46 protein-coding genes and 4 tRNA genes (2 of these 50 running past the window's edge) are annotated in these 57,671 nt (G+C 68.3%); 31 read left to right on the forward strand and 19 right to left on the reverse strand.

What is annotated here, in order from left to right:
* From EOINJALH_RS18835 to pbpG, 7 genes are all read left to right on the forward strand, one after another.
* Positions 1-1,223 carry the 3' portion of an acetolactate synthase 3 catalytic subunit gene (locus EOINJALH_RS18835; RefSeq protein ID WP_088282883.1) on the forward strand. 556 nt of this gene lie to the left of the window's left edge, so only the last 1,223 of its 1,779 coding nucleotides appear in the window; its start codon lies off the left edge, out of view; the stop codon is at positions 1,221-1,223.
* 161 nt (positions 1,224-1,384) lie between these two features.
* A complete protein-coding gene (gene ilvN / locus EOINJALH_RS18840; protein WP_088282885.1) occupies positions 1,385-1,876 on the forward strand; it encodes an acetolactate synthase small subunit in 492 nt (163 codons plus the stop codon).
* Between the two features lie 39 nt (positions 1,877-1,915).
* Positions 1,916-2,932 (forward strand): ketol-acid reductoisomerase, encoded by a 1,017-nt coding sequence (gene ilvC, locus EOINJALH_RS18845; protein ID WP_088282887.1) that lies wholly within the window; start codon positions 1,916-1,918, stop codon positions 2,930-2,932.
* A 69-nt stretch (positions 2,933-3,001) separates the two neighbouring features.
* Entirely contained in the window at positions 3,002-3,826 is an 825-nt protein-coding gene (gene pssA / locus EOINJALH_RS18850; protein ID WP_088282889.1) for a CDP-diacylglycerol--serine O-phosphatidyltransferase, read from the forward strand.
* Positions 3,827-4,037: 211 nt separating this feature from the next.
* Positions 4,038-5,732 (forward strand): 2-isopropylmalate synthase, encoded by a 1,695-nt coding sequence (gene leuA / locus EOINJALH_RS18855; RefSeq protein ID WP_088282984.1) that lies wholly within the window; start codon positions 4,038-4,040, stop codon positions 5,730-5,732.
* A 26-nt stretch (positions 5,733-5,758) separates the two neighbouring features.
* A complete protein-coding gene (locus EOINJALH_RS18860; RefSeq protein WP_088282987.1) occupies positions 5,759-7,300 on the forward strand; it encodes a 2-isopropylmalate synthase in 1,542 nt (513 codons plus the stop codon).
* Positions 7,301-7,400: 100 nt separating this feature from the next.
* A complete protein-coding gene (gene pbpG, locus EOINJALH_RS18865) occupies positions 7,401-8,462 on the forward strand; it encodes a D-alanyl-D-alanine endopeptidase (RefSeq protein ID WP_088282989.1) in 1,062 nt (353 codons plus the stop codon).
* On the opposite strand, the gene EOINJALH_RS18870 is transcribed toward pbpG, so the two are convergent.
* From EOINJALH_RS18870 to hpnC, 4 genes are all read right to left on the reverse strand, one after another.
* Entirely contained in the window at positions 8,463-9,266 is an 804-nt protein-coding gene (locus EOINJALH_RS18870) for an IclR family transcriptional regulator (protein WP_088282891.1), read from the reverse strand.
* Positions 9,267-9,347: 81 nt separating this feature from the next.
* Positions 9,348-10,718 (reverse strand): hydroxysqualene dehydroxylase HpnE, encoded by a 1,371-nt coding sequence (hpnE, locus tag EOINJALH_RS18875; RefSeq protein WP_310732317.1) that lies wholly within the window; start codon positions 10,716-10,718, stop codon positions 9,348-9,350.
* A complete protein-coding gene (gene hpnD / locus EOINJALH_RS18880) occupies positions 10,682-11,533 on the reverse strand; it encodes a presqualene diphosphate synthase HpnD (protein WP_088282893.1) in 852 nt (283 codons plus the stop codon). Before hpnD ends, hpnE begins: the two co-directional genes overlap by 37 nt.
* Positions 11,530-12,384, reverse strand: a complete 855-nt coding sequence (hpnC, locus tag EOINJALH_RS18885) for a squalene synthase HpnC (protein ID WP_088282895.1) — start codon at positions 12,382-12,384, stop codon at positions 11,530-11,532. Before hpnC ends, hpnD begins: the two co-directional genes overlap by 4 nt.
* A gap of 141 nt (positions 12,385-12,525) precedes the next feature.
* On the opposite strand from hpnC, the gene EOINJALH_RS18890 reads away from it, so the two are divergent.
* The 9 genes from EOINJALH_RS18890 (at position 12,526) to EOINJALH_RS18930 (ending at position 23,299) form a co-directional block, all read left to right on the forward strand.
* The gene (locus EOINJALH_RS18890) at positions 12,526-13,653 is read left to right on the forward strand and encodes an efflux RND transporter periplasmic adaptor subunit (protein WP_088282897.1); all 1,128 of its coding nucleotides are present in this window, start codon (positions 12,526-12,528) and stop codon (positions 13,651-13,653) included.
* Positions 13,654-13,669: 16 nt separating this feature from the next.
* Entirely contained in the window at positions 13,670-16,816 is a 3,147-nt protein-coding gene (locus EOINJALH_RS18895) for an efflux RND transporter permease subunit (RefSeq protein WP_088282899.1), read from the forward strand.
* 110 nt (positions 16,817-16,926) lie between these two features.
* Positions 16,927-17,013, forward strand: a tRNA-Leu gene (locus EOINJALH_RS18900).
* Between the two features lie 26 nt (positions 17,014-17,039).
* Positions 17,040-18,356, forward strand: coding sequence for a trigger factor (tig, locus tag EOINJALH_RS18905; RefSeq protein WP_088282901.1), 1,317 nt, complete (start codon positions 17,040-17,042; stop codon positions 18,354-18,356).
* Positions 18,357-18,476: 120 nt separating this feature from the next.
* Positions 18,477-19,085, forward strand: a complete 609-nt coding sequence (gene clpP / locus EOINJALH_RS18910) for an ATP-dependent Clp endopeptidase proteolytic subunit ClpP (RefSeq protein WP_088282903.1) — start codon at positions 18,477-18,479, stop codon at positions 19,083-19,085.
* Positions 19,086-19,197: 112 nt separating this feature from the next.
* Positions 19,198-20,469, forward strand: coding sequence for an ATP-dependent Clp protease ATP-binding subunit ClpX (gene clpX / locus EOINJALH_RS18915; RefSeq protein WP_088282905.1), 1,272 nt, complete (start codon positions 19,198-19,200; stop codon positions 20,467-20,469).
* 87 nt (positions 20,470-20,556) lie between these two features.
* Complete coding sequence (lon, locus tag EOINJALH_RS18920) at positions 20,557-22,989, forward strand: endopeptidase La (RefSeq protein WP_088282907.1); 2,433 nt, start codon at positions 20,557-20,559, stop codon at positions 22,987-22,989.
* A gap of 96 nt (positions 22,990-23,085) precedes the next feature.
* Positions 23,086-23,161: transfer RNA gene (locus EOINJALH_RS18925), tRNA-Gly, on the forward strand.
* 64 nt (positions 23,162-23,225) lie between these two features.
* Positions 23,226-23,299 (forward strand) — tRNA-Cys (locus EOINJALH_RS18930).
* A 256-nt stretch (positions 23,300-23,555) separates the two neighbouring features.
* Here the strand turns inward: EOINJALH_RS18930 and EOINJALH_RS18935 are convergent.
* From EOINJALH_RS18935 to gspG, 12 genes are all read right to left on the reverse strand, one after another.
* Positions 23,556-25,823 (reverse strand): hypothetical protein, encoded by a 2,268-nt coding sequence (locus tag EOINJALH_RS18935; RefSeq protein WP_144290088.1) that lies wholly within the window; start codon positions 25,821-25,823, stop codon positions 23,556-23,558.
* A 247-nt stretch (positions 25,824-26,070) separates the two neighbouring features.
* Positions 26,071-26,604: a type II secretion system protein gene (locus EOINJALH_RS18940; protein WP_144290089.1), complete on the reverse strand. Its 534-nt coding sequence runs from the start codon at positions 26,602-26,604 to the stop codon at positions 26,071-26,073.
* On the reverse strand, positions 26,576-26,965 hold the full coding sequence (locus EOINJALH_RS18945; RefSeq protein WP_234413924.1) for a type II secretion system protein: 390 nt from the start codon (positions 26,963-26,965) through the stop codon (positions 26,576-26,578). The genes EOINJALH_RS18940 and EOINJALH_RS18945 overlap by 29 nt, the downstream gene beginning before the upstream one ends.
* A gap of 43 nt (positions 26,966-27,008) precedes the next feature.
* Positions 27,009-27,506: a type II secretion system protein gene (locus tag EOINJALH_RS18950; protein ID WP_088282915.1), complete on the reverse strand. Its 498-nt coding sequence runs from the start codon at positions 27,504-27,506 to the stop codon at positions 27,009-27,011.
* A gap of 4 nt (positions 27,507-27,510) precedes the next feature.
* Entirely contained in the window at positions 27,511-29,571 is a 2,061-nt protein-coding gene (locus EOINJALH_RS18955; RefSeq protein ID WP_088282917.1) for a secretin N-terminal domain-containing protein, read from the reverse strand.
* Entirely contained in the window at positions 29,572-30,099 is a 528-nt protein-coding gene (locus EOINJALH_RS18960) for a hypothetical protein (protein WP_088282919.1), read from the reverse strand. It lies immediately after the preceding gene.
* Positions 30,096-30,668, reverse strand: a complete 573-nt coding sequence (locus tag EOINJALH_RS18965) for a hypothetical protein (protein ID WP_088282921.1) — start codon at positions 30,666-30,668, stop codon at positions 30,096-30,098. Before EOINJALH_RS18965 ends, EOINJALH_RS18960 begins: the two co-directional genes overlap by 4 nt.
* Positions 30,665-31,273: a hypothetical protein gene (locus tag EOINJALH_RS18970; RefSeq protein WP_088282923.1), complete on the reverse strand. Its 609-nt coding sequence runs from the start codon at positions 31,271-31,273 to the stop codon at positions 30,665-30,667. The genes EOINJALH_RS18965 and EOINJALH_RS18970 overlap by 4 nt, the downstream gene beginning before the upstream one ends.
* Entirely contained in the window at positions 31,270-32,040 is a 771-nt protein-coding gene (locus EOINJALH_RS18975; RefSeq protein WP_088282925.1) for a hypothetical protein, read from the reverse strand. Before EOINJALH_RS18975 ends, EOINJALH_RS18970 begins: the two co-directional genes overlap by 4 nt.
* A complete protein-coding gene (locus EOINJALH_RS18980) occupies positions 32,012-33,733 on the reverse strand; it encodes a GspE/PulE family protein (protein ID WP_088282927.1) in 1,722 nt (573 codons plus the stop codon). The genes EOINJALH_RS18975 and EOINJALH_RS18980 overlap by 29 nt, the downstream gene beginning before the upstream one ends.
* A gap of 7 nt (positions 33,734-33,740) precedes the next feature.
* Positions 33,741-34,862 (reverse strand): type II secretion system F family protein, encoded by a 1,122-nt coding sequence (locus EOINJALH_RS18985; RefSeq protein ID WP_088282929.1) that lies wholly within the window; start codon positions 34,860-34,862, stop codon positions 33,741-33,743.
* Positions 34,859-35,374, reverse strand: a complete 516-nt coding sequence (gene gspG, locus EOINJALH_RS18990) for a type II secretion system major pseudopilin GspG (RefSeq protein WP_088282931.1) — start codon at positions 35,372-35,374, stop codon at positions 34,859-34,861. Before gspG ends, EOINJALH_RS18985 begins: the two co-directional genes overlap by 4 nt.
* Before the next feature lie 232 nt (positions 35,375-35,606).
* On the opposite strand from gspG, the gene EOINJALH_RS18995 reads away from it, so the two are divergent.
* The 6 genes from EOINJALH_RS18995 (at position 35,607) to EOINJALH_RS19020 (ending at position 41,942) form a co-directional block, all read left to right on the forward strand.
* Positions 35,607-35,698, forward strand: a tRNA-Leu gene (locus tag EOINJALH_RS18995).
* 226 nt (positions 35,699-35,924) lie between these two features.
* Positions 35,925-36,674, forward strand: a complete 750-nt coding sequence (locus EOINJALH_RS19000) for an electron transfer flavoprotein subunit beta/FixA family protein (RefSeq protein ID WP_088282933.1) — start codon at positions 35,925-35,927, stop codon at positions 36,672-36,674.
* Position 36,675: 1 nt separating this feature from the next.
* Complete coding sequence (locus EOINJALH_RS19005; RefSeq protein ID WP_088282935.1) at positions 36,676-37,608, forward strand: electron transfer flavoprotein subunit alpha/FixB family protein; 933 nt, start codon at positions 36,676-36,678, stop codon at positions 37,606-37,608.
* Between the two features lie 226 nt (positions 37,609-37,834).
* Complete coding sequence (locus EOINJALH_RS19010) at positions 37,835-39,625, forward strand: acyl-CoA dehydrogenase (RefSeq protein WP_088282937.1); 1,791 nt, start codon at positions 37,835-37,837, stop codon at positions 39,623-39,625.
* A 102-nt stretch (positions 39,626-39,727) separates the two neighbouring features.
* The gene (locus EOINJALH_RS19015) at positions 39,728-40,690 is read left to right on the forward strand and encodes a nitronate monooxygenase family protein (protein ID WP_088282939.1); all 963 of its coding nucleotides are present in this window, start codon (positions 39,728-39,730) and stop codon (positions 40,688-40,690) included.
* A 4-nt stretch (positions 40,691-40,694) separates the two neighbouring features.
* A complete protein-coding gene (locus EOINJALH_RS19020; RefSeq protein WP_234413926.1) occupies positions 40,695-41,942 on the forward strand; it encodes an amidohydrolase family protein in 1,248 nt (415 codons plus the stop codon).
* A 180-nt stretch (positions 41,943-42,122) separates the two neighbouring features.
* Here the strand turns inward: EOINJALH_RS19020 and EOINJALH_RS19025 are convergent, their stop codons facing one another.
* Positions 42,123-43,697, reverse strand: a complete 1,575-nt coding sequence (locus EOINJALH_RS19025) for an ABC transporter substrate-binding protein (protein ID WP_088282941.1) — start codon at positions 43,695-43,697, stop codon at positions 42,123-42,125.
* Positions 43,698-44,380: 683 nt separating this feature from the next.
* On the opposite strand from EOINJALH_RS19025, the gene EOINJALH_RS19035 reads away from it, so the two are divergent.
* The 5 genes from EOINJALH_RS19035 (at position 44,381) to EOINJALH_RS19055 (ending at position 51,969) form a co-directional block, all read left to right on the forward strand.
* Positions 44,381-47,239, forward strand: coding sequence for a 2-oxoglutarate dehydrogenase E1 component (locus tag EOINJALH_RS19035; RefSeq protein ID WP_088282946.1), 2,859 nt, complete (start codon positions 44,381-44,383; stop codon positions 47,237-47,239).
* Positions 47,240-47,352: 113 nt separating this feature from the next.
* Positions 47,353-48,615 (forward strand): 2-oxoglutarate dehydrogenase complex dihydrolipoyllysine-residue succinyltransferase, encoded by a 1,263-nt coding sequence (odhB, locus tag EOINJALH_RS19040; protein WP_088282948.1) that lies wholly within the window; start codon positions 47,353-47,355, stop codon positions 48,613-48,615.
* An 11-nt stretch (positions 48,616-48,626) separates the two neighbouring features.
* Positions 48,627-50,054, forward strand: a complete 1,428-nt coding sequence (gene lpdA, locus EOINJALH_RS19045; RefSeq protein ID WP_088282950.1) for a dihydrolipoyl dehydrogenase — start codon at positions 48,627-48,629, stop codon at positions 50,052-50,054.
* Positions 50,055-50,170: 116 nt separating this feature from the next.
* A complete protein-coding gene (zapE, locus tag EOINJALH_RS19050) occupies positions 50,171-51,271 on the forward strand; it encodes a cell division protein ZapE (protein ID WP_088282952.1) in 1,101 nt (366 codons plus the stop codon).
* A gap of 5 nt (positions 51,272-51,276) precedes the next feature.
* Positions 51,277-51,969 (forward strand): hypothetical protein, encoded by a 693-nt coding sequence (locus EOINJALH_RS19055; protein ID WP_088282954.1) that lies wholly within the window; start codon positions 51,277-51,279, stop codon positions 51,967-51,969.
* Between the two features lie 51 nt (positions 51,970-52,020).
* Here the strand turns inward: EOINJALH_RS19055 and EOINJALH_RS19060 are convergent, their stop codons facing one another.
* Positions 52,021-52,791: a PP2C family serine/threonine-protein phosphatase gene (locus EOINJALH_RS19060; protein ID WP_088282956.1), complete on the reverse strand. Its 771-nt coding sequence runs from the start codon at positions 52,789-52,791 to the stop codon at positions 52,021-52,023.
* A gap of 27 nt (positions 52,792-52,818) precedes the next feature.
* Between EOINJALH_RS19060 and EOINJALH_RS19065 the strand changes: the two genes are divergently transcribed.
* On the forward strand, positions 52,819-53,040 hold the full coding sequence (locus EOINJALH_RS19065; RefSeq protein ID WP_088282958.1) for a YdcH family protein: 222 nt from the start codon (positions 52,819-52,821) through the stop codon (positions 53,038-53,040).
* Positions 53,040-55,019, forward strand: a complete 1,980-nt coding sequence (locus tag EOINJALH_RS19070) for an ATP-dependent DNA helicase (RefSeq protein ID WP_088282960.1) — start codon at positions 53,040-53,042, stop codon at positions 55,017-55,019. The genes EOINJALH_RS19065 and EOINJALH_RS19070 overlap by 1 nt, the downstream gene beginning before the upstream one ends.
* 81 nt (positions 55,020-55,100) lie before the next feature.
* Here EOINJALH_RS19070 and EOINJALH_RS19075 read toward each other — a convergent pair whose 3' ends face one another.
* A complete protein-coding gene (locus EOINJALH_RS19075; protein WP_255407131.1) occupies positions 55,101-55,901 on the reverse strand; it encodes an outer membrane protein assembly factor BamD in 801 nt (266 codons plus the stop codon).
* A gap of 65 nt (positions 55,902-55,966) precedes the next feature.
* Between EOINJALH_RS19075 and EOINJALH_RS19080 the strand changes: the two genes are divergently transcribed.
* Together EOINJALH_RS19080 and scpB are read left to right on the forward strand one after the other, a co-directional pair.
* Positions 55,967-56,971: an RluA family pseudouridine synthase gene (locus tag EOINJALH_RS19080; RefSeq protein WP_088282964.1), complete on the forward strand. Its 1,005-nt coding sequence runs from the start codon at positions 55,967-55,969 to the stop codon at positions 56,969-56,971.
* A gap of 220 nt (positions 56,972-57,191) precedes the next feature.
* A protein-coding gene (gene scpB, locus EOINJALH_RS19085) for an SMC-Scp complex subunit ScpB (protein ID WP_088282967.1) crosses the window boundary here: on the forward strand, positions 57,192-57,671 show its 5' portion. 288 nt of this gene lie beyond the right edge of the window; only the first 480 of its 768 coding nucleotides appear in the window; it begins with the start codon at positions 57,192-57,194; the stop codon falls past the right edge of the window.

Below are 57,671 nucleotides of genomic sequence, written 5' to 3' on the forward strand. Positions count from 1 at the left end.
TGTCGCTGAAGACCTGCCCGTTCTCGTACCCCGAGCGGGTCGAGATGCGCTCGTACAACCCCGTCAAGAAGGGGCACGGTGGCCAGATCCGCAAGGCGATGCAGTTGCTGCTGGCGGCCAAGCGGCCCTACATCTATGCCGGCGGCGGCGTCATCCTCGGCAATGCGTCGCCCGAACTGCGTGAACTGACCGACCTGCTCGGCTTTCCCTGCACCAACACGCTGATGGGCCTGGGCGCCACTGCGGCGAGCGACCCCAAGTTCCTCGGCATGCTCGGCATGCACGGCACCTACGAGGCCAACATGACGATGCAGCACTGCGACGTGCTGCTCGCCGTGGGTGCGCGATTCGACGATCGTGTGATCGGCAACCCGAAGCACTTCGCATCGGTCGAGCGCAAGATCATCCACGTCGACATCGACCCCTCGTCGATCTCCAAGCGCGTGAAGGTCGACATTCCGATCGTCGGCGACACGAAGGACGTGCTGCAGGAGATGATCGCCTACGTCAAGGAGTCGCAGTCCAGGCCCGACGTGGCCGCGCTGTCGTCGTGGTGGGGCCAGATCAACGAATGGCGCAAGCGCGAATGCCTGGCCTACAAGCGCAGCGATTCGGTGATCAAGCCGCAATACGTGGTCGAGACGCTGTGCGAACTGACCCGCGGCCGCGACACCTACATCACGTCCGATGTCGGCCAGCACCAGATGTGGGCCGCGCAGTTCTTCCGCTTCGAGGAGCCGCGGCGCTGGATCAACTCCGGCGGCCTGGGCACGATGGGCGTGGGCCTGCCGTACGCCATGGGCATCAAGCTGGCCAAGCCCGAGAGCGACGTGTTCTGCATCACCGGCGAGGGCTCGATCCAGATGTGCATCCAGGAGCTCTCCACCTGCGCGCAGTACAAGACGCCGGTGAAGATCATCTCGCTGAACAACCGCTACCTGGGCATGGTGCGGCAGTGGCAGCAACTGGACTACGGTGGTCGCTACTCGCACAGCTACATGGATGCGCTGCCCGATTTCGTGAAGCTGGCGGAGGCTTATGGCCACGTCGGCATCAAGATCGAGAAGCCCTCCGAGGTGGAACCTGCCCTCAAGGAGCTGATCCGCCTGAAGGACCGCACGGTGTTCCTCGACGTCCGCACCGACCAGACCGAGAACGTCTGGCCGATGGTGCAGGCCGGCAAGGGCATCACCGAGATGCTGCTGGGGTCCGAGGAACTGTGACCGCCTGAAGGCGGCCGGGGTGGGCGCGGTCACCGCCGCGCCCGCAGCCGTCCGCTGAATGGCGCGAACGACCCGGACCATCCCTCCATGTTTCCAACGGCGCGGCCAAGGGCCGGCGGTCACCGCCGCCGGTCTGAAGAACCCCGCCAGGACGAACGATCATGAAACACATCATTGCCGTGCTCCTCGAGAACGAGGCCGGCGCACTCTCCCGCGTGGTGGGCCTGTTCTCGGCCCGTGGCTACAACATCGAGAGCCTCACCGTCGCGCCCACCGAGGACCCCTCGTTGTCGCGCATGACCATCGTGACGAACGGCTCCGACGAGGTGATCGAGCAGATCACCAAGCACCTGAACCGGCTGATCGAGGTCGTCAAGGTCGTCGACCTCACCGAGGGCAGCTACACCGAGCGCGAACTCATGCTCATCAAGGTGCGCGCCGTCGGCAAGGAACGCGAGGAGATGAAGCGCATGGCCGACATCTTCCGCGGTCGCATCATCGACGTCACCGAGAAGAGCTACACCATTGAACTCACCGGGGATGCCGGCAAGCTCGACGCCTTCATCCTCGGGGTCGATCGAACCGCCATCCTCGAAACCGTGCGCACCGGCACCAGCGGGATCGGTCGCGGCGAGCGCATCCTGCGCGTTTGAGACAACCCTTCCCGCACGAACACGACACTGGAGAACCCCATGAAGGTCTACTACGACAAGGACGCCGACCTCTCCCTGATCAAGGGCAAGAACGTCACCATCATCGGCTACGGCTCGCAAGGCCATGCGCACGCGCAGAACCTGAACGACTCGGGCGTCAAGGTCACGGTCGGCCTGCGCAAGGGCGGGGCATCCTGGGCCAAGGCCGAGAAGGCCGGCCTGAAGGTGGCCGAGATCGCCGATGCGGTGAAGTCCGCCGACGTCGTGATGATCCTGCTGCCCGACGAGCAGATCGCCTCGGTCTACAACAGCGACGTCGCCGCCAACATGAAGGCCGGCGCCTCGCTGGCCTTTGCGCACGGCTTCAACGTGCACTATGGCCAGGTGGTGCCGCGCGAGGACATCGACGTCTGGATGGTGGCGCCCAAGGCCCCTGGCCACACGGTGCGCAACACCTACACGCAAGGTGGCGGTGTGCCGCACCTGATCGCCGTGCATGCCGACAAGACCGGCAAGGCGCGCGACCTGGCCCTCAGCTACGCCGCGGCCAACGGTGGCGGCAAGGCCGGCATCATCGAGACCAACTTCCGCGAAGAAACCGAAACCGACCTGTTCGGCGAGCAGGCCGTGCTGTGCGGCGGCACCGTCGAACTGATCAAGGCCGGTTTCGAGACGCTGGTGGAAGCCGGGTACGCGCCCGAGATGGCCTACTTCGAGTGCCTGCACGAGCTCAAGCTGATCGTCGACCTGATCTATGAAGGCGGTATCGCCAACATGAACTACTCGATCAGCAACAACGCCGAGTACGGTGAGTACGTCACCGGCCCGAAGATCGTCACCGAAGGCACCAAGGACGCGATGCGCCAGTGCCTGAAGGACATCCAGACCGGTGAGTACGCCAAGAGCTTCATCCTGGAGAACCGTGCCGGCGCGCCCACGCTGCTGAGCCGCCGCCGCCTGACGGCCGACCACGACATCGAGGTGGTGGGCGAGAAGCTGCGCGCCATGATGCCCTGGATCAAGGCCAACAAGCTGGTGGACAAGAGCCGCAACTGACCGCTGCAGTGCGCATGACCGGAGCCGCCCCTGGGGCGGCTCTTTTTCATTGCGCTATCCTCCCTGGTGATGAACGACATGAACCCGCCCGACGCCGAAGAGGCCGTGGCACCGCAGCGGCCCCGGCGCAAGGGCATCTATGCGCTGCCCAACGCGATCACGCTGTCGGCGCTTTTCGCCAGCTTTTATGCCATCGTGATGGCGATGAACGGGCGCTACGAGACGGCCTGCATCGCCATCTTCGCTGCCGCCATCCTCGACAGCCTGGACGGCCGCGTGGCCCGCATGACCAACACGCAGAGCGCCTTCGGCGAGCAGATGGACAGCCTGGCCGACATGGTGAGCTTCGGCGCCGCGCCGGCGCTGATCGTCTACCAATGGGCGCTCAAGGACATGGGCAAGCTGGGGTGGATCCCGGCCTTCGTCTATATCGCGGGGGCGGCGCTGCGCCTGGCGCGCTTCAACGTGAACATCGGCGTGGTCGACAAGCGCTTCTTCCAGGGCCTGCCCAGCCCCGCTGCCGCCGCCCTGGTGATGGGTTTGATCTGGGTGGTCGACGACGCTGGCGTCAAAGGGGCCAGCAAGGTCGAGTGGGCGGCCTGGGCAGCTTTCGGCGTGACCCTGTACGCCGGCCTGTCGATGGTGACCAACGCGCCGTTCTACAGCTTCAAGGTGTTCGGCGGACGGCGCACGGTGCCGTTCATCGTGTTGGTGGCCATCGCGCTGGGCATTGCCCTGATCAGCCTCGATCCGCCGCGCGTGCTGTTCGCACTGTTCTGCGCCTACGGCCTGTCGGGCTACGTGGTGTATGCGTACAAGCGCGCCAAGGGCAAGCCGGTGAGCGTCATCGCCATCTCTACCGACGAGCCGGACGAAGAGGGCCTGCACCGCTGATTGCGGGTGCGGCATGCTATATTTCTCGCGCGATGATCCGTTCAGCCTTCATTTCGACGCTGCTACTACGCGTGCCCATGGCGCGCTGATCATCCACGACTGAACCATTTCAACCGGATCGACGGCCCGCCAGCGCAACGCAGCGGGCCGTTTGCTTTTCCGAACCAGGCAACCGGACTGCGTGCACCCCCCCACGGAGAACCCCATGCCGATGCTCGACAACCCCGCCACCAAATACCGACCGTTCGCGCCGGTGCGCCTGACCGACAGGACCTGGCCCGATGCCGTGCTGAGCCGCCCGCCGCTGTGGGCCAGCGTGGACCTGCGCGACGGCAACCAGGCGCTGATCGAGCCGATGGACCCGGCGCGCAAGCTGCGCATGTTCGAGGCGCTGGTGCGCATCGGCTTCAAGGAGATCGAGGTCGGCTTTCCGTCGGCCTCGCAGGCCGACTTCGATTTCGTGCGCCTGTTGATCGAGCAAGGGCGCATCCCCTACGACGTGACGATCCAGGTGCTGACCCAGGCACGCGACCACCTGATCGAGCGCACGTTCGACGCCCTGCGCGGTGCGCCGCGGGCCATCGTCCATGTCTACAACGCCACCTCGCCGGTGATGCGGCGCGTGGTGCTCGGGCTGGACGAGGACGGCATCGTCGAACTCGCCACTGTCCACGCGCGCATGGTGCGTGACCTGGCGGCCGCACAACCGGACACCGCCTGGACGTTCCAGTATTCGCCCGAGATGTTCTCCGGCACCGAACTGGCCTTCAGCAAGCGGGTGGTCGATGCGGTCACCGCCGTCTGGCAGCCCACGCCGACGCGCAAGTGCATCATCAACCTGCCGTCGACGGTGGAGCACAGCACGCCCAACATCTTTGCCGACATGGTGGAGTGGATGCACCGCCATCTCGAACGGCGTGACGCGATCGTGCTGTCGGTGCACCCGCACAACGACCGGGGCACGGGCACGGCGGCGGGCGAGTTCGCGCTGATGGCCGGCGCCGACCGCATCGAGGGCTGCCTCTTCGGCAACGGCGAGCGCACTGGCAACGTCGATCTGGTGAATATCGCGCTCAATCTCTACACCCAGGGCGTGCACCCGGGCCTGGACTTCTCGGACATCGACGACATCCGCCGCACCGTGGAGCACTGCAACCAGTTGCCGGTGCACCCGCGGCACCCGTATGTCGGCGATCTGGTCTACACCTCGTTCTCTGGCTCGCACCAGGACGCGATCAAGAAGGCCTTCGCCGCGCGGCGCGATGGGGACGTGTGGGACATGCCCTACCTGCCGATCGACCCGAAGGACCTGGGCCGCAGCTACGACGCGGTGATCCGGGTGAACAGCCAGTCTGGCAAGGGCGGGATCTCGTACCTGTTGGAAAGCGAGTATGGGCTGGAACTGCCGCGCCGCCTGCAGATCGAGTTCAGCCAGGCGGTGCAGGCGGTGATGGACGACCTCGGCCGCGAGCAGAGCGCGGCCGACCTGTGGCGACTGTTCGACGCCGAATACCACCTGGCTGCAGCGCCGCCGATCGATCAGCAGGCCATCACCGAGCAGGCCGACGGCCGGGTTCGACTTTGCGCCTCCGTTCACCGTGGCGGCGCAGCCCTGCAGATCCAGGGCGAGGGCAGCGGGCCGGTCGAGGCCTTCGTCGACGGCCTGTCGCGCGCGCTGAACCTCCCGATCCGCGTGCTCGACTACCACGAGCATGCGATCGGCTCGGGCGCCCAGGCGCGCGCCGCGGCCTATCTTGAACTCCGCATCGACGGCGACCGCACGCTCTTCGGCGTGGGAATCGATGCGAACATCGTCACTGCGTCGATGAAGGCAGTTCTGTCCGGACTGCGGCGCGCTGGCGCCGAACTGGACGTTCAACCTCTGGACGCGGCCACAGCCGCTTGAACCAGGACTTCGAGGAGAAGCACACCATGACCGACAAACTCATCATCTTCGACACCACCTTGCGCGATGGCGAACAGTCGCCCGGCGCCTCGATGACCCGTGACGAAAAGCTGCGCATCGCGCGGCAGCTCGAGCGGCTGCGCGTCGATGTCATCGAGGCCGGCTTCGCCGCATCGAGCAACGGCGATTTCGAGGCCGTCAAGTCGATCGCCGATCACATCCGCGAATCGACCATCTGCTCGCTGGCACGGGCCAACGACCGCGACATCTCGCAGGCGGCTGCCGCCTTGAAAGGCGCCGAGCGCGCGCGCATCCACACCTTCATCGCCACCAGTGCGCTGCACATGGAGAAGAAGCTGCGCATGACACCGGACCAGGTGTACGAGCAGGCGCGGCTGGCCGTGCGCTTCGCCCGCAACCTGTGCGGCGACATCGAGTTCTCGCCCGAAGACGGCTACCGGTCGGATGTCGACTTCCTGTGCCGCGTGCTCGAGGCGGTGATCGACGAGGGCGCGACCACGCTCAACATCCCCGATACGGTGGGCTACGCCGTCCCCGAGCTCTACGGCAACTTCATCAAGACGCTGCGCGAACGCATCCCCAACTCGGACAAGGCCGTCTGGTCGGTGCATTGCCACAACGACCTGGGCATGGCAGTGGCCAATTCGCTGGCCGGGGTGAAGATCGGCGGCGCGCGCCAGGTCGAGTGCACCATCAATGGTCTGGGCGAGCGTGCCGGCAACTGTTCGCTCGAGGAGGTGGTGATGGCGCTGCGCACGCGGCGCGACTACTTCGGCCTGACGCTGGGCATCGATGCCACGCAGATCGTGCCGGCCTCCCGGATGGTGAGCCAGACCACCGGTTTCGTGGTGCAGCCCAACAAGGCGGTGGTGGGGGCCAACGCCTTCGCGCATGCCTCGGGCATCCACCAGGACGGCGTGCTCAAGGCGCGCGACACCTACGAGATCATGCGCGCCGAGGATGTTGGCTGGAGCGCCAACAAAATCGTGCTCGGCAAGCTGTCGGGCCGTAACGCGTTCAAGCAGCGGCTGCAGGAACTGGGCATCGAGATGGAAAGCGAAAGCGAAATCAACGCCGCCTTCGCGCGCTTCAAGGACCTGGCCGACCGCAAGAGCGAGATCTTCGACGAGGACATCCTCGCGCTGGTCGGTGACGAGAGCGTGACCAGCGAGCGCGAACACTACCGCCTGCTGTCACTCAGTCAGCATTCCGAAACGGGTGAGCGCCCCCAGGCGTCGGTGGTGTTTTCTGCCGGCGAGGCCGAGTTCCGTGCCGAGAGCGACGGCAATGGGCCCGTCGACGCCAGCCTGAAGGCCATCGAGTCCAAGGTGCACAGCGGCGCTGAACTCGTGCTTTATTCGGTCAACGCCATCACCTCCGGCAGCACCGAGTCGCAGGGCGAGGTGACCGTGCGACTGCAGCACAGCGGTCGGGTGGTCAATGGTGTCGGCGCCGACCCGGACATCGTGGTGGCGTCGGCCAAGGCCTACCTGGCCGCACTCAACAAGCTGCACTCCAAGGTGGAACGGGTGGCGGCGCAAGGTTGATCGCCAAAGATACGACTTGAAATGCCCGCTCCAAGTATTTGATCTTGTGCATGTTTTTGCCGTACCCTACACTCCTGACGGATTCGTTGGGCGGGTGACCATGACAAGCATTAAATTCTTCGCACTCGTTGGCCTCCTGTGCTTTGGGCTGGCACTTGCCCCTGCCGAAGCGGCGCGCAAGGCTGCCGCCACATCGTCTGCCAAGCCGGCCAAGTCCGCCAAGCCGGTCAAGGCGTCGAAGGCCGTTGGCCGAAAGCCGGGCGCCAGCCGGGCGGCGATTGCGGGGCAGGGCCTCAAGGCACGGCGAGGCGCCGGTCGGCAGCCTGGCTTGCGCGTGGCCATTCCGGAACGTCCATCGTTTGGCCAGATTCAAGGCCTCCACGCCGAGGCCGACCCACTCGAGCTTCGTTCCAGCGTGGCCTTGGTCGTGGATCAGGACACGTCCGAAGTCCTGTTCAGCAAGAACTCGGAGGCCGTGCTGCCGATCGCGTCGATCACCAAGCTGATGACCGGATTGGTGGTACTCGACGCGTCCCAGTCGATGGACGAGATGCTGACCATCACGCAGGACGACATCGACACGGAAAAGGGCAGCCGGTCACGTCTGGCCGTGGGCACCCAACTCACCCGGGGCGACATGATGCACCTGGCGCTGATGGCCTCCGAGAACCGCGCGGCGCACGCGCTGGGTCGCCACTACCCGGGGGGCCTTCAGGCCTTCGTGAAGGCAATGAACCTGAAGGCCGGTGCCTTGGGCATGAAGGACACGCGCTATGTCGAGCCCACTGGCCTGTCCAGCCAAAACCAATCCAGCGCCAACGACCTGGCGCGCCTGGTGATCGAGGCTCATCGGCATCCCGTGCTGCGCGACCTGTCCACGTCTCAGGACATGGAGGTGCCCCTGGGGCGTCGCGTCGTTCAGTTCCGCAATACGAATGGTCTCGTGCGAGATCCGCAGTGGGACATCGGCCTGCAGAAAACCGGCTATATTTCCGAGGCCGGGCGTTGCCTCGTCATGCAGGCCAGCATGGCGGGCCGGAAACTGGTGATGGTGCTGCTCGACTCCGCGGGCAAGTTTTCCCGCATTGGCGACGCCGAGCGCATCCGCCGCTGGCTGAGCGATTCGGCCACCCAACCGGCGCGCCGCAGCGCCCGGCTCTGATCAGCGAGTGGCGGTTTCGGCGGTCGGGTCGGGCCGATCCCGGTGGCCCAGCGACGCCGAGATGTGGGCCGCTGTCGACTTGACGCGCTCGGTCCACGACTCTTCCAACCGATCGGCGGGCGCCGAGATCGACAGTCCGGCAATCAGCTTGCCCTGGTCATCGTAGATGCCCGCGGCCACGCAGCGCACTCCCAGTTCGAGTTCCTCGTCGTCTCGGGCGACCGTGTTCTGGCGCACCAGGTTCAGTTCGCGTTCGAGCTTGGGCAGGTCGGTGATGCTGTTGCGTGTCTGGCCAGACAGCCCGGTGCGGGTGGCGTAGGCGCGCACCCGCTGCGGATCATCGTGGGCCAGGAACAACTTGCCCACCGAGGTGAGGTGCAGCGGCGCACGGCCCCCCACAGCTCGGACGACCTGCATGCCCGACCGTTCGCTGTAGGCCCGCTCGATGTAGACGATCTCGTCGCCTTGCCGAACCGACAGGTTGACGGCCTGGTGGGTGAGCTTGTGCAGGTCGCGCATCGGCCCCAGCGCGGCATCGCGCACGTCCAGCCGGGCCTTGACCAGATTGCCCAGTTCCAGCAGACGCATGCCCAGCCGGTAGTTGCCCGGTTCGGGGCGGTCGACATAGCGGCCGATCGTCAGGTCATTGAGGATCCGGTGGGCCGTGGAAGGGTGCAGGCCCGTCGTTTCGCTCAGTTCCTTCAACGTCACGGGATCCTGGTGCGCGGCCAGGGCGTCGAGCAGGGCGAACAGCCTCTCGATCACCTGGATAGCGGGGGATGCGTGTTCTTTGCCGTGTGCCATCCGGTCATTTTCGCATAGCGAAACCCGGTTGCGATATCCAGATTGGGCAGGGCCGACCTTTCGCCGCACCAGCCGACACGGTCACAGCAATCGATCGATCGCCTCGCGGCCGGACCGAACGGCACCTTCCAGGGTGGCCGGGTAGGGGCCGTCGATGTAGTCGCCCGCCGCCACCAGGCCCGGTGCGATGGTGCCGGCCGGTCGGCTCAGGCCAGGCACGCAAGCAAAGGTGGCCCGCCGCTCGGCGTCGACATGCACCACGGTCGGCGGCTCGGCCGGGGCTGCCCTGGCGAAGGCTTCGGCCGCCTGCGTCAGCACCGCGCTGGCGGTGGCCTGCAGGCCACGCGCCACCCAGGTTGCCGCACCACTGATCACAAAGGCCGTCACCCCGGGCGGACCGCCCAGCGAACCCAGGTCGAACGCGAACTGCGCGGGTGCATCCGGGCCGGCGCGCAGCGCCACCATCGGAAAGGGCCAGCCGCCGCTCAGCCCCGACACCCAGACGGTGACGATCGGTTGATACTCCAACGCGCCGGCCACCTGGCTCCAGGCGGGATCGATGTCGGCCACCAGGCGCGAGGCCTCGCGCGCGGTGGCCGCAACGACGACCCCGTCGAAGGGTGCTCCGTCCACTTGCCAAGAATCCGTGCCGCGAGTGGCCTCGAGCGCGCTCATCCCCGCTTCGGCGCTCGGTAGGCGTGCGCTCGGCATGAGGGTCATCACGCGATGACCCTGGTGCAGCGTTGCCCCGTGTGCCGTCAACCAGCGAAGCGCGGGTTCGGCGAGCAGGTCGGACAGCGGTCGCTTCGGCAGCAGCAGGTCGGCACTGCCCGGACCAGCGAACAGCGCGTCCTGCAACACGCGAAGGAAGGTCTGCGCGCTGGCATCCGACATGGGCGTGTTGAGCGCGGCCACGCAAAGCGGATCGACGAGGTCGCGGATCACTGCGCTGGGCAGCGAACTGCACAAGGCGCTGACAGTGAGCGCGGGTGTGCATCGGAATCCCTGCAGGCGCCAGCGCACGGCCGCTCGCAGCAGCGCCAGCCGCTCGCCCAGCGACCAATGCGCGACGCCGAGCACTCCGCGCACGAAGGCCAGTGTGGGGGGGCCGCCTGGCAGGGTGAGCCCGGTGCCGTCGGGGTAACGCAGGCTCAGCGGGCTGCGGTGCAACGCCGTGTCGACATCGACGCCCACTTGCCGGAGCAGGCACAGCGTGTCCCGGTAGGCGCCAATGAGGATGTGCTGTCCGTTGTCGAGGCGACCGGCGTCAAGGTCGTGGCTGCGCGCGCGACCTCCGGCCTGAGGCGCCATCTCGAAGAGGTGCACCCGATGCCCGGCCAGACATGCGGTCACGGCCGCCGACAGCCCGGCCCATCCCGCCCCGATCACGGCAGTGCGGCGCATGCCGATGCGTCTCAGCGGCCGCGCCAGTGCGTGCGCGCGGCGATCCACAACTTGCGCAAGGGTGTGAGCGAGGTGCGCTGGTGCAGAACCTGAAATCCGTCCGATTCGATCTCGCGCAGCAGGGCGCGATAGATGTTGGCCATCATCAGCCCCGGCTTCTGGGCATGGCGATCGACTTCGGGCAGCAATGCCATGGCTTCGTCGTAGGTGCGGTGCGCCCGCTCGGCCTGGAAGGCCATCAGCGCGGTGAACCGATCGCTGTAGCCCCAGGGGGCCGTCCGGGCCAGCAGTTCATTGGCCTTGACGTCGAACTGCTTGAGTTCGCTCATCGGCAGGTAGATGCGGCCACGGCGCGCGTCGTCGCCAACGTCGCGGATGATGTTGGTCAGTTGCAGCGCCAGGCCCAGGCGATGCGCATACGCCAACGTGTCCGGGTGGGTGTTGCCGAAGATCGAGGCCGACACCTCACCGACCACGCCCGCCACCAGGTGGCAGTAGCGCTGCAGATTGGGGTAGTCCAGGAACCGGGACTGGTCGAGGTCGACCTGGCACCCGTCGATGACCGAGAGCAGTTGATCTGCCCGGAGGCCAAAGCGCGGTGCCAGCGGGACCAGGGCCTGCAGCGCCGGATGCGAGGCCGCCTGGCCCGCGAAGGCGGACTGCACCTCCTGCCGCCACCAGGCCAGCTTGGCGGCAGCCACGCCAGGGTCCTTCATCTCGTCGACGACATCATCGACCTCGCGGCAGAACGCATAGAACGCCGTGATGGCGGCGCGCTGCTCGACAGGCAGGAACAGGAAGGCGTAGTAGAACGACGATCCGCTCGACGCCGTGCGCGACTGCACGTATTGCTGGGGCGTCAAGCGGGCTCTCCCGAAGCGTGCAGACCGGCGTCGCGGCGCATGCGCAGTGCCGCCCAGGCGATGCCAGGCATGTCGAGGGCGCCCAGCTTGGGGCGGCGGCGAAAGGTGCGATGGTCCATGGCCGCAATTCTCGCCAGGATGCCCAGGCCGCCTTGCACGACGAACCGCAGTTCCCAACCCATTCGGCCGGGCACGGTGAAGACGAGCGGGGCACCGCGCTGCATCAGGCCCTTCGCCCATGAGCACAGGCTGGCCAGAAGGGCCTGGGATTGCGCGGTGTCGCCGGCGTTGGCCAGGTCGGTCTGGGTAAGCCCGTGGGCGACGAGGTCCTGGCGCGGAAAGTAGCTGCGGCCGCGGGGCAGGTCCACGCTCGGGTCCTGCCAGAAGTTGATCAGTTGAAGTGCGGTGCAGATGGCGTCAGATTGCTCGATGCTCAGCGGGTCGCGCACGCCGTACAGGTGCAACAACAGGCGCCCGATCGGATTGGCCGAGCGGCGGCAGTAGTCCAGCAGTTCGTGCCGGTCCTCGTAGATCGGGTTGCCGCAGTCCTGCGCGAACGCGTCCAGCAGGTCGGCCAGCAAGTGCACTGGCAAGGCGAAGCGGGCCATCTGCTCGGCCAGTGGTTCGAAGACGTCCGGCCAATCGCCGGTCTGGCGCCCGCTGGCCGCCGCATCAAGTGCCGCGCGAAAGCGGCCCAGCTCGCGCAGGCGCTCCTGCACCGTGGCCTGGCCTTCGTCGGCGAGGTCGTCGGCGGTGCGCGCAAAGCGGTAGATGGCCAGGATCGGCGGACGCAAGGCTGGCGGACACAGCGCCGACGCCACCGGGAAGTTCTCGTAGTGTCCGATCGTCACAGGGCGCGATTGTCCACGGACCTTGGGCCCCGGTTTGACAGGGATACTCTGCGCCCCTATATTACTGACCGGTCAGTCAGTAACTCACACGCCCAGGGGTGGTCGAGCGCCGCAACCCCAGGCGTCACTCAGGTGGCTTCGATGCTGCAACGTCTTGCGGGCCTTCTGTTGCTCGTTGTCCTGGGGGCTTGTACCCGCGGGGAGCCCACGCCGGAGCCTGTCCGTGCCGTCCGAACCCAGGTGGTCCAGGGGGGGCAGGCCGTTCATCGTCACGACTACGCCGCTGAGATCAGACCCCGGGTCGAATCGCGGCTGGGCTTTCGGGTCGGCGGCAAGCTGACCAGGCGCCTGGTGGAAATCGGCGACACGGTGCGGCCGGGCCAGCCCCTTGCCCAACTGGATGCGCAGGATCTGCGCCTGGGCCAAGCGGCGGCCCAATCGCAGTTTGCCGCTGCCAAGGCCAGTCTCGACGTGGCGGAGGCCGAGTTTCGTCGCTTCAAGGAACTGCGTGACCAGGGGTTCATCAGCGGCATGGAGCTCGACCGGCGCGAGGCCACGCTGAAGGCCGCCCGGGCGCAGGCGGACCAGGCCGGCGCCCAATCGGGCGTGCAGGGCAACCAGGCCAGCTATGCAGTGCTCACGTCCGACGTGGCGGGCACGGTGGTCGGCGTCGACGCCGAGCCCGGTGCCGTCGTCTCGGCAGGCACCACGGTGCTGCGCATTGCGCAAGACGGGCCCAGGGACGCCGTGTTCAGCGTGCCCGAGGAGCGCGCCCCTGCGATCCGAGCCCTGCTCGGCAAGCGCGATGCGGTGCAGGTGCAGTGGCCCGGAGGCGCTGCACCGGGTGCTGCCACGGTGCGTGAGATCGCGGCGGCCGCCGATCCTGCCAGCCGCACCTTCCTGGTCAAGGCCGACGTCGGCACGGCGCCGGTCCGCCTTGGTCAGACGGCCACGGTGATGGTCGAGCAGCGCTCGCCCGATGCGGTCATCCGGCTGCCGCTTTCGGCGGTGTTCGAATACCAGGGCAAGTCGACGGTGTGGCTGCTAGACCGCAGCGCGATGACGGTGCAACCGCACCCTGTGCAGGTGGCCGGTGCCGAGGGCAACCTGGTCGTTCTCGCGGGAGGCCTGTCTGCCGGTCAGACCGTGGTGACGGCCGGCGTCCATGTACTGACCCCGGGCCAGAAGGTCCGCCTGTTCGCCGAGCCCACACTCGCCGCGCAGAAGGCTGCCGCATCTGCCGCTGTGACCGCGCCTCCCGTGCGCTGAACCGATCCGCATCGCCATGACACAAGCCGCGGACGCGACCGGCTCGCGCTTCAACATCTCTCGCTGGGCGCTGGAGCATCCGGCCCTCACGCGCTATCTGATGATCGTGCTGTTGGTGCTGGGCGTGTCGGCCTACTTCCAGCTCGGGCAGGACGAGGACCCGCCCTTCACCTTCCGGGCCATGGTGGTGCAGGCCTTCTGGCCCGGCGCCAGCGCGCAGCAGATGGCCGAGCAGGTGACCGACAAGATCGAGAAGACGCTGCAGGAGGTGCCGCACGCCGACGTCATCCGCAGCTACACCAAGCCAGGCGAATCGCTCACCATCCTGCAGCTGAAGGACAGCTCGCCGGCCAAGGAGGTGGCCAACGTCTGGTACCAGGTGCGCAAGCGAGTCGGTGACATGCGCAGCACCTTGCCGCAAGGCGTCGTCGGGCCGGTTTTCAACGACGACTTCGGCGATGTCTACGGTTCGATCTTCGCGCTGTCCGCCGATGGTTTCTCCGACGAGGAACTGCGCGTCTTTGCCGATTCGGTGCGCTCGCAACTGCTGCGTGTGCCCGATGTGGCCAAGGTCGACACCTTCGGTGCGCAGCCCGAAAAGCTGTTCATCGAAATCTCCCAGAAACGCCTGGCCCAGATGGGCCTGGACATGAACCAGTTGCTGGGCCAGTTGTCGGCGCAGAACGCCGTCGAAGGGGCCGGCGTGCTGAACGCCGGCACGCAGAACTTGCAGGTGCGGGTGACGGGCGCCTTCGACTCCATCGAGGCGCTGCGGATGTTCCCGGTCCGTGTCGTCAATGCGGCCACCGGCGTGGCCAGCTCGTTGCGGCTGGGCGACATCGCCGACATTCGCCGTGGCTACCAGGATCCGCCGCAGGTCAAGGTTCGGCACCAGGGCAAGGCCGTTATCGCACTGGGGGTGTCGATGGCCAAGGGCGGCGACATCATCGCGCTGGGTCAAGGCTTGCAAGCCAAGGTCGCCGAACTGCGCGCACAGTTGCCAGCCGGCATCGAGCTGAGCCAGGTGCAGGATCAGCCGGCGGCCGTGTCCCGCTCGGTGGGTGAGTTCGTGCGCGTGCTGCTGGAGGCGGTGGTGGTCGTGCTGGCCGTGAGCTTCATCAGCCTGGGTCTTCACCTGAAGCCGCTGCGCATCGACATCTGGCCGGGACTGGTGGTGGGCATCACGATCCCGCTGGTGCTTGCCATCACCTTCGTCACCATGTTCTATTGGGGCGTCGGCCTGCACAAGATCTCGCTCGGCTCGCTGATCATTGCACTCGGCCTGTTGGTGGATGACGCGATCATCGCGGTCGAAATGATGGTGCGCAAGCTCGAGGAAGGCTTCGACAAGGCCAGTGCCGCCACCTACGCCTACGAAGCCACCTCGATGCCGATGCTCACCGGCACCCTGATCACGGCGGCCGGCTTCCTGCCCATCGGCATGGCCAAGTCGGTCACGGGTGAATACACCTTCGCGATCTTTGCCGTCACGTCGGCAGCACTGGTCATCAGCTGGGTCGTGTCCGTGTACTTCGTGCCTTATCTCGGTGCATGGCTGCTGCACAACCACGCCCGCAACGACGGTGTGGCGCACGAGCTCTTCGACACGCCGTTCTACACCCGCTTCCGCGGCTGGGTGGACTGGTGCGTGGCGCACCGCTGGATCGCCATCGGCGTGACCCTGGCCACCTTCGGCCTGGGCATCGTCGGCATGGGCAAGGTGCAGCAGCAGTTCTTCCCGGATTCGAGCCGTCCCGAGATCATCGTCGACCTGTGGCTGCCCGAAGGGAGCACGGTGGCCGAGAGCGAACTCATCGCCAGGCGCTTCGAGCAGCGGATGATGAAGGACGAGGGCGTCGCCACCGTGACCACCTGGATCGGCAGTGGCGTGCCGCGCTTCTACCTGCCGCTGGACCAGATCTTTCCGCAGACCAATGTCAGCCAGTCCATCCTGCTGGCACGCGACCTCACCGAACGCGAGAGCCTGCGCAAGCGCCTGCCGGCCCTGTTGGCGGAAGAGTTTCCCGAGGTGCGCGCACGGGTCAAGCTGCTGCCCAACGGACCGCCTGTGCCCTATCCGGTGCAGTTTCGCGTGCTCGGCCAGGACGCTGTGCAGGTGCGCCACTGGGCCGATGAGGCCAAGGCCGTGCTGCGCGCGCATCCCAGCATGAGAGGCGTGAACGACAACTGGAACGAATCGATCAAGGCCATCCACCTGCAGGTCGATCAGGACAAGGCCCGTGCGCTGGGAGTGACCAGCCAGTCGATCGCCCAGGGGTCGCGCACCATCCTGTCGGGCACCAACATCGGGCAGTACCGCGAGGGAGACAAGCTGGTCGACATCGTGCTGCGGCAACCGCTCGAGGAGCGCAATGCCATCACCGACCTGGCCAACGCCTACGTGCCCACGGCCAGTGGCCGCAGCATCCCACTGATGCAGATCGCCCGGGCCGGCATCGGCTGGGAGCCCGGCGTGATGTGGCGCGAAGGCCGCAAGTACGCCGTCACCGTGCAGGGCGACGTGGTCGACGGCGTGCAGGGGCCGACCGTCACCGCGGCGCTGTGGCCGCAGTTGAAGGAACTGCAGGCTCGGATGCCGGAGGGCTATGCCATCCAGGTGGCTGGCGCGGTGGAAGAAAGCGGCAAGGGCCAGGCCTCCATTGCCGCCGGCGTGCCGGTGATGCTGTTCCTGATCTTCACGCTGTTGATGCTGCAACTGCAAAGCTTCTCGCGGTCGTTGCTGGTCTTCCTGACGGGCCCCCTGGGCATCGCCGGCGTCGCCGCGGCGTTGCTGATCCTCGACCGGCCATTCGGCTTCGTGGCCTTGCTGGGCGTCATCGCGCTGATGGGCATGATCATGCGCAACGCGGTGATCCTGATCGACCAGATCGAGCAGGACCGTCGGCGCGGTGTGGAGGCATGGACGGCCATCGTCGAATCCGCCGTGCGCCGATTCAGGCCGATCGTGCTCACCGCGGCGGCTGCCGTGCTGGCGATGATCCCGCTCACGCGCAGCGTGTTCTGGGGGCCGATGGCGGTGGCCATCATGGGCGGCCTGGTCGTCGCCACCGTGCTGACGCTGCTGGCCCTGCCGGCCATGTATGCGGCATGGTTCCGCGTCCGTCGGCCCAACAGTGACGGGCCGGCCGCACGGGCCGGCTAGAATCGCCTGTTTACCGGATCGCCGATCGGCCTTGTCGGCCGGCTGCGGCGTGCGGTGCCCCCCGATCGGCCAGGCTGTGAGGCCGCGCGGGAGATGCTGCAGTGCCCGGAGCGCGGGTGGCGAAATTGGTAGACGCACCAGGTTTAGGTCCTGACGCCTTCACGGGCGTGCCGGTTCGAGTCCGGCCCCGCGCACCAGATCAATCTTCGAAAAGAGTTCCATCATGGCAGTGACAGTTGAAACCCTCGAAAAGCTCGAACGACGCATGACGCTGACGATTGCGGCGACCGAGATCAGCAACGAAGTCGAGAGCCGGCTCCGCAAGCTGTCGCGCACCGTCAAGGCCGACGGCTTCCGCCCCGGCAAGGTGCCGATGTCGTTCGTGACCCAGCGTTACGGCTACTCGGTGGAGTACGAGGTGTTGAACGACAAGCTGGGCAAGGCCTTCGCCGCCGCGGCCAACGAGGCGCAGTTGCGCGTGGCCGGCACACCCAAGATCACGCCGAAGGACCAGTCCGCCGAGGGCCTTCTGACCTTTGACGCCACCTTCGAGGTGTACCCGGAAATCAAGCTCAACGACCTGTCCGAGATCGAGGTCGAGCGTGTGTCCAGCGAAGTCACCGACGCGGCCATCGACCGCACCGTCGACATCCTGCGCAAGCAGCGCCGCACCTTCGCACAACGCCCCGCCGTTGAATATGCCGAGGAAACCGACCGTGTCACGATCGACTTCGAAGGCAAGATCGATGGCGAGCCCTTCTCGGGCGGCAAGGCCGAGGGCTTCCAGTTCCTCATCGGCGAAGGGCAGATGCTCGAGCAGTTCGACAGCGCCGTTCGCGGCATGAAGGTCGGCGAGTCGAAGACCTTCCCGCTGCAGTTCCCGGCCGACTACCACGGCAAGGACGTGGCGGGCAAGGAAGCCGACTTCCTGGTCACGATGCGCAAGATCGAGGCGCAGCACCTGCCCACGCTGGACGAGGCCTTCGTCAAGTCGCTGGGCATCGGCGACGGGTCGCAGGAGGCACTGCGTGCCGACGTGCGAAAGAACCTGGAGCGCGAAGTGCGTTTCCGCGTGCTGGCGCGCAACAAGGCCGCGGCCATGGAAGCCCTGGTCAAGGCAGCGGAGCTTGATGTGCCCAAGGCCCTGGTCGACGGCGAGGTCGAGCGCATGGGCGAGGCCGCCCGTGAAGACCTGAAGCAGCGTGGTGTCAAGGATGCCGACAAGGCCCCGATCCCGCCGGACATGCTGGCCCTGTTCCGGCCGCAGGCCGAGCGTCGGGTTCGGCTCGGGCTGGTGGTCGGCGACCTGGTCCGCACGCAGAACCTGCAGGCCCGACCGGACCAGCTGCAAGCCCACATCGAAGAACTGTCGCAAAGCTACGAAAAGCCCGCCGAAGTGCTTCGCTGGTACCTGTCCGACCGTCAGCGCATGGCCGAAGTCGAAGCCGTGGTGGTCGAGAACAACGTGGCCGACTACGTGCTGGCCCGGGCCAAGATCGTCGACAAGCCGCTGGCCTTCGACGAACTGATGACCGCCTGAGTGCCAGGCACCTGAACGAACAGGGCGCGGACTGCAGGGTCCGCGCCCTGTTTTTCTTCGCCTGCAGCGCCGAGGGCCGCGCGACATAATGGACAGCAGCGAACAATTGCGAGGTTTCCAGTGAGTGCATCCGAAATCCAAAGCCTCGGCATGGTGCCGATCGTCATCGAACAGTCCGGTCGCGGCGAGCGTGCCTACGACATCTACAGCCGCCTTCTGCGCGAGCGCATCGTGTTCCTGGTCGGGCCGGTGAATGACGCCACTGCGAACCTGGTCGTCGCGCAGTTGCTCTTCCTCGAGAGCGAGAACCCCGACAAGGACATCTTCCTGTACATCAACTCGCCTGGGGGCAGTGTCAGCGCCGGCATGTCGATCTTCGACACCATGCAGTTCATCAAGCCCGAGGTGTCGACGCTGTGCATGGGCATGGCCGCGAGCATGGGCTCGTTCCTGCTGATGGCCGGTGCCAAGGGCAAGCGCCTGGCGCTGCCCAACTCGAAGATCATGATCCACCAGCCGTCGGGTGGGGCGCAGGGTCAGGCCACCGACATCGAGATCCACGCCCGCGAGATCCTCAAGACCCGCGAACAGCTCAACCGCATCTACGCCGACCGCACGGGCCAGACCTTCGAAAAGATCTGCGCCGACATGGAGCGCGACTTCTACATGTCGCCCGAAGAGGCCAAGGCCTACGGACTGATCGACCAGGTCATCGAGAAGCGGGCCTGACAGCGGCAACTTGCCGCGGATTGGGGGTCCAGTTCGGTCCCCGACGCCCTGGCCAGTTGCACTATCATTGATCCGATCCATTCCTCTTCATCCTCAAGGCGTACTCCATCCCATGGCCGAGAAGAAAGGCGCCTCTGGCGAGAAAGTGCTGTATTGCAGCTTCTGCGGCAAGAGCCAGCATGAGGTGAAGAAGCTCATCGCGGGCCCGTCGGTGTTCATCTGCGACGAGTGCATCGAGTTGTGCAACGACATCATCCGCGACGAGACGCCCACCGACACCGAGGGTGCAAAGACCTCGCGCTCCGACCTGCCGGTGCCGGCGGAGATCAAGGAAACGCTCGACCAGTACGTGATCGGCCAGGACGGCGCCAAGCGCACCCTGTCGGTGGCCGTGTACAACCACTACAAGCGCCTCAAGCACATGGGCGCCGGTGGCAAGGACGAGGTCGAACTGACCAAGAGCAACATCCTGCTCATCGGGCCCACGGGCTCTGGCAAGACGCTGCTGGCGCAGACACTGGCTCGTCTGCTGAACGTGCCCTTCGTCATCGCCGACGCCACCACGCTGACCGAAGCCGGCTACGTGGGCGAGGACGTCGAGAACATCATCCAGAAGCTGCTCCAGAACTGCAACTACGACGTCGAGCGGGCCCAGCGCGGCATCGTCTACATCGACGAGATCGACAAGATCAGCCGCAAGGCCGACAACCCCTCGATCACCCGCGATGTGTCGGGCGAAGGCGTCCAGCAGGCACTGCTCAAGCTGGTCGAGGGCACGATGGCCTCGGTGCCGCCGCAAGGCGGCCGCAAGCACCCGAACCAGGATTTCCTGCAGATCGACACGACGAACATCCTGTTCATCTGTGGCGGGGCCTTCGACGGCCTCGAGAAGGTCATCCAGAACCGCACCGAACGGTCAGGCATCGGCTTTGCCGCCTCGGTGCACAGCAAGACCGAGAAGCGTGCCGCCGACCTGTTCAAGCAGGCCGAGCCTGAAGACCTGATCAAGTTCGGTCTGATTCCAGAGCTGGTCGGGCGCCTCCCGGTGGTGGCCACGCTGGGTGAACTCACCGAGGAAGCCATGGTGCGCATCCTCACCGAGCCCAAGAACGCGCTGGTCAAGCAGTACCAGAAGCTCTTCGCCATGGACGGCGTCGAGCTGGAGCTTCGTGGTTCGGCCCTGTCGGCGATTGCCCGGCGCGCGTTGAATCGAAAAACCGGTGCTCGTGGCCTGCGCTCGATCATGGAGCAGGTCCTGATCGACACCATGTTCGACCTGCCCACGCTCGACGGCGTGGCCAAGGTCGTCGTCGACGAACACATCGTGGAAGAAGGTGCAAAACCCTTGCTGGTGTATCGAGAACAAGCCAAGGCCAGCGCCTGACCGTCCGGCCGCATGGCGGTTCGAAGCCGCTCTTGACTTGCATTCGCGCTGACAGACCCCAATTCGGTCTGCGAAAGAGAGGTTTCCATGTCTGGACATCCCATCCTGCCCGCCGATCCGCTGACGCTGCCGCTGTTGCCGCTGCGCGATGTGGTCGTCTTCCCCCACATGGTCATCCCGCTGTTCGTGGGACGGCCCAAATCGATCAAGGCACTCGAATCCGCGATGGAAGCGGGGCGCCAGATCATGCTGGTGGCACAAAAGGCCGCCGGCAAGGACGAGCCCAAGCCCGAGGACATGTTCGAGGTCGGCTGCGTCTCGAGCGTGCTGCAGATGCTCAAGTTGCCCGACGGCACCGTCAAGGTGTTGGTCGAAGGCGTGCAGCGTGCCCGCACGCTGAGCATTGCCGACGCCGGTGATCTGTTCACGGCCGAGGTCGTGCCGGTCCAGCCGGGTGGCGAGGCCTCGCCCGAGGTCGAGGCCCTGCGCCGCGCCGTGACGCAGCAGTTCGACCAGTACGTCAAGCTCAACAAGAAGATCCCCCCCGAGATCCTGACGTCCATCGCGGGCATCGACGATCCGGGTCGCCTGGCCGACACCATCGCGGCGCACCTGCCGCTCAAGCTCGAAGCCAAGCAGTCCGTGCTCGACCTGTTCGAGGTGTCCAAGCGCCTCGAGAAACTGCTCGAACTGCTCGAGCACGAGGTCGACATCCTCCAGGTCGAGAAGCGCATCCGTGGCCGCGTCAAGCGCCAAATGGAGAAGAGCCAGCGCGAGTACTACCTGAACGAGCAGGTCAAGGCCATCCAGAAGGAACTGGGCGATGGCGAAGAGGGTGCCGATCTCGAGGAACTCGAGAAGAAGATCCTCGCCGCCCGCATGTCCAAGGAAGGTCGCAAGAAGGCCGAGGGCGAGCTGAAGAAGCTCAAGCTGATGTCGCCGATGTCGGCCGAAGCCACGGTGGTGCGCAACTACATCGACACGCTCATCGGCCTGCCTTGGGCCAAGAAGAGCAAGGTCAAGCACGACCTGCCCAATGCAGAAGCCGTGCTCAACGAAGACCACTTCGGCCTCGAGAAGGTCAAGGAACGCATCCTCGAGTACCTCGCGGTGCAGCAGCGCGTCGACAAGGTCAAGGCGCCGATCCTGTGCCTGGTCGGCCCTCCGGGCGTGGGCAAGACATCGCTCGGCCAAAGCGTGGCCCGTGCCACCGGCCGCAAGTTCGTCCGCATGGCGCTGGGTGGCGTGCGCGACGAAGCCGAGATCCGCGGCCACCGCCGCACCTACATCGGCTCGATGCCGGGCAAGGTGCTGCAGAGCCTGACCAAGGTCGGTGTGCGCAACCCACTGTTCCTGCTCGACGAGATCGACAAGCTGGGCATGGATTTCCGTGGCGACCCGTCGTCGGCCCTGCTCGAGGTGCTCGACCCCGAGCAGAACCACACCTTCAGCGACCACTACGTCGAGGTCGATTTCGACCTGTCGGACGTGATGTTCGTGGCCACGTCCAATTCCATGAACATCCCGCCGGCGCTGCTCGACCGGATGGAGGTCATCCGCCTGTCGGGTTACACCGAGGACGAGAAGGTCAGCATCGCCCAGCGTTATCTGCTCCCCAAGCAGCAGAAGAACAACGGCGTCAAGGACGAGGAGATGGAAGTTGCCGAGTCTGCGATCCGCGGCATCATCCGCTACTACACCCGCGAGGCCGGGGTGCGGTCACTCGAGCGCGAGATCTCCAAGATCTGCCGCAAGACGGTCAAGGGCATCCAGCTCAAGCAGACCGATGGCAAGGTGGTCGTCACCGACGAGAACCTGAACGACTTCCTCGGCGTGCGCAAGTTCGATTACGGTCGTGCCGAGAAGAAGAATCAGGTCGGACAGGTGGTGGGTCTGGCGTGGACCGAGGTGGGCGGTGATCTGCTGACGATCGAGTCCGCCATCATGCCGGGCAAGGGCAACATCATCCGCACCGGCTCCCTCGGTGATGTGATGAAGGAATCGGTCGAGGCCGCGCGGTCGGTGGTGCGCAGTCGTGCGGCCCGACTGGGTGTGCGCGAAGAACTGTTCGAGAAGCGCGACATCCACATCCACGTTCCCGATGGCGCCACGCCCAAGGATGGGCCGAGCGCGGGCATTGCCATGACCACCGCGTTCGTGTCCGCACTCACCGGCATCCCGGTGCGCGCCGATGTGGCGATGACTGGCGAGATCACCTTGCGCGGCGAGGTGACGGCGATCGGCGGCCTGAAGGAAAAGTTGCTGGCGGCTCACCGGGGCGGCATCAAGACCGTGCTGATCCCGGAGGAGAACGTGAAAGACCTCCAGGACATTCCCGAGAACGTCAAGAACCACCTCGAGATCGTGCCGGTGCGCTGGATCGAGCGCGTGCTGGAACTCGCCCTCGAGAAGATGCCGCAAGCGCTGCCCGAAGACGATGCGACGGCGTCGAAAGTGGAGCCGGCTGCCAAGGCCGATGTGCCGGTGGCGGCTGCGGGTGGCGACACATTGCCGCATTGAATAGTTGGCGGCAGGGGGCTTGCCAAGCCTAAAAATGTCGGTATAGAATGCGTGCTTCGCCGGACGAGAAATCGACCGGCAAGCATCGCAAGATGTGCGGGAGTAGCTCAGTTGGTAGAGCGCAACCTTGCCAAGGTTGAGGTCGCGAGTTCGAGCCTCGTCTCCCGCTCCAAATTCAAAAGGGGAAGCCACGGCTTCCCCTTTTTGTCAGAATGCCGGCTTTTCAGCCGTGCCCTGGCGCGATAGCAAAGCGGTTATGCAACGGATTGCAAATCCGTCCAGTCCGGTTCGACTCCGGATCGCGCCTCCAGATTCCCCTCTCCGTTTCGAGCCCCAAGGTGCCTTGCATCTGGGGCTTTGCGTCGTCCGGTCTTCGCATTGACGTGCTGCATGGCCCGGCGACGGGCGCGGCTGTCAGCGGTGGCAGGGACATCGTCGCCGGTGTGGTCGATGGCGTTGGCTGATGCCTTTCGCATCCCCAACGAAAACGGGGGCCGCGAACGGCCCCGCGGCATCACGAGGTGTGCATCCTGCCGGGCACCGTGTCAGGCGCCCGGACTCCCGGCTTAGCGAATGCGCACGGCGATGCCGTTGCGCACGGACGCCAACTGTGTGCGCAGGCTGGTCGACGAGGTGCAGGCCGGCCCGCCCGAGCGATCGATGGCCCAGGCCCCGGTCGCATTGGCCGTGACGGTGGCCACCGTCTGTGCTGCCGTCGGCGCTGCCGGAACAGTGCCGGTGGTGTACAGCGTGATGGTCGCGTTGGGTTCAACGCCCGTGCCGCTCATGCGCCAGCGGTTGCTGCTGCGCGTGCAGTCCGCGCCAGCAGCCACGCTGATGGCCTCATTGGCGCGGATCCGAACAGCCGCCCTGGAGCTGGCCGACCGATTGCCGCCGACGTTGGCCACCGTGTAGTTGAACCCGAAGGTGGTGCCCAGGGTGGCGCCTGCGGTGAACGACACGACGCCGGTGGTCGGGTTCACCGACACCGTGCCGCCAGTGACCGACGCCGGATCGACCAGGACGCTTGCCGGATCCAGGGCGCCGCCATTGCCGCTGTCGTTGGCCAGCACGTTGATGGTTGCCGTGCGAGTCGCCACGACCACGGTGCTGTCAGCGACGGTCACCGGCACCGGGCCGCCGGCGGGCGCGGTCACGTTGACGGTCACCGTCGACACGTTGGATGCGCCGGGAACGGCCGCCGAGGATACGGTATAGCGGAAGGTGGCGGTGCCGACCAGCGGGCCCGGGGTGAAGGTGACGGTGCCGTCCACCAGATTGGGCGTCAGCGTGCCCAGGTTGGGCGCCAGGCCGGGGGCCAGGATGGTCAAGGAGGCCGGATTGATCGGGGCGGCCACATTGGCCAGGTCATTGGCCAGGACGGGGATCACCACCGGCGCCGTACCGGCTTCCACCGAGATGGTGTCGTCACGGGTGAACGGCGAACCGGCGGCGTAGGCCAGGTTCGGGTTGGTGGCCAGGTCCGCGCGGCCGATGCCGCCCGCGGTGGACTGCACGATCACCTGCGACGGCGGGATGGCCACGCCGGTGGCCACCAGCGTCTGCGAGGCCGGGTCGCCGGCGATGCCACCTGGGGTGACCGTAGTGACCAGGCCCTCGATCGCCATGTTGGGCGGCAGCGAGGTGCCGAAACCCTTGTCGCTGCTGGTGGCGACGACCGTCAGGGTCTGGGTGCTGGCGTCGTACGAGTTGGACACGATCGTCACCACGTCGTTCGTGCCGGCCACCACGCTGGTGGGCGGGTTGTCGCCACTGTTGGTCACGGTGACCTGACCCGGCAGCGTGCCGGTGGGGTCGGTGAAGCCCTGCGTGAAGTAGCGGTCCAGCACATCGGGGCCCTGCATGCGCACGGGCGGCGTCTGCGCCGACGCGGCGGTCAGCAAGGGCACGGGTTGAGTGGCCAATGCGCGGCCCACCTGGGCACTGACGTTGATGTGCGTGCCGTTCGCGTCGCGGCTGTAGGTGGACGCAGGCACCGACAGCGGGCTGCCGATGGGGCTGGCCACCATGTCGTGCAGTCGGCCGGTCAGCGTGAACAGGTTGGTGCTGGCGCAGTTGCCGTTGGGGCCGGCGTTGCCCAGCACGATCGGCGTGCCGTCGAAGCGGGTTCCGCACATCATGAAGATGTTGGTGTTGAACGGGCTGCCGGTGACCCGTGTCGGCGTACCGTCGGACAGGAACTGGGCGCCGTTGAGGGTGACGGGCGCCAGCGCGGCGCCGGCGGCATCGGCCGCGCGCAGGAAGGGGCCGAACTGGCCGCGCAGCGCACCGGTGAACTCCAGCGGCACGAGGCCCTGGTCGAGCGTGTAGGTGATGTCGCGGGCGCCGGTGGCCGCGTCGACCGTCTCGGCGCGCACACCGTAGGGGTGCGTGAACACGTAGTTGCCGGGCTCGGGCACGCCTGCGGTGATGCGGATGCGCGTGAACACGACCTGGTCGTTGACCGCGGCCGCGCCACCGCCGAATGCCGCTTCGAGGGCTGTGACCAGCACGGCGCGCAGGCCATTCGGCAGGGCGAGGTCCGACGTGCCGCGGAAGAAGAACGCCTCGTCGGGGAAGCCGCCCGGGAAGGCGTAGGGCGCCGGCGTGGTTTGCAGGCAGGCGGTCATCTGCAGGCTGCCCGGGTCGGTGGCGTTGGGCAGGCAGAGGTCGAGCGCAAGGCCATTCAGATCCTGGTACCACAGCGGGAAGCCATGTCCGGCGGGCGACGGCAGATTGCGCGGACCGACGCGGGCCAGGTCGGCGTGCGCGGCGAACGTTGTCGCGGCCAGCGCGACGGCGCACAGCGCGCCCTTGTACTTCATTGACTTCACGGGGGTACTCCAAATAGCAGACATGATGGGCGTCCAGTCGAGGATGCGATCCTCGTGACTTTCCGGTTTCGCGTGTTTCCGGCTGATCACCGAACGTGCACGGAGGCGAGTGTCTGCCGCGAGATGCAGCCTGTGATGCGCCGTGATGTCGCACCCCCCGCACGCCTGGGGGACTCCCCTGGGGCGCGGGGGATACCCCGTCATCTGGGGGGGACTCCCCCTGGGTCACGGGGGGAGTTTTCTTGCCTCAGGGGCGAGGCTGGACGCGTTCCGGGAACGCTGTGGAGGCGCCTGCCGGCGCGTCGATCACGAAGCGCCAGTCGCCCACGTGACGGGCATCCTCGAAGCCGCTCGCCCACGTCGGGAAGCCGCTGCGCCTCAGGGGTACGGCTTCGCCAAGGCTGTGGAACCCGATGATGCCAGTTCCCGAGCGGATGAGTCCCCATTCGGGCTTTCCGGTGAACGGGTCGGCGTAGACACGCCGCAGGTGGCGCATCGGAGTCGGATAGCGCCGATCGAGTGTCAGGTCCTCCAGCGAGGTGGGCAACTGGCCCGGTCCGTTCGGCGTGTTGCGGAGGTACGACTGCAGCGCGGCGCGCATCTCGGTGCCCACGGCCAGCAGTTCGGCCTCACGCGCGCGCTGAGCCTGGGTGGACCAGGCCTGGGCCGTCAGCATCGTGGTCGTCGCGAGCACGGCCACCAGCAGCAGCACGGCCAGCAATGCCAGGCCGCGCGATGCGGGCCCGCGCACATCAATCCGCTGGTGCATCGGCAGCGACAACGCCTGCGGTCGACGCCGGGGCCGCGGGGCTTGCGGGCGCATCGGAGGGCCGCACGTCGTAGACCCGTCCCGCTTCACCCGGCGGTGGTGCCACGGTCTGCCAGTCGGTCGACTCGGTGACCGGGTTGACCGGCATGCTGCGCAGGTAGCGCTGGTCCACCAGTTCGCGCACCGAGTCGGGGTAGCGGCCGCGGTCGGCGTGGAACTGGTCGATGGCGGCACGGATCTGCAGCAGGTTGTGAGCGAGCACCTTGTCCTTGCTGCGGTCGAGCGCACCGAAGTAGCGCGGCGTGACCAGCAGCAGCAGCAGCGCGACGATGGCCAGCACCACCGACAGTTCGATCAGCGTGAAGCCGCCCATCGGGGGCGCTCGCGAGGGACGCATTGGACGCGTCATGTGAACGTTACCATTGCCGGTAGGCGATGCCGTTGATGCCCACCCCCGGTGCGCGGGAATAGACGTCGAACACGTCTTCGCCGACGCGGGGCGCTTCGTGCGGGCTGAGGTAACTGCGCAGGCCCCAGGTGTCCTCGTCGGGCACCTGCGCATCCTGCGCCATCGGATCGCGCGGGATGCGGCGCAGGAAGCGCATCGGCGCACCGTTCGGATCGCGCTGGTTGGGCACGCCCTGCACCAGCGCGCGAAGCGACGGCGGATAGCCGCTGCGCAGTGCCCGGCGGTCCACCAGGCCTGCGTCGCTGGCCGCCTTGTAGGCGTCGATGCCGCGCCGGATTTCGCGCAGCGCACCGCGCAGGTCGGCCTCGCGCTGGCGGCGGATCGTCACCTCGGCCATCGGCAGCACCATGCTGGCCAGCACGCCGATGATGGCCACCGACACCAGCAGTTCGACCAGGGTGAAGCCTGCGGCTCGCCGAAGCGCGCGGGCGGCTGTCGGGGCCATGGCGTCAAGAACCCCCGGCGGCTGGCGGCTGCACTGGCGGTGCAAAGCCGGGTCTCACGGGAGGCGCGGCAGGTGCCGCTGGTGCCGCGGACGGCGCCTGCGACGCGGGTGGGCTGGACGCCGCGGCGGCGTCGGCGCCGGGGTTGATCACCAGCGACGGCGTCAGCGTGGAGGCGGGGCCTTGCGCTGCACCGGCAGGCCGGGGCGCCGCCAGTGACGGCATGGGCGCGGGCGCCGGGCGGCCCTCGGGCGACGACACCGGCGCGGTCGACACGCCACCGCGCACGCTGGCCTCGGTGCCCGAGGCCACGTCGCCATGGGCCACGTCGACGGGCCGGTGCCGCACGATGCGTGGCGTGATCGACAGCACGATCTCGGTCTTGGACCGGTTGCCCGAGTCGCTGCCGAACAGTTTCGACAGCACTGGCAACTGCCCGACGCCCGGCACGCGGTTGCCGGTGTTGCGTTCGCTGTCGCTGATCAGGCCCGCCAGCACCTGCGTCTCGCCGTCGCGAAGGCGCAGCACGGTCTGCGCGTTGCGGGTGCCGATCTGGTAGGCCAGCGACCCCTGCGGGCCCGCGATCTCGCGGACGATGTTGCTCACCTCGAGGTTGACGCGGATGCTCACCTCGCCCTCGGCGTACACCTGGGGCTCGACCTCGAGCTTCAGGCCGACGTCGATGTACTGCACTGAGCCGGTCACCACCGGCGCGCCGGATTGCACCGGGGTGACGGTGTTGACGATCACCGGCACCTTGTCGCCGATCAGCACCTTGGCCTTCTCGCGGCTGCGCGCGCGCAGGCGGGGGCTGGCCAGCAGGTTGGCGTCGGTGTCCTGCAGCTTGAGGTTCAGCGCCAGCGACAGACCGGGGCTGAGGACCAGGTCGTCCCGGCCCAGCGCGCGCAACGCGCCCAGGGTGGCGCCGGTGCTGCTGGGCGTGCTCAGCGACACGCTGTCGGGCCAGCGCAGGCCCAGTGCGGTGAGGCGGTCGCGCGAGACCTCGAGCACCTCCACCTCCAGCATCACCTCGGGCTCGACGCTCTCCTGCGACGCGATGATCTTCTGCGCCACGTCCAGCGTCTCGAGCGACTCGCGCAGCACGATGGCATTGGCGCGTTCGTCGACGACCACGTCGCGCACCTTCAGCAGCGTCTTCAGCACGTTCTGCACATGCTTGGCATCGGCGTTGCTGAGCAGGAAGGTGCGGACGTGCAGTTCCTGGTATTCGCGCTGCTTCTGCGCGGTGGCCGGGTACACGAGCACCGAGCTCGGCGTCAGCATGCGGCGGGCGAGCTGGTTCTGCACCAGCACCAGGTCGATGGCTTCCTCCAGCGGCACGTTGGTGACGAAGATCGTGGTGCGCAGGTCGGCGCGCACGTCCTTGTCGAACACGATGTTGATGCCGGTGCTGCGCGACAGCGCCTCGAACACCATCTTCAGGCCGGCCTCGCGGAACTGCAGCGACACCGGCTTGGCCATCGGCGAATCGGTCTTGCGGCGCGCCTCGGCCTCGCGGGCGTGGCGGGCCTCTTCGTCGCCCACGCGCTGCAGCAGCTGGGCCGCGCGCAGGTCGGCCGGGTCGGTGCGGGTGAGATCCTGGGCCAGGCGGCGCGCGGCGGCATGGTCGCGGCGCGCCAGCGCCTCCTCGGCGGCCTGCCACTGCTCGCCACGGCGCCGGTGCGCCTCGACCGCGAGCACGCCGCGCTGCGCGCCGGCATGGCTGGGCTGCCAGTCGAGCATGTCGCGATAGACCGCCAGTGCGGCGTCGTGTTCGCCCTTGCTGCGCAGGGCCTCGGCCCGTGCCGCCTGGCTGGCCAGCCACTGGTTGAGTTCGCGCAGGTAGGCCACGCGCAGCCGCGCGTTGGTGGGCTCCAGTTCGCTGCCCTGGCGCAGCAGGGCCAGTCCCTGGCGGCCCTGGCCGGTTTCGATCAGCCGCAGGCCTTCGTCGTGCAGCCGCATCGCGGTGCAGCCGGCCAGGGCCAGGGCCAGCAGCGGCATGGCGAGCGCGAACCAGGCGCCGCGGCGTCGGTGCGATCGGTGGTTGGTGTGGTCGTGGGTGGACATTCAGCCCCCTGGCGGTGCGGTGGTGATCGGGATCTCCAGTCGGCGCTGTTCGGGCAGCACGGTGACGATGATCTTGTCGGGCTTGATCTCGTCGACGCGGAAGCGGCCGTCGATGAGGTCGCCGGCCCGGGCCTGGATCAGCCGGTCGGCGAGCGAGAAGAAGACATGTGGCGTCGGCGTGCCGGTCTTGACCACGCCCAGCAGTTGCAGCGGCGGTCCGGCGGGGGCCGCCGGTGCAGATGGCGCCGCCGCCACCGCCGGCGGCGGAGGCGGCGGCACGGCCACGGCATCCATCACGCCGCGCCCGGCCGTCGGGTCGAGCGGTTCTCGGTTCAGCAGCCGGGCCGACGCTGCGTCGTCAATGGCCGTGTGGGCAGGGCCCGTCGATGGCCGCGAGGCTCTGGCGATCGCCACCGGCTCGACCGGTTCGGCCGCCCGGCCGCCGTCGTCGGTCCACAGGGCCACCACGGTCCACGCGGCCGTGGCGGCCAACGCGGCCCACCACAAGGGGCGCACCCGCCCGGTCATGGCTGCCTCCGGTGGTACAGCACGATGCGCAGCCGGGCCTGCGTCTTGTCGTCGCCCTCGACCTCGCTGCGCGACCACGAGGCCTGCGCCACGGTGGCGTGCGGCAGCCGGTTGAGCAGGTCGATCATCAGCGCACGCCAGGGCTCGTAGGCATGGTCGGCACCGATCGTGATCTCCAGCCGCTCGATGCCCTCGGAGCGCCGCTCGAGCAGGCGGTACTGCATCGGCGCCGCGATCAGCCCGTGCGCGCGGGCCAGCGACAGCACCAGCGCCACATCGTCGGGGCGCTGCGCGGCAGATGGCAGTCGCTGCAGCACGGCCTGCGCCGGGGTCTGCGTCGCGACCGGGCGTGTGGTGCGCGCGGTTGCCGCAGCCGCCAGGGCGTCGCGCAGGCGGGCCTCTTCGGCCTGCAGCGAGCCGGTGTCATGCACGGCCCCTGCTGCCACGGCCAGCGCCAGGACGGCCAGGCCCAGTGCCAAGAGACCCGGCGTGCCGAGGCGATCGCGCCAGCGCCAGACCTGGCGGCGCATCAGGCGGCGGCCTGCGTCGGCGAGGTGCTGCCCGCTCATTTCGACGGCTCTGCTGCAGCGCCCGCGGGCGGCACCTCGGCCGCGTCCGTGCGCGACCACCGCGCAGCGATTCGGAATCGCGTGGGCAGTTGCTTCGCCTCGGCGGTCGGCTCGTGCGACAGCAACTGCACGCCTTCCAGCACGGCGCCATCGGCCAGGCGCCGAGCGTAGGCCAGCGCCGCCTCGGGCGTGCTGGCCTGGCCGCCGATCAGCAGCGAGCCGGCCGTGGCGTCGGGCTCGAGCTGGGTGAGGGCGATGTCGCGCTGCCCCTGTTGGGCCAGGTGGGTCAGCAAGGCGCCCCAGGCGACCCCGAGTTCCTGCGCGCTGAGCAGAGCGTCGCGCTCCAATGACAGGTCTTGCGGTGTGGGTGGGGCGGCGCGTGCGGCGCGCGCCGGCGCCTGCCGCGACAGACGAGCGGCCAGTTCGTCGACCTGCCGGCCCTGCTGCCGCCAGCCCGAGACCGCCGAGGCCGCCAGGACGCAGGCCACGACCGCGAGTGCGCAGGCGCCCCAGGCCCAGGCACCCCAGGCCGGCCGGGCGACGAAGTCCAGCGCGCGCGGCAGGTCGGTGCCCAGGCGGGCCGGCGTGGCGGCGCGACGCGTCATGGCCGGCCTGCCCTCGATGTCGCCACCGGCGTCCAGCCCGGCAGCGGGGCCTGCCCCGGTGGCGTGGCCGCCCAGCGCATGCCGTCGGCGAGCACGGTGCCGTGGAAGTGGCTGAGTGCCGCGGCGCGCTCGCCGACCGCGGCGTCGAAGGGCCTCAGTTCGTTGGACATGGCCACCCAGCTGCCGTTCCGCCGGCAGGCCAGCAGCACGCCGGCCCCATGGGGCAGGGCCAGCACGCCGTCGCGGGGCCAGCGGCGGCGATCGCCCAGGTAGCCCTGCGCCGCCGGGCGCAGCGAGGTCAGCGCGAGCCCGTGGGCCATGGCCGATTCGGCCAGGCCCGTGCAAAGGGCCACGGGCAGGCATGACACCCACAGTGAGCGACCATCGGGCTGCGGCAGAGAGCACAGCGCCAGCGTGCCGGCGGGCGCGCCCAGCGCCTGGGCGAAGAAGCCGCGGACCGATTCCGCGATGGCCCGATGCCCCATGGCGTCGAAGGCCCCGCGCAGGCAGGCGTGCTGCACCCAGGCGTCGTCGATCTCGAGTAGCAGGCTTGTCGGCCATGGCGCACCGAGTTCGTCCACCGATGCCCGCGCCGCCGCCAGGGCCTCGTGCAAGGCGGCCGGGGCGCCGTCGCGCGACGTGGGCGCCGGGTATTCGGCCTGCCAGAGGGGACGGCCACGCCGCCACGGCAGCCGGCTGCGCAGCGTGACGACCTGGCCCGACGGGCCGATCGTGGCCTCAAGCCGCGTCGTCCAGCGAGGTGACACGGTTGATTTCCTCCAGCGTGGTGAGCCCGTCGGCGACCAGGTCGAGCGCGGTGTCGCGCAGCGAGTGCATGCCCAGTTGCCGGGCTGCCGCCCGGATCGTGCGCAGCGGCGCGCGCTGGCTGATGAGCGCGCGCATCTCGTCGTCGATGGCCAGCGTCTCCACCACCGCGCGGCGCTGGCGGAAGCCGGTGCCGCGGCAGTGGGCGCATCCCAGCCCGCGCATCAGGCGCCGGCTGCGTGGCCAGTCGGGCGCCAGTCCGCTGTGCTGCAGCTGGACCTCGTCGGGCACGAAGGGTGTCGCGCAGTCCGGGCAGTTCAGCCGCACCAGCCGCTGCGCGAGCACGCCGTTCAGCGCCGCGGCCAGGTTGTAGGCGTCGGTGCCCATCGAGGTGAGGCGGCCCACGACGTCGATGACGTTGTTGGCGTGCACGGTGGCGAAGACCTGGTGGCCCGTGAGCGCCGCCTGCACCGCGATGGTGGCGGTGTCGGCATCGCGGATCTCGCCCACCATGATCTTGTCGGGGTCGTGGCGCAGGATCGACCGCAGGCCGCGCGCGAAGGTCAGGCCCTTGGCCTCGTTGACCGGGATCTGCAGCACGCCCTTGAGTTCGTACTCGACGGGGTCTTCGACGGTGACGATCTTCTCGAGACCATCGTTGATTTCCTGCAGCAGCGCGTACAGCGTGGTCGTCTTGCCGCTGCCGGTGGGGCCGGTGACCAGGAACAGGCCGTGCGGCCGGTTGGCCATGCGGCGGGCGAAGGCCGCGTCGCGGGGCTCCAGGCCCAGGGTCTCGATGCTCAGGGTGTCGCGGCCGGCGGCCAGCGCGCGGCGGTCCAGCACGCGCAGCACGGCGTCCTCGCCATGCAGGCTGGGCATGATCGACACGCGCAGCGCGATGCTGCGGTCGCCCAGGGCCACGGTCAGGCGGCCGTCCTGCGGCACGCGCTGCTCGGCGATGTCCAGTTCCGACAGCACCTTGAGCCGCGAGATGAACTGCGCCGCCGCCGCCTTGCCGTCGACGCGCTGCACCGTGTTGAGCACGCCGTCGAGCCGGTAGCGCACGGTCAGCCCGTCGGCGTCGGTCTCGATGTGGATGTCGCTGGCATCGACGTTGAGCGCATCGATCAGCGTGCCGTTGACCAGCCGCACGATCGGGCTGTCGGCCGCATAGAGGTCGGCCATGGTCAGCGACAGGCCCGCCTCGCCTCGCCGTGCCTCGTCGGCCGCGCCACCGCCGGTGCCGGCGCTGACGCGCACGTCGCGCTCGCGGCGGCGCAGGTAGGCCGACAGCGCGTCGCGGCCGACCACGGCCCAGTGCACCGGCCAGCGGGGGTGCTGCAGCAGGCGCTGCTCGATCCACAGCCGCAGCGATTCGTTGAGCGGGTCGGTGACGGCGATCAGGCAGGGCTCGCCCGGCCGCTGCAAGGCCACGCACAAGCGACCGCTGGCCTCGACGAAGGGCACCAGGTCCATGTCCATGTCGAGCCGCTCGATCGCGTCGGCCGGCAGCCAGTCCAGGCCCTGGGACCGCGCGACCAGCGCGCCGGCCTGGTCGGCATCCGCCGTCGGGCCGGTGACCAGCGCATCGAGGTAGGACGCGCGGCCTTCCTGGCGGGCGCGCTGGCGCGCCTGCTCCACCGCGACGTGGTCGGGTGGCTCGGCTGCGGCAAGGAACGTATCGGCGGCGCCCATGGTCGGTCTATTCGATGGCCGTGGCCAGTTCGAGGATGGGCACGTACATCAGCACGACGATGGCGCCGATGACCAGGCCGATGACCAGCATCAGCAGCGGCTCAAACAGGCGCGTCGCCCAGTCGATGCGGCGCGAGACCTCCATCTCGAGCAAGGCCCCGATGCGCTGGAACTGCTGCGCCAGCGTGCCGCTGCGCTGGCCCACCTCCACCAGGCGCAGCACCAGGTGGTCGTCGATGCCTTCGGCGGCGAGCGCACCCGCCACGTCCTGGCCCGAGGTGAGCCGCGCCACCACGCCGCGCATGCGGTCGCGGTCGGGGCCGTCCAGCACGTCGGTGGCCAGTTCGATCGACCGCACCGCCGTCAGCCCGCCGCGCAGCAGCAGCGACGCACTGGTGAAGAAGCGCGCCAGGTGGTACTCGCGCACCGTGCGGCCCCAGGCCGGCAGCCGTGCCAGCGACCGGCCGAGCAGGCGGCGGCCGGCGGCCGTGCCGAAGGTCAGCGCCGGCAGCGCCGCCAGTGCCACCAGCACGACCACGGTGACCGCGCGGCCGCGGTGCAAGGCGGACGACAGTTCCAGCAGCCAGCGGCTGGCCGGCGAGATGTGCACACCGCTGTGCAGCACCATCTCGGCGAAGCGCGGCACCACGTACACGAGCAGGAAGCCGATCACCAGCAGGCCCACCGACACCACCACCGCCGGGTACAGGGCCGAGCCGAGCACGCGCCGCCGCATGGCCTGCTGGGCGCGCAGGTCGGCGCTGTAGCGGGTGAGGCTTTCGCCGAGGTTGGACGTGCGCTCGGCGCTCTGCACCAGGGCCACGATCACGTCGCCGAACACGTCGCGCCGCTGGGCCAGGGCGGCCGACAGGCTCAGGCCTTCGCGCAACGCCCGGTCGAGTTCTCCCACCATCGCCGCCATCGCCGGCGATGCCGCGCGCTGGCCCAGCGTGCGCAGCGCATCGAGCACCGGCAGGCCGGCCTCGAGCAGGGCCGCCAGGCTTTCGGCGAACAGCGCCGTGTCGATGCGGGCACTTCGGCCGGACGAGGAAGGCGATGCCAGGGCGACGGCGACGGGGCCGAGTTCGCCGTGGTCGTCGATCGACGGGTGCGGGGCGGGGCGGCTCATCGCGCGGCGAGGTCGGCGTCGTCGCCCTGGCCGCCTTCGAGGCCGTCGGCGCCCAGGCTGCGGACCTCGAACGCCGGGGCGCCGTTGCCCGGACGCTGGTAGCGGTAGGGCCGGCCCCAGGGGTCCGGCGGCACCGGTCGGGTCAGGTAGGGGCCACGCCACCCGCGCACGCCGTCCGGCCGCTGGGACAGCGCGGCCAGGCCATGTCCCGGGTCAGGGTAGTGCCCGGTGTCGAACCGGTACTGGTCGAGCGCCTTGGCGATGAGTTCGATCTGGGCCTGGGCCGCCTGGCGCACGGAGCGCGACTGCCGCTCGATGAAGCGGGGCGCAACGATTCCGGCCAGCAACCCCAGGATGACGAACACGATCAACAACTCGAACAAGGTAAATCCGCGAACCGCCGCGGGGTGCGTGCCGGCCCGTGGCGCCCGGCCGAGATGGAACGCTGCGCCGGTGGCAACAGTCCGGCACCCTGCATCGCGCGCTTGTCGCCAGCCTGGCCGTGTGCTCATGCCCTCACTTCCGTGGCGCCCCGAACTTCAGCAACGCAGACGATACGGCAGCGTGCGCTGCGGTTTGCCCCCTCAGGTGGAGGACCCGCGCGAGGCCGTGAAAGGCTCGTGTGCGGAATGTCACCAATTGATTCACGACAAGGTTGGCGGCGCGTCGGACCCCATCGGCCGCCCGCGCTCACCGGCGGGACGAAGGGCCATGGATCAGGACGCGCGCCCATAATGCGGCGGCGCCCGGATGGCGAAATCGGCAGACGCAGCGGACTTAAAATCCGCCGCCACTCGGAAGAGGGCATGCGGGTTCGAGCCCCGCTCCGGGCACCAGGCGACACGGCCCGATGGTTCGATGGCCCGATGGCCCGATGGCCCTGTAGCTGCTGCAGGCTCCGATCGCTGCCACCCCGGTGGCATGCCCCCATCCACCCCCAGGGGCAACGTAGAATCGCACGATCGTTCTTTTTTCGTGCGGCGGGGTGTTCGACCTGCAGGGTCGACACTAGAATCGTCGGTTAACGTAAACGTCAATTCAAACACCCAGGAGCAAGTCCCCATGAAGGTTCTGGTGCCCGTGAAACGGGTCGTCGACTACAACGTCAAGGTGCGCGTCAAGAGCGACGGCACGGGCGTTGACATTGCCAACGTCAAGATGAGCATGAACCCCTTCGACGAGATCGCGATCGAAGAGGCGGTGCGACTGAAAGAGAAGGGCGTGGTCACCGAGGTGATCGCGGTGTCGTGCGGCGTCACCCAGTGCCAGGAGACCTTGCGCACGGCGATGGCCATCGGCGCGGACCGGGCGATCCTGGTCGAGTGCGCCGATGAGTTGCAGCCGCTGGCCGTGGCCAAGCTGCTCAACGCCCTGGTGAAGAAGGAACAGCCTGGCCTGGTCATCCTGGGCAAGCAGGCCATCGACGACGACTGCAACCAGACCGGGCAGATGCTGGCCGCGCTGGCCGGGTTGCCGCAGGCCACCTTCGCCAGCAAGGTGGAGATCGCCGACGGGCGTGCGCGAATCACCCGCGAAGTCGACGGCGGCTCCGAGACGCTGAGCTTGAGCCTGCCCGCGGTCATCACCACCGACCTGCGGCTGAACGAGCCGCGCTACGTGACGCTGCCCAACATCATGAAGGCCAAGAAGAAGCCGCTCGAGGTGGTCAAGCCGGCCGACCTGGGCGTGGACGTGGCCCCGCGCATCAAGACGCTGAAGGTCAGCGAGCCGCCCAAGCGCGGCGCTGGCGTCAAGGTGCCCGATGTCGCCACCCTGGTGGCCAAGCTCAAGAACGAAGCCAAGGTGATCTGACATGACCACGCTCGTCATTGCCGAACACGACAACGCCACCGTCAAGGGCGGCACCCTCAACACCGTCACCGCTGCGCTGCAGTGTGGCGGCGACGTGCACGTGCTCATCGCCGGCCACAACGCCGGCGCCGCCGCTCAGGCGGCCGCGCAGATCGCTGGCGTGGCCAAGGTGCTGCATGCCGAGGCCCCCGGCTTCGAGCACGGCCTGGCCGAGAACGTCGCGGCGCAGGTGGTGGCCGTCGCCCCGGGCTACAGCCACCTGCTGTTCCCGGCCACGGCCAGCGGCAAGAACATCGCCCCGCGCGTGGCCGCACTGCTGGACGTGGCGCAGATCAGCGACGCCACCAAGGTGATCGCAGCGGATACGTTCGAGCGCCCGATCTACGCTGGCAACGCGATTGCCACGGTGCAGAGCCTGGACGCGACCAAGGTCGTCACCGTGCGCACCACCGGCTTCGACCCGGCGGCGGCCAGCGGCGGCAGCGCAGCCGTGGAAACAATCTCTGCCACGCCCGACACCGGCAGCACGGTGTTCCAGGGCAGCGAGATCGCCAAGAGCGACCGGCCGGAGCTGACCGCGGCCAAGATCATCGTCTCGGGCGGCCGGGCGATGGGCAGCAGCGAGAAGTTCAACGAGGTGCTCGAGCCGCTGGCCGACAAGCTGGGGGCCGCACTCGGGGCCAGCCGCGCGGCGGTCGACGCGGGCTACGCGCCCAACGACTGGCAGGTGGGGCAGACGGGCAAGATCGTGGCGCCGCAGCTGTACATCGCGGCCGGCATCTCGGGGGCGATCCAGCACCTGGCCGGCATGAAGGACAGCAAGGTCATCGTGGCCATCAACAAGGACCCCGAGGCGCCGATCTTCAGCGTCGCGGACTACGGCCTCGAGGCGGATCTGTTCGTGGCCGTGCCGGAGTTGGTGAAAAGCCTCTGACCGCAGCGCCACGAGATTGAAGGCGTCGACCTCGGCGCCTTTGCGATTCGAGACAGGTGCCGTGACCGGCGCCTGTGCTCACCGAAGGGCACCGTGACCGGCGCCTGTGCATCCCGAACGGTGCCGTGACTGGCGCCTGTGCGAACCCGAAGGGCGCCGTGACCGGCGCCTGTGCGAACCTGAAGGGCGCCGTGAACGGCGCCCTTGTGCCATCCGGAGATCGACCATGAGCTATCGCGCCCCCGTCCAGGACATGCTGTTCGTGATGAAGGAACTGGCCGGCATCGACGCCGTGGCCGCGTTGCCCGGCAACGAAGACGCTGGCTACGACACCGCCGCGGCCGTGCTCGAGGAATGCGCCAAGCTCAACGAGGGCGTGATCGCGCCGCTCAACATCGACGGGGACCGCAACCCGTCGTCGTTTGCCGGCGGCGTGGTGACCACGACCCCGGGGTTCAAGGAAGCCTTCCGCCAGTACGCCGAGGGCGGCTGGCAGGGTCTGCACCACCCGACCGAGTTCGGCGGCCAGGGCCTGCCCAAGCTGATCCACTCGGCCTGCGTCGAGATGGCCAACGGCGCCAACGTCAGCTTTGCGCTGTGTCCGCTGCTGACCGACGGCGCCATCGAGGCCTTGCTCACCGCCGGCAGCGATGCGCAGAAGGCGCTGTTCATCCCGCGCCTGATCGACGGACGCTGGACCGGCACAATGAACCTCACCGAGCCGCAGGCGGGCTCCGACCTGTCGATGGTGCGCACGCGGGCCGAGCCGCAGCCCGACGGCACCTACAAGCTGTTCGGCACCAAGATCTTCATCACCTACGGTGAGCACGACATGGCCGAGAACATCGTCCACCTCGTGCTGGCGCGGGTGGTCGGCGCGCCCGAGGGCGTGAAGGGCATCTCGCTGTTCATCGTTCCGAAGTTCATGGTCGATGCCGAAGGCCGGCTGGGCGCCCGCAACGACGTGCACTGCGTGTCCATCGAGCACAAGATGGGCATCAAGGCCAGCCCCACCGCGGTGCTGCAGTTCGGCGACCACGGCGGTGCGGTGGGCCAGCTCATCGGCCAGGAGAACCGTGGCCTCGAGTACATGTTCGTGATGATGAACGCCGCCCGCTATGGCGTGGGCATGCAGGGCATCGGCGTGGCCGAGCGGGCCTACCAGAAGGCCGTGCAGTACGCCCGCGACCGCGTGCAGAGCCGGCCGGTCGATGGCTCGCTGCCCGCCGCGGCGGCGATCATCCACCACCCCGACGTGCGCCGCATGCTGATGACCATGCGCGCGCTCACCGAGGGCTGCCGCGCCATGGCGCTGGTGGCCGCGGCGGCCTACGACGCGTCGCACGCGCACCCCGACGCATCGGTGCGCAAGCAGAACCAGTCCTTCTACGAGTTCCTGGTGCCGCTGATCAAGGGCTACTCCACCGAGATGAGCCTGGACGTGGCCTCGCTGGGCGTGCAGGTGCACGGTGGCATGGGCTACATCGAGGAGACGGGTGCGGCGCAGTACCTGCGCGACGCCAAGATCCTGACGATCTACGAAGGCACCACCGCGATCCAGGCCAACGACCTGGTCGGCCGCAAGACCTCGCGCGATGGCGGCGCCGTGGCGCGCGCGATCGCCGGCCAGATGGAGGCCACCGAGCAGGCCCTGGTCGCGCGCGGCAGCGAGGCATGCAAGGCCATGCGCCTGCGCCTGGCCGCCGGTCGCCAGGCGCTGCTGGACGTGGTCGACTTCGTCTGCGACCAGTCGCGCGCCAGCCCCAATGCCGTCTATGCCGGCAGCGTGCCCTACCTGATGCTGGCGGGCAACGTGGTGGCGGGCTGGCAGATGGCCCGGGCGCTGATCGTGGCCGAGGAGCAGCTGGCGGCCGGGCACGACGCCGACTTCATGCGCGCCAAGATCGTCACCGCGCGCTTCTACGCCGACCATGTGCTGAGCAAGGCACCCGGCCTGCGCGACAGCATCGTGGTGGGCGCAGACAGCGTCACCGCGATGCCGCTCGACGCGTTCTGACCGGCAGCGTCGGGCCGACCGTCCCTGTCCCCCGCGTGATAGTGGCCGCGGCGGCACCCGCCGCACACTGGCCGCCACCGTTCAACCGCCCTGGAGTTGCCTGTGCCCCTGCCCGCCGTGCTGTCCAAGCTGCCGCTGCCGATCATCGGTTCGCCGCTGTTCATCATCAGCAACCCCAAGCTCGTGATCGAGCAGTGCAAGGCCGGCGTCGTCGGCTCGATGCCGTCGCTGAATGCACGGCCGGCCTCGCAGCTGGACGAGTGGCTGGCCGAGATCACCGAGACGCTGGCGGCCTGGAACCGCGACCACCCCGAGCAGCCGGCGGCGCCGTTCGCGATCAACCAGATCGTGCACAAGACGAACGACCGGCTCGAGCACGACATGCAGGTGTGCGCCAAGTACAAGGTGCCCATCGTCATCAGCAGCCTGGGCGCGCGCACCGACATCAACGAGGCGGTGCACAGCTGGGGCGGCGTGGTGCTGCACGACATCATCACCAACGCCTTCGCGCACAAGGCCATCGAGAAGGGCGCCGACGGCCTGATCGCCGTGGCCTCGGGCGCGGGCGGCCATGCCGGTACGCGCAGCCCGTTTGCGCTGGTGCAGGAGATCCGCGAATGGTTCGACGGCCCGCTGGCGCTGTCGGGCAGCATCGCCACCGGTGGCGCGGTGCTGGCCGCCCAGGCCATGGGCGCTGATTTCGCCTACATCGGTTCGGCCTTCATCGCCACCGACGAGGCCCGCGCGGCCGATGACTACAAGCAGATGATCGTGGCCTCGAGCAGCGACGACATCGTCTACAGCAACCTGTTCACCGGCGTGCATGGCAACTACCTGCGCGGCTCGATCGTCAAGGCCGGGCTCGACCCTGACAACCTGCCGGTCAGCGACGCCAGCAAGATGAGCTTCGGCGGTGGCGAGGGCTCGAAGAAGGCCTGGAAGGACATCTGGGGCTGCGGCCAGGGCATCGGTGCCGTCGACCAGGTGATGCCGGCGGGCCAGCTCATCGCGCGCCTGAAGCGCGAGTACGACGAGGCCCGCCAGCGCGTCTGCGCCGGCCGCTGACGCCATGGGTGCGCCGATGCGGCGGCGGGCGATCGTCAACGCCCGCCCCTTCGACAGTGCGCGGGGCGTGGTGGGCGCAGCGTCGACGATCGTCATCGATGGCGATCGCATCGCGGCCGTCACGGCCGAACCCGTCACGGTCGGCGATGCCGAGTGCATCGACGCCGGGGGCCGGGTGGTGCTGCCGGGCCTCATCGACGCCCATGTGCACGTGATCGCCTCGTCGCACGACCTGGTGTCGCTGGCGCTGCAGACGCCGTCGCTGGTGGTGGCCGAGAGCAGCCGCATCCTGCGCGACATGCTGCACCGCGGCTTCACCACGGTGCGCGACGCCGCGGGGGCTGATTTCGGCCTGCAGGAGGCCGTGCAGCGCGGCCTGTTCGAAGGCCCGCGCCTGTTCATCGCCGGGTTCCCGATCTCGCAGACCGGCGGCCATGCCGACATGCGGCCCAAGGGTGTGCGCACGCGCGAGATGTTCTGCTCCTGTGCCGGGCTGGGCCTGATCGGCGCCATCGCCGACGGCGTGGGCGAGGTGCGGCGCGCGGTGCGCGAGCAGGTTCGCAACGGTGCCAACCAGATCAAGATCATGGCCGGCGGCGGCATCTCGAGCCCGACCGACCCGCTCGAGGGCACGCAGTTCTCGCTCGACGAACTGCGCGCCGCCTGCGAAGAGGCCGAGTCCGCCAACCTGTACGCGATGGCGCACGCCTACTCGCCGCGGGCTGTCACCCGCGCGGTGCAGAGTGGCGTGCGTTCGATCGAGCATGGCAACCTGATCGACGAGGCCACGGCCCGCGTCATGAAGGCCCACGGCGCCTACCTGGTGCCCACGCTGTCCACCTACGCCGCATTGGCCGACGAAGGGCAGCGGCTGGGCTGGTCGGCCGCCATGCTCGACAAGCTCGACCGCGTGGCCGCGCGCGGCATCGAGTCGGTGCGCATCGCGATGGCCGAGGGCGTGCCGGTGGTCTTCGGCACCGACCTGCTCGGCCACATGCACCACCGGCAGAACGGCGAGTTCGACCTGCGCCTGCAGGCGATGACGCCGGTGCAGGCGCTGCAGGGGGCCACCATCGAGGCGGCGCGCCTGATGCGCCAGCAAGGGCAGATCGGCGAACTGGTGCCGGGCGCCTGGGCCGACCTGCTGGTGGTCGACGGCGACCCGACGGCCGAGCTGTCGATGCTGACGCGGCCCGACACCGGCATCCGCCTGCTCATGCAGGCCGGGCGCACGGTGCGCAGCAGCCTGTAGCACCGGCCTGACGTGAAACACCCACGCTCACGTCGCTCGCGGCCCCCCGAGGGGGCGCTGATGACCGTCGGACCGGCCGGGCGGTACTGAAACGAACGCGGGCCCCGAAGGGCCCGCTCACCGTGTCGCCGGCACCCCGGCCGCACAGCGGCCGGGCTCAGCGGATTGCCGTGGCTGCGGTCACTTCACCGACGTGAACCGCGCCGACGGGCGGTCGTCCGAGCGGTGCACCGTCTCGACGCTCTTCTTCATCGCCCAGGGGCGCAGCTGGTGATGCAGCGGCACCGTCAGGTGCTCGTCGCGGGTGCGCACCAGGGCCTCGCGGATCAGCGCATTGCGCTTGGCTACGTCGGTCTCGGTCTTCATGGCGTCGACCAGCTGGTCGACCTTGGCATCGCTGATGCGGCCGAAGTTGAAGTTGCCGTCGGCGCCGGTGGTGCGGGTGCGGATCAGCGACTGCAGCGAGTACTGCGCGTCGTAGGTCGCCACGCCCCAGCCCAGCAGGTAGGCCGAGGTGTCGAAGTTCTGCACCTTCTGGATGAAGGTGGCCATGCCCTCGGCCGCAAGCTTGGTCTTGATGCCCACGCGCGCCCACATCGACACGAGGTTCTGGCAGATCTCCTCGTCGTTGACGTAGCGGTTGTTGGGGCAGTTCAGCTGGAACTCGAAGCCGTTCGGATAGCCGGCCTCGGCGAGCAGGCGCTTGGCCTTCTCGGGATCGGGCTTCAGCGGCTGGTCGATGTCGGGTGAATGGCCATTGACGCCGGGCGCCACGATGATGGCCGCCGGCATGGACAGCCCGCGCATGGTGGCGCGCTTGATGGCCTCGCGGTCGATGGCGATGTTCAGTGCCTCGCGCACGCGCTTGTCCTTGAACGGGTTCTTGCCCTTCACGTCGGAGTACTTGAGCTCCGGATTGAAGTGGTCGAGTGCCACGAAGATGGTGCGCACCTCGTGGCCGTCGAGGATGGCCAGCTTGGGGTCGGCGCGCAGGCGCGCCACGTCCTGCGTGGGCAGGTCGGTCACCATGTCGACGTCGCCCGACAGCAGGGCGGCCACGCGGGTGGCATCGGCCTTGATCGGCGTGTACACCACCTCGGTGACGTTGCCGGCGGGCTTGTCCCAGCCGTCCTTGTTGATCGTCATCGTGACGCGCTGGTCGGGTGTCCAGCCGGTGATGCGGTAGGTGCCGGTGCCGTTGACGTTGCGCGAGGCGAAGTTCTCTTCCTTGGCCTTGTAGTCCTGCACGTTGGTCGTCTTGTTCTTCTCCGACCACGACTTGCTCATGATGAAGAAGTCGGCGATGTTGCGCAGCAGGATCGGGTTCGGCCCGCTCAGCATGAAGTCGACCGTGTGGTCGTCGACCTTGCGGATCTCGGTGATGCCGGTCACGTAGATGCTCATCGTGCCGGCCGGCTGCTTGATGCGGCCGAACGAGAAGATCACGTCGTCGGCCGTGAAGGGCGAGCCGTCGTGGAACTTGACGCCCTTGCGCAGTTCGAAGCGCACCTGCGTGGGGCTGATCTGCGTCCACTTGGTGGCCAGCGCCGGCTCCACCTCGTACTTGGCGTTGTAGCGGGTCAGGCCCTCGTAGGCGTGCTGCAGGATGGCGTTGGTGGTGGCGTGGTTCTGTGAATGCGGGTCGAGCGTCAGGATGTCGTTCTGTGCGGCCCACCGCAGCGTGGTGGCATGCACCGGCGAAAGGGCCAATCCGGCCAGTACCACGGCGCTGGCCAACATGAACCTGGGTTTCATCGACGAGACTCCTAGAGGAAGGCGAAGGCTGGGGATGCTAGCCGCATCCGCCCGTGCGGGCGCAGAGGATTACCCCGCAGCGGGGTCAGCCTTCGCAGCGCCCCTGGGTGCGCCGTGCTGCGCCACCAGGTCGCAATCGCAGCCTGTGCCTGCGGCGATCCATCGTCGTGCGCCCCGCGACAGGGCGTCTGCAGCCCAGGCAGGCAGCCACGGCAGCACCTCGGCGGGTGCCTGCACCAGCCCGCATCGGTAGTGCGTCCCCGCGTCGTGCCAGCGCAGCGCGACACAGGCGCCGTGGCGCCGGCGGCTGAGCAGCACGCCGGCAGGGCAGGGCGCCCAGGTGCAGCAGACGCCGCAGCCGTTGCAGGGCGCACCCTCGGCCGGCTTGGGGGGCGCCGCGGGGTGCAGGTGGATGATTCGAGCGTCCATCGAGCGCACAGTTTGTGCCGCGCCGATGCCGTGCTGTCAGGAAATTAGAAGGGTTGCCGGTGTGTAATCCACCGGCGGGGCAACAGGGCAAGAGTGATAAAGTCCCGCGCCTGAAGAGACCGTTCCTTTCGTGTCCCCTTGCTGTCCGAGACAAGAGCAAGGCGGGTCGCAATCCGCCAACCGGTGAAGCCGGGCCGCGGAAGGTTGATCAACCCATCGAAGCCCTGGAAACCGGGGTAAAAGGTGAGCGAGCGATGATGCAGCAATACAGGTCCAACTCGTACCTGTTCGGGGGCAATGCCCCATATGTCGAAGAGCTTTACGAGGCCTACCTCGACAACCCCGGCAGCGTGCCCGACAACTGGCGCACCTACTTCGACAACCTGCAGAACGTTCCGGCCACCGATGGCTCGGAAGCACGCGACGTGGCCCACGCGCCGGTCGTCGAATCGTTCGCTCAGCGTGCCAAGGCCAATGCCTTTGCCCTGAAGGCCAGTTCCGCCGACCTGGCGGTGGCGCGCAAGCAGGTGCACGTGCAGTCGCTGATCGCAGCCTACCGATTCCTCGGTTCGCGGTGGGCCGACCTCGATCCGCTCAAGCGCACCGAGCGCGCCAAGATCCCCGAACTGGAACCGGCGTTCTACGACCTGACCGAGTCCGACATGGACATCACGTTCAGCGCCGCGAACACCTACTTCAGCAAGGCCGAGAACATGAGCCTGCGGGAGATCCTGCAGGCGCTGCGCGAAACCTATTGCGGCTCGATCGGTGCGGAGTTCATGCACTGCACCGACCCCACCGAGAAGCGCTGGTGGCAGGAGCGGCTCGAATCCATCCGCAGCAAGCCCAGCTTCAGTATCGACGAGAAGAAGCACATCCTCGACCGCCTCACCGCGGCCGAAGGCCTCGAGCGCTACCTGCACACGAAGTACGTCGGCCAGAAGCGCTTCTCGCTCGAAGGCGGCGAGAGCTTCATCGCGTCGATGGACGAACTGGTGCAGCGCGCCGGTGCCAAGGGCGTGCAGGAGATGGTCATCGGCATGGCCCACCGCGGCCGCCTGAACGTGCTGGTCAACACCTTGGGCAAGATGCCCAAGGACCTGTTTGCCGAGTTCGACCACACCGCGCCCGAGCACCTGCCGTCCGGTGACGTCAAGTACCACCAGGGCTTCTCGAGCGACATCACCACCCCCGGCGGCCCGCTCCACCTGAGCCTGGCCTTCAACCCCTCGCACCTCGAGATCGTCAACCCGGTGGTCGAGGGCTCGGTCAAGGCGCGCATGGAACGCCGCGGCGACAAGACCGGCGCGCAGGTGCTGCCCGTGCTGGTGCACGGTGACGCCGCCTTCGCCGGCCAGGGTGTCGTGATGGAGACGCTGGCGCTGGCGCAGACGCGCGGCTACTACACCGGCGGCACCATGCACCTGGTGATCAACAACCAGATCGGCTTCACCACCAGCGACCCGCGCGACAGCCGCTCCACGCTGTACTGCTCCGACGTCGTCAAGATGATCGAGGCCCCGGTGCTGCACGTGAACGGCGACGACCCCGAAGCCGTGGTGCTGTGCACCCAGATCGCACTCGACTATCGCCAGCAGTTCAACAAGGACGTGGTCGTCGACATCATCTGCTTCCGCAAGCTGGGCCACAACGAGCAGGACACCCCCGCGCTCACCCAGCCGCTGATGTACAAGAAGATCGCCCAGCACCCGGGCACGCGCCGGCTGTATGGCGAGAAGCTCGTGGCGCAGAACGTGCTGCCCGAGGACGGCCCCGACCTGATGGTCAAGGAACTGCGCGCTGCCTTCGACGCCGGCCGCCACACGATGGACCCGGTGCTCACCAACTTCAAGAGCAAGTACGCCGTCGACTGGTCGCCGTACCTGGGCAAGAAGTGGACGGACTCCGCCGACACGGCCCTGCCGCTGTCCGAGATCAAGCGCCTGGCCGAGCGCGTCACCACCATCCCCACCAGCTTCAAGGCCCACCCGCTGGTCGAGAAGGTCATCGCCGACCGCGCCGCGATGGGCCGAGGCGAGATCAATGTCGACTGGGGCATGGGCGAGCACCTGGCCTATGCCTCCCTGGTGGCCAGCGGCTATGCAGTGCGCCTGTCCGGCGAAGACTGTGGCCGCGGCACCTTCGTGCACCGCCATGCCGTGCTGCACGACCAGAACCGCGAGAAGTGGGACACCGGCATCTACACGCCGCTGGAACACATCGCCGACAACCAGGCGCCCTTCGTCGTCATCGACTCCATCCTGTCCGAAGAGGCGGTGCTGGGATTCGAGTACGGCTACGCCAGCGCCGAGCCCAACACGCTGACCATCTGGGAAGGCCAGTTCGGCGACTTCGTCAATGGTGCGCAGGTCGTGATCGACCAGTTCATCGCCTCGGGTGAAGTGAAGTGGGGCCGTGCCAACGGCATCACGCTGATGCTGCCGCACGGCTATGAAGGCCAGGGCCCCGAGCACAGCTCGGCTCGCCTCGAGCGATTCATGCAGCTGGCCGCGGACAACAACATGCAGATCGTGCAGCCGACCTCGGCCAGCCAGATCTTCCATGTGCTGCGCCGGCAGATGGTGCGCATGTTCCGCAAGCCGCTGATCATCATGACGCCGAAGTCGCTGCTGCGGAACAAGGACGCCACCTCGCCGCTGACCGAATTCACCAAGGGCGAGTTCCGCACGGTGATCACCGAGCAGAACCCCGAGATCGTGGCCGACAAGGTCAAGCGCATCATCGCCTGCTCGGGCAAGGTGTACTACGACCTCGTCAAGAAGCGCGAAGAGAAGAAGTCCTACGACACGGCCGTCATCCGCGTGGAGCAGCTGTACCCGTTCCCGCACAAGGCGTTCGCCGCTGAACTCAAGCGTTATCCCAACCTGACCGATGTGGTCTGGTGCCAGGACGAACCGCAGAATCAGGGCGCCTGGTTCTTCGTGCAGCACTACATCCACGAGAACATGCAGGAAGGGCAGAAGCTCGGCTACGCCGGCCGCCCCGCGTCGGCCTCGCCGGCGGTGGGCTATGCGCACCTGCACCAGGAGCAGCAGAAGGCCTTGCTCGAGCAGGCCTACGCCAAGCTCAAGGGTTTCGTCCTGTCCAAATGACCAGTCGCCTCCAGGCCCGTGCGCAGTGCGCCGGGCCGGGGTGCGGGTGAGCGGCCGGCGCCGAGGCGCCGGCCCCACCCGCGCGGCATCCAGAACACGCACCGAGAAACATCATGGCAATCGTAGAAGTCAAGGTTCCGCAGCTGTCCGAGTCGGTGGCCGAAGCCACCCTGCTGCAATGGAAGAAGAAGCCCGGCGACGCCGTGGCGATCGATGAGATCCTCATCGAGATCGAGACCGACAAGGTCGTGCTCGAAGTGCCGGCGCCGTCCGCCGGCGTGCTGGCCGAACTGGTGGTGGCCGACGGCGGCACCGTGGTCAGCGACCAGGTGATCGCGCGCATCGATCCCGAAGGCAAGGCCTCCGCCGCCGCCCCGGCCGCGGCACCCGCCGCAGCCGCTCCGGCTGCGGCCCCCGCGGCTGCCGCCGCCACCGGTGGCAGCAAGGCCGGCGTGGCCATGCCCGCCGCCGCCAAGCTGATGGCCGACAACAACCTGGCCAGCGGTTCCGTCGCCGGCACCGGCAAGGATGGCCGCGTCACCAAGGGCGACGTGCTCGGAGCCGTGGCCGCTGGGGCCGCTGCCCCGGCACCGGCACCCAAGCCTGCCGCGCCGGCACCTGCCGCGGCCAAGCCGCTGCCGGCCGTGGCCGCACCGCCCGCGATGAACCTGGGTGACCGCCCCGAGCAGCGCGTGCCGATGTCGCGCCTGCGCGCCCGCATCGCCGAGCGACTGGTGCAGTCGCAGTCCACCAACGCCATCCTGACCACCTTCAACGAGGTCAACATGGCCCCGGTGATGGAGATGCGCAAGAAGTTCCAGGACAAGTTCGAGAAGGAACACGGTGTCAAGCTCGGCTTCATGAGCTTCTTCGTCAAGGCCGCGGTCGCAGCCCTGAAGAAGTACCCCGTGATCAACGCGTCCGTCGACGGCAACGACATCGTCTACCACGGCTACTTCGACATCGGCATCGCGGTCGGTTCGCCGCGCGGCCTGGTGGTGCCGGTGATCCGCAATGCCGACCAGATGAGCTTTGCCGACATCGAGAAGAAGATCGCCGAGTTCGGCAACAAGGCCAAGGACGGCAAGCTCGGCATCGAAGAGCTGACCGGCGGCACGTTCTCGATCAGCAACGGCGGCACCTTCGGCAGCATGTTGTCCACGCCCATCATCAACCCGCCGCAGTCGGCCATCCTGGGCGTGCACGCCACCAAGGACCGCGCCGTGGTCGAGAACGGCCAGGTCGTGGTGCGTCCGATGAACTACCTGGCGATGTCGTACGACCACCGCATCATCGACGGCCGCGAGGCCGTGCTGGGCCTGGTCACGATGAAGGACGCGCTGGAAGATCCGGCCCGTCTGTTGTTCGACATCTGAGCGAGAAGACGATGAGCAAGCAATTCGACGTCATCGTCATCGGCGGCGGACCCGGCGGCTACATCGCCGCCATCCGCGCCGCGCAACTCGGCTTCAGCGTCGCCTGCATCGACGAGTGGAAGAACGACAAGGGCGGCCCCGCCCCCGGTGGCACCTGCACCAACGTCGGCTGCATTCCGTCCAAGGCGCTGCTGCAGTCGTCCGAGCACTACGAGCAGGCCGCGCACCACTTCGGCGACCACGGCATCACGCTGTCGAACCTGAAGATGGACGTGGCCACGATGGTCGGCCGCAAGAACGCCGTCGTGAAGCAGAACAACGACGGCATCCTGTACCTGCTGAAGAAGAACAAGGTCACGTTCTTCCACGGCCGCGGCGCGTTCGCGAAGGCCGTCGAGGCCGGCTACGAGCTGACCGTGAGCGGCGCCGCCGAGGAGTCGATCACCGGCAAGCACGTCATCGTGGCCACCGGCTCGAATGCGCGCCAGTTGCCCGGCGCGGCCTTCGACGAGGACCGTATCCTGTCCAACGACGGTGCGCTGCGCATCGGTGCCGTGCCCAAGACGCTGGGCGTCGTGGGCTCGGGCGTGATCGGCCTCGAGATGGGCTCGGTCTGGCGCCGCCTGGGTGCCGAGGTCACGATCCTCGAAGCCCTGCCGGGCTTCCTGGGCGCGGCCGACGAGGGCGTGGCCAAGGAGGCGCTGAAGGCCTTCACCAAGCAGGGCCTGAAGTTCGAGTTCGGCGTCAAGATCTCCGAGGTCAAGACTTCGAAGAAGGGCGTCTCGGTGGCCTATGCCAACGCCAAGGGCGAGGCCGTCACGCTCGACGTGGAACGCCTCATCGTCTCGATCGGCCGCGTGCCCAACACCACGGGCCTGAACCCCGACGCGGTGGGCCTGAAGCTCGACGAGCGCGGCGCCATCGTCGTCGACGGCGAGTGCCGCACCAACCTGCCCAATGTCTGGGCGGTGGGTGACGTGGTGCGCGGCCCGATGCTCGCGCACAAGGCCGAGGAAGAAGGCGTGGCCGTGGCCGAGCGCATCGCCGGCCAGCACGGGCACGTCAACTTCGACACGATCCCGTGGGTCATCTACACCTCGCCCGAGATCGCCTGGGTGGGCCAGACCGAGCAGCAGCTCAAGGCCTCGGGCCGCGCCTACAAGGCCGGCCAGTTCCCGTTCCTGGCCAACGGCCGTGCGCGGGCTCTGGGCGACACCACCGGCTTCGTCAAGTTCCTGGCCGATGCCAAGACCGACGAGATCCTGGGCGTGCACATCGTCGGGCCGTTTGCCAGCGAGTTGATCGCCGAGGCGGTGGTGGCGATGGAGTTCAAGGCCTCGGCCGAGGACATCGCCCGCATCTGCCATGCCCACCCGTCGCTGTCAGAGGCGACCAAGGAAGCGGCCCTGGCCGTCGACAAGCGCACGCTCAACTTCTGAGCCGCGGCGCAGCCGGCCGGATTCGGTCGGCGACAATGACGAGGGGCGGCACCACAGGCCGCCCCTCGTCGCATCCGAACCCGGCACATCGGCGTCCCGACCACCCCTGCGAGCGCATGACCTCCGTCACCGAGCTCTACCACCAGACCCTGGGCGAACGCGGCTACCACAGCGACCCGGCCCAGCTGAACGCTGTTGCGGCGCTGCAGCGCTGCCAGGACGAATGGGCCGCCTACAAGGCGCGTCGTGCCAATGCCGTGACCAAGCTGCTGGTGCGCCCGCCGATCCCGCGCGGGGTGTACATGTTCGGCGGCGTCGGCCGCGGCAAGAGCTTCCTGATGGACTGCTTCTTCCAGGCCGTGCCACTGACGCGCAAGACCCGGCTGCACTTCCACGAGTTCATGCGCGAGGTGCACCGCGAACTGCAGGATCTCAAGGGCGTGCAGAACCCGCTCGACGAACTGGGCCGGCGCATCGCGCGGCGCTTTCGGCTGATCTGCTTCGACGAATTCCACGTGGCCGACGTCACCGACGCGATGATCCTGCACCGGCTGCTCGACGCGCTGTTCGCCAACCGGGTGTCCATCGTCACCACGTCCAACTTCCACCCCGACGGCCTGTACCCCAATGGCCTGCACCGCGACCGCATCCTGCCCGCCATCGAGCTGCTGAAGAGCCGGCTCGAGGTCATCAACGTCGATGCCGGCACCGACTATCGCGCCCGCACGATGGAGCAGGTGCAGATGTACCACTCGCCGCTGGGCGAAGCCGCCGAGGCCGAGCTCGAGCGCACCTTCACCGAACTGGCCGAGGCCCGCGACGAGAGCCCCGTGCTGCACATCGAGCACCGCGAACTGCGTGCCGTGCGGCGCGCCGGCGGCGTGGTGTGGTTCGACTTCCGCACGCTGTGTGGCGGCCCGCGCTCGCAGAACGACTACCTCGAGATCGCCCAGCAGTTCCACACCGTCGTGCTGTCCAACGTGCCGCAGATGCCGCCGCGCCTGGCCAGCGAGGCGCGTCGCTTCACCCTGCTGGTCGATGTGCTGTACGACCGCCGCGTCAAGCTGATCGTCTCGGCCGCGGTGCCGGCCGATCAGCTCTACACCGAAGGTCCGCTCGCCCACGAGTTCCCGCGCACCGTGTCGCGGCTGCAGGAGATGCAGTCGGCCGAGTACCTGGCGCAGGACCGCCGCGAGGTGGACACCGGCATCACCTGAACGCCATGCGACACCTCTCGTCGATCCTGGCGCTGACGGCCTGCGCCATCGCGGCGTCGATGAATCCGGTGGCGGCCCAGCAGCCGGTGGATCCGGTGCAGACCGAGCGCATCCGGCAGGAGCGGCGCGAGGTCGAAGCGCGGCACCAGGCCGCCGTGGCCGCCTGTGCCGCCGTCTTCGCCAGCAACGCCTGCCTCGACCGGGCGCGCACCGACCGGCGCGAGGCCCTCGACCGCCTGCGCCACGAGGAACTGGTGCTGGACGACGCCCGTCGGAAGGAACGTGCCGCGCGGCGGTTGCAGGCCATCGAATCGAAGACCTCCGCCGCCGATGCCCGCCAGGCCAGCGACCCCCCATCGCCGCGAGCGCCAAAGTCGGCCGCATCGCAGCCCTCGGCGCGGGCCAGCGCGGCAAGCCGGGCGAGCGAGGCGGCCGCCGCCTCGCCGCCGGCATCGGCTGCGGTTCAGCGGCAACGGTCGTCGATGGTCCTCAAGGAGCCCGAGGCCGCCCGCGCGGAGCGGGCCCAACAGGCCGAGCGCCGGCGCCTCGAGGCCCAGCAGCATCGGGACAAGGTGCTCGAGCGCAATGCGGCCCGCGACCGCACCCGCCCACCCGCGGCCGGGCTGCCCGTGCCGTCGATCGTGCCCGTGCCGCTGTCTGCATCGGCTGCTGCGTCGGCCGCCCGGCCGGTTCGCTGAGCTGGCACGCCGAACCGGCACGCTGTAGTGCGCGGTGCCGGCCGGTGCACTTCAACCGAGGGGTTCGACCCGCAACATGGCCAGCGACAGGTTGTCGCCGCCGCCTCGAGCCCGCTGCCGGGCTTTCGAGACCAGCAACTCGCTCGATTCGCGCGGGGGCAAAGCCTGCACGGTGGCGCCCAGTTCGCGCGGGCTGAAGTAGTGCCACAGGCCGTCGCTGCAGCACAGCAGGGTGTCGCCGGGCAACAGGCGGTCGATGCGCCCCAGCGTCAACGGCGGGTCGGCCTGCGTGCCCAGGCAGCCGGTCAGCAGGTTGGCTTGCGGGTGGGTGTTGGCCTGCTCTTCGCTGATCTTGCCTTCGTCGATCAGGCGTTGCACGTACGAATGGTCCATCGTGCGAGACACCATATCGGCGCCGCGAAAGTGGTACACCCGCGAGTCGCCGGCGTGCACGAAGTCGCACGACAGGTTGGGGCTCAACAGGAACGCGGCGATCGTGCTGTGTGGCTCTTCTTCGGCGGTGATGGCCGTGAGCTTGATCATCAGGTGCGATTCGTTCACCAGTTGCCGTAGCGCCTCGGCGGGGTCGTCCTTGGCCGGGAGGTAGCGGTCGAACAGCTGGTGAGCGGTGAGGATGACCTGGTCAGAGGCCTTTCGGCCGCCGCTCTTGCCGCCCATCCCGTCGGCCAGCACGGCCAGCAGGCAACCCTGTACGCGGCTGTGGGCGATGATGTCGACCTGGTCTTGCTGGTAGGTGCGGTCACCGCGGTGCAGCGCCGTCGTGGCAACCAGCCGGTAGGGCGAAGTAGGGAGCGCGCTCATTGCGCCTGACTATAAACTCAAGCCGCCATGCAACCTGCCGATCCAGATGTGCCGAATTTGCGGTCGCCCGACCGTCAGTTGATCGAATTGCGCATCGAGCATGCCGATCTCGACAATCTCATCGACCGCGCGGTCGAGGTCTCCCCCATCGACGAACTGGCGCTGCGCCGCCTGAAGAAGCGGCGGCTGATGCTGCGCGACCAGATCGCCCGCCTGGCTGCCGAGCTCGATCCCCCCGAACCCGCCTGATGCCTGCGGACCAGAGCGCGCTGGCGCAGGCCACCCGGCAAGCGCTCGGCCCGGCCGGCGCACTGGCCGAGAACGATGCAGGGTTCGTCGAGCGCGAGGTGCAGCAGCAGCTGGCACAGGCCGTGGCGCTGGCGATCGAGCATCGCCACACCCTGGTGGCCGAGGCCGGCACCGGCGTCGGCAAGACCTTCGCCTACCTGGTGCCCGTGTTGCTGTCGCAGCGCCGCGCCATCGTCAGCACGGCCACCAAGAGCCTGCAGGACCAGCTCTTCATGCGCGACCTGCCGCGGCTGCGCGATGCGCTGAAGCTGCCCGTGCGCATCGCGCTGCTCAAGGGCCGATCCAGCTACCTGTGCCTGCACCGGCTGGCCACCGCCCGCGAGACGGCCACGCTGCCCGATCGTTTCGCGGTGCGCGCGCTGGCGCGGGTGGAGTCCTGGGCGGTGGGCACCACCAACGGCGACCTGGCCGAGATCGAGGGCCTGGACGACCGTTCGCCGGTGATCCCGCTGGTCACGTCCACGCGCGACAACTGCCTGGGCAGCGAATGCCCGAAGTTCCGCGAGTGCCACGTCGTGCATGCGCGTCGCGAGGCCATGGCTGCCGACCTGGTGGTGGTGAACCACCACCTCTTCTTTGCCGACCTGAGCCTGCGCGACAGCGGTGTGGCCGAGTTGCTGCCCAGCGCCGACGTGGTGGTGTTCGACGAGGCCCACCAGCTCGTCGAGACCGGCTTGCAGTTCGTCGCCTCGACATTGGCTGCGGCGCAGCTGATCGATCTGGCCAGGGATCTGCTGGCGGCGGGCCTCAGCCTGGCCCGCGGACTCGGTCCCTGGCAGGACCTGGCCGGGGCGCTCGACCAGGCCGCACGCCAGCTGCGCCTGGCCTGCGCCGGCCCGCTGCGCGAACCGCGCGGCGTGATCCGCCTGCGCTGGGACGAGCGCGCCGCCAGCGGCGAGCTGATGCCGGCCCTGCAGCAGGTGGTGAAGGCCGCGGCGGCCGTGGGCGAGGGCCTGGCCGTGGTCGAGGCCGTCGCCCCCGACTTCGGTCGACTGCGCGAACGCGCCCAGGCGCTGCTCAAGCTCGCCGAGGCCTTTGCGGAGGACACCCCGGCGCAACGTGTGCGCTGGATCGACCTCGGCCCGCGCGACGCGCGGCTGATCGAATCGCCACTGGACATCCGCGACCTGTTCGTCGAGCAGCGTGCACTGGCCTCGCGGGCCTGGATCTTCACCTCGGCCACGCTGGGCACCGACGACGACCTGCAGTGGTTTTGCGAGTCCGCCGCGCTGGAGGACGCCGCCAAGCTGCGCGTGGGCAGTCCGTTCGACTATGCGGCGCATGCGCGCACCTGGGTGCCGCCGCGCTTTCCCAAGCCCAACGAAGCGGGCCACCCCGCGGCCGTGGGTGCGCTGGCGGCCCGTCTGGCCGGGCGACTGGGCGGCCGCACGTTCGTGCTGACGACCACGTTGCGCGTGCTGCCGCTGATCGCCGAGGCTCTGCAGGCCGAGGCGGCTGCGCAGGGCGCAGTCTTGCAGGTGCTCGTGCAGGGCACCCACCCCAAGCGCAGCCTGCTGCAACGATTTCTCGACACGCCGGGCAGCGTGCTGGTGGGCTCGCAGAGCTTCTGGGAAGGCATCGACATCCCCGGCGCGGCGCTGCAGTGCGTGATCATTGACAAGCTGCCCTTCCCGCCGCCGAGCGATCCGCTGGTGCAGGCGCGCACGCGCGAGCTCGAGCGCACCGGGCGCGATGCCTTCAACGACTATTTCCTGGCCGAGGCGGCCATCTCGCTGAAGCAGGGGGCCGGCCGATTGATCCGCAGCGAGACCGATCGCGGCCTGCTGGTGATCGCCGATCCGCGCCTGCGGCAGATGGCCTATGGGCGCCGGCTTCGCCAGGCGCTGCCCGCGATGGGCGCGCTCGACACCGAGGACGATGCGATGGCCTGGCTGGACGAACTCGCGGCGGCGCACTGAATTCGACACGCCGATCGCCGCGCACCGGGTGCGCCTGCGGGGCAGACGCCGAGGCGTGCGCCGCCCTGGGCGCTCAGCCCCTCACCAGAACTGCCACCAGGCCCGCTCGGGCACCCGCACCCCATCGCGCAGGTAGCGGCTGGACGGGAAGTTGCCCTTCAGCACGCGGTCGGCGTCGTCGCGCAACTGTGTCAGGCCCAGCCGGTCGTAGCTGACGGCCAGGATGTACAGCGCCTCTTCGGTGGCGGGCGCCTGCTGGTAGTCGCGCACCGCCTGCTGGGCGCGGTTGGCGGCGGCCAGGAACGCGCCGCGCCGGTAGTAGTAGCGCGCCACATGCACCTCGTACTCGGCCAGCGAGTTGACGATGTAGTCCATGCGCAGCCGCGCATCGGCGCTGTACTTCGAATCAGGGTACTGCTCGACGAGTTGCTTGAAGGCCTGGAAAGCGTCGCGGGAGGCCTGCTGGTCGCGCTCGGACAAGTCCTGCCGCGAGACGGCACTGAGCATGCCCAGGTTGTCGTTGAAGTTGACCGCGCCCTTGAGGTACAGCGCATAGTCCATCGCCGGACTCGACGGGTAGAGCTTGATGAAGCGATCGAGTGTTGAGATGGCTTGCACCCGCTCGCTGGTGCGCCATTGCGCATAGGCCAGGTCGAGCATGGCCTGCTGCGCGAGCAGCGTGCCCGCGCCACGGCCCTCGACGCGCTCGAGGGCCTTGATGGCCTTGTCGTAGCTGCCGGCGTTCAGGTCGTCGCGGGCCTCTGCATACAATTTCTCGGCACTGTCGTCGTCGACCTTCGGCGTCGAACTGCAGCCGACCAGGCCTGCGATCATCGCGCTGGCTACCAGGGCCCAGGGGCGAACATGCTGAAATGGGCTCATCGATCTCGAACGCAGGCGCAGGCGCCAGCGTCGTTCCTCGCAACTTTTCGGATCGGCCGATTCTAATGTGCCCCCCTGCCACCGCTGTGCTCGACCCCACGGCCGCCGACGCGGACGACCCCGACGACGCCGCCCACGAGTGGCGCCACGCGGTGGTGCCCCCCGATGGCCACGGCCAGCGCCTGGACCATCGCCTGGTGATCATGGCGCCGGAGTTCTCGCGCAGCCACCTGCAGGGCCTGGTCGAGCGCGGCCACGCGCAGGTCGACGGCGTGGTGCAGACCGCGGCGTCGCGCAAGCTGAAGGTCGGCCAGCGCATCGACCTGGAACTGGTGCCCACGGCACAGAGCCTGGCCTTCCGGCCCGAGGCCATGGCGCTGAACCTGGTCTACGAGGACGAGCATCTGCTGGTGGTGGACAAGCCCGCTGGGCTGGTGGTGCACCCGGCCGCCGGGCACTGGTCGGGCACGCTGCTCAACGGCCTGCTGGCCCACCATGCCGGCGCCCGCATGCTGCCGCGGGCCGGCATCGTGCACCGCCTGGACAAGGACACCACCGGCCTGATGGTCGTGGCCAAGACGCTGCCGGCCATGACGGGCCTGGTGCGCCGCATCGCCGACCGCGAGGTGCGCCGCATCTACCTCGCCCTGGTGGTGGGCGAGGTGAAGTGGGCTGAGGCCTCGATCGATGCGCCGATCGGTCGGGACCCCGGCTCGCGCTTGCGCATGGCCGTGGTGGCCTCGGGCAAGCCCGCGCGCACCGATGTCGCCCGGCTGCTGGCCACCGACGGCGTGACGGCGCTTCGGTGCCGGCTGCACACGGGCCGCACCCATCAGATCCGGGTGCACCTGGCGCACCGCGGCTTCCCCCTGGTGGCCGATGCGCTGTACGGTGGCCGGCCCCTGCGCGGCCTGCTGCGACAGGCCCTGCATGCGACCGAGCTGGCCTTCGAGCACCCGGTGGACGGGCGGCCCATGGTCTTCCATTCGCCGCTGCCGGCTGACCTGCTCCAGGCCTGGCCCATCGATGCCGAGGGCTTTCCAGCCGGCATGGGGCTACAATCGGCGTGAATAGCCGCGACGCTGCGTGGCGCCGGGGGTGACGAACACCTCCTGGCGGGTCCCGCAGCCCGACGCGCCGTCCCGCACTTCGAGGTGCTGACCGCGCTGCGATGGCTGCCGGCCTGATGCCCGGCTCGACACCTGACGGATCCCAGCGGCCGGAATCGGCTGCCCCTCCCGAGGCCCAACCCGCCTTTGGCCCCCACGAGGGCCTGTTGAACAGAGGTTCATGAACACTTCGGATGCCAAACGCGTCCTCGAGACCGCCTTGATCTGCGCACAGCAACCGCTGCCCCTGCGCGACCTGCGGACCCTGTTCGACGATCAGGTTGGCCTGGACACGATCCGCAGCCTGCTGGACGAACTGTGCCGCGACTGGGACGGCCGCGGCGTTGAACTCGTCGCGCTGGCCAGCGGCTGGCGCTTCCAGAGCCGGCCCGAGATGCGCAAACACCTCGACCGCCTGCACCCCGAGCGGCCGCCGCGGTACTCGCGCGCCACGATGGAAACGCTGGCCATCATTGCCTATCGCCAGCCCGTGACGCGGGGCGACATCGAAGACATCCGGGGCGTCACCGTCAGCACCCAGATCGTCAAGCAACTCGAAGACCGCGGCTGGATCGATGCCATCGGCTACCGCGAGTCGCCCGGCCGCCCGGCGCTGTATGCCACCACGCGGCAGTTCCTCGACGACCTCGGCCTGGCCAGC

This window comes from Ideonella sp. A 288 (genome assembly GCF_002198735.1).
Taxonomy (GTDB): Bacteria; Pseudomonadota; Gammaproteobacteria; order Burkholderiales; family Burkholderiaceae_C; genus Pseudaquabacterium.

Excerpts from the sequence above, each read along its gene's own strand:
- EOINJALH_RS19080 (WP_088282964.1), top strand. The coding sequence starts at position 55,967 with ATGTGCCCCCCTGCCACCGCTGTGCTCGACCCCACGGCCGCCGACGCG.
- EOINJALH_RS18970 (WP_088282923.1), bottom strand. The coding sequence starts at position 31,273 with ATGACGCGTCGCGCCGCCACGCCGGCCCGCCTGGGCACCGACCTGCCG.
- pssA (WP_088282889.1), top strand. The coding sequence starts at position 3,002 with ATGAACGACATGAACCCGCCCGACGCCGAAGAGGCCGTGGCACCGCAG.
- EOINJALH_RS19060 (WP_088282956.1), bottom strand. The coding sequence starts at position 52,791 with ATGAGCGCGCTCCCTACTTCGCCCTACCGGCTGGTTGCCACGACGGCG.
- EOINJALH_RS18965 (WP_088282921.1), bottom strand. The coding sequence starts at position 30,668 with ATGAGCGGGCAGCACCTCGCCGACGCAGGCCGCCGCCTGATGCGCCGC.
- gspG (WP_088282931.1), bottom strand. The coding sequence starts at position 35,374 with ATGAGCACACGGCCAGGCTGGCGACAAGCGCGCGATGCAGGGTGCCGG.
- EOINJALH_RS18895 (WP_088282899.1), top strand. The coding sequence starts at position 13,670 with ATGACACAAGCCGCGGACGCGACCGGCTCGCGCTTCAACATCTCTCGC.
- clpX (WP_088282905.1), top strand. The coding sequence starts at position 19,198 with ATGGCCGAGAAGAAAGGCGCCTCTGGCGAGAAAGTGCTGTATTGCAGC.
- EOINJALH_RS18890 (WP_088282897.1), top strand. The coding sequence starts at position 12,526 with ATGCTGCAACGTCTTGCGGGCCTTCTGTTGCTCGTTGTCCTGGGGGCT.
- EOINJALH_RS18985 (WP_088282929.1), bottom strand. The coding sequence starts at position 34,862 with ATGAGCCGCCCCGCCCCGCACCCGTCGATCGACGACCACGGCGAACTC.
- lpdA (WP_088282950.1), top strand. The coding sequence starts at position 48,627 with ATGAGCAAGCAATTCGACGTCATCGTCATCGGCGGCGGACCCGGCGGC.
- zapE (WP_088282952.1), top strand. The coding sequence starts at position 50,171 with ATGACCTCCGTCACCGAGCTCTACCACCAGACCCTGGGCGAACGCGGC.
- EOINJALH_RS19055 (WP_088282954.1), top strand. The coding sequence starts at position 51,277 with ATGCGACACCTCTCGTCGATCCTGGCGCTGACGGCCTGCGCCATCGCG.
- ilvC (WP_088282887.1), top strand. The coding sequence starts at position 1,916 with ATGAAGGTCTACTACGACAAGGACGCCGACCTCTCCCTGATCAAGGGC.
- EOINJALH_RS18870 (WP_088282891.1), bottom strand. The coding sequence starts at position 9,266 with ATGGCACACGGCAAAGAACACGCATCCCCCGCTATCCAGGTGATCGAG.
- EOINJALH_RS18950 (WP_088282915.1), bottom strand. The coding sequence starts at position 27,506 with ATGGCCCCGACAGCCGCCCGCGCGCTTCGGCGAGCCGCAGGCTTCACC.
- EOINJALH_RS19010 (WP_088282937.1), top strand. The coding sequence starts at position 37,835 with ATGAGCTATCGCGCCCCCGTCCAGGACATGCTGTTCGTGATGAAGGAA.
- odhB (WP_088282948.1), top strand. The coding sequence starts at position 47,353 with ATGGCAATCGTAGAAGTCAAGGTTCCGCAGCTGTCCGAGTCGGTGGCC.
- ilvN (WP_088282885.1), top strand. The coding sequence starts at position 1,385 with ATGAAACACATCATTGCCGTGCTCCTCGAGAACGAGGCCGGCGCACTC.
- EOINJALH_RS19070 (WP_088282960.1), top strand. The coding sequence starts at position 53,040 with ATGCCTGCGGACCAGAGCGCGCTGGCGCAGGCCACCCGGCAAGCGCTC.
- EOINJALH_RS18980 (WP_088282927.1), bottom strand. The coding sequence starts at position 33,733 with ATGGGCGCCGCCGATACGTTCCTTGCCGCAGCCGAGCCACCCGACCAC.
- EOINJALH_RS18945 (WP_234413924.1), bottom strand. The coding sequence starts at position 26,965 with ATGGGCGGCTTCACGCTGATCGAACTGTCGGTGGTGCTGGCCATCGTC.
- leuA (WP_088282984.1), top strand. The coding sequence starts at position 4,038 with ATGCTCGACAACCCCGCCACCAAATACCGACCGTTCGCGCCGGTGCGC.
- tig (WP_088282901.1), top strand. The coding sequence starts at position 17,040 with ATGGCAGTGACAGTTGAAACCCTCGAAAAGCTCGAACGACGCATGACG.
- EOINJALH_RS18955 (WP_088282917.1), bottom strand. The coding sequence starts at position 29,571 with ATGTCCACCCACGACCACACCAACCACCGATCGCACCGACGCCGCGGC.
- EOINJALH_RS19035 (WP_088282946.1), top strand. The coding sequence starts at position 44,381 with ATGATGCAGCAATACAGGTCCAACTCGTACCTGTTCGGGGGCAATGCC.
- EOINJALH_RS18960 (WP_088282919.1), bottom strand. The coding sequence starts at position 30,099 with ATGACCGGGCGGGTGCGCCCCTTGTGGTGGGCCGCGTTGGCCGCCACG.
- EOINJALH_RS19025 (WP_088282941.1), bottom strand. The coding sequence starts at position 43,697 with ATGAAACCCAGGTTCATGTTGGCCAGCGCCGTGGTACTGGCCGGATTG.
- EOINJALH_RS19020 (WP_234413926.1), top strand. The coding sequence starts at position 40,695 with ATGGGTGCGCCGATGCGGCGGCGGGCGATCGTCAACGCCCGCCCCTTC.
- EOINJALH_RS19000 (WP_088282933.1), top strand. The coding sequence starts at position 35,925 with ATGAAGGTTCTGGTGCCCGTGAAACGGGTCGTCGACTACAACGTCAAG.
- lon (WP_088282907.1), top strand. The coding sequence starts at position 20,557 with ATGTCTGGACATCCCATCCTGCCCGCCGATCCGCTGACGCTGCCGCTG.
- EOINJALH_RS18860 (WP_088282987.1), top strand. The coding sequence starts at position 5,759 with ATGACCGACAAACTCATCATCTTCGACACCACCTTGCGCGATGGCGAA.
- EOINJALH_RS19075 (WP_255407131.1), bottom strand. The coding sequence starts at position 55,901 with ATGAGCCCATTTCAGCATGTTCGCCCCTGGGCCCTGGTAGCCAGCGCG.
- pbpG (WP_088282989.1), top strand. The coding sequence starts at position 7,401 with ATGACAAGCATTAAATTCTTCGCACTCGTTGGCCTCCTGTGCTTTGGG.
- EOINJALH_RS19005 (WP_088282935.1), top strand. The coding sequence starts at position 36,676 with ATGACCACGCTCGTCATTGCCGAACACGACAACGCCACCGTCAAGGGC.
- EOINJALH_RS19065 (WP_088282958.1), top strand. The coding sequence starts at position 52,819 with ATGCAACCTGCCGATCCAGATGTGCCGAATTTGCGGTCGCCCGACCGT.